The following is a 44,246-nucleotide window of genomic DNA, read 5'->3' on the forward strand; positions in this document are numbered from 1 at the left end:
AAATTATTAAAGTTTAATTCACGAAGTCGATCTTCAATGATGCCTTTATCACAATTCCACAAAGCATCCTCTAATGAGCAGCTAATTGGTACGTCACATTTGATCTCGGCCAACTCTCTTGATAATTTTAGCATGTTCAAATTGTTTTTAATTTTGGTTTGCACACCTTTTGGTAATTGATCGATATTTTCCAAGAGATTGTCAATCGTTTCATATTCTTGAACAAGTTTTAATGCTGTTTTCTCCCCAATTCCTTTTACACCAGGATAATTGTCGGCAGTATCACCCATTAACGCTTTAATATCGATTACTTGTTTAGGTACTATCCCTTTTTTCTCAAGAAAATTATCCGTAGTGTAAATGTCATAATTTCCTTGTCCTTTTTTCATAATTGCTACTTGTATCCCACTATCAACAAGTTGTAGCATGTCATGATCACCAGTCAAAATTAAAACTTCATTATCTGTAGCGTATTCTCTTGCTAAAGTACCGATGCAATCATCAGCTTCAAAGTTTTTTAATCCAACATTTGGAATAGTAAAAATGTCCATAATTTCTTTTATACGGTCAAATTGAGGGATTAATTCTTCAGGTGGTTCTGAGCGATTTGCTTTATAGTCGGGAAGCATTTCCGTACGAAACGTTTTACTACCCATATCCCAACAGCATACAACATGCGTCGGGCTGAACGTATCGACAGCATCTAGCATATAACGTAAAAATTGATACATGCCGTTTGTTGGAATTCCTTCACTATTCCGCATAAAATTACCCCTAAATGATGTTGCGAAAAATCCGCGGAATAATAATGCCATCCCATCAACTAATAACACGGTTGGTTTATCCATGCTAATCCTCCCTATTTAATTATTTCATAGTTATTTATGATTGTTTTCAGTGTATTTTGTCTCGAAAGTAATGCTGTTTTATCTTCTGATTGGGTAAGAATTTTTACTAGACCTTCGACATAGGTGTCAATGCTCGTAACATAGGAATCTTTAGCGATTTTCATCGTTCGGTCCAATTGTACACTATACTCATCCGTAATTACTTGTTTGTTGATTTCGATATATGATTCTGCATATGGTTTGAGTATCGCATAAATTGCTTCTTTCATCTGCTCTTTTTCGTTTTTCTCAAAAAAGGACTTTGGATTTTTAAAGAGTGATAACGCTTTTGCAAAAGCTTCTGTTGTTAAATGAGTAAATGCTTTCTCAAGGTTTGGCGACAGTAGTTCAAAGTCAATATCATTTGGTAAGCTGAAGTTAGTATCAATATTATTTACTTTTTCTTCGAGTACGTTTTCCATTTCTTTTACTTGGCTACGAATTAAAGATTCAATTCGTAATGAAACCGCACGTAACTCTTGTAGAAGTTCATAGCCAACATAATCTAATAGTTCCTGCATGCATTCATTGATTTGTATTCTTCCAGCCTTTCCTGATTCTTGAATTGTTGCTGGATTAAACATCTCCTTAAACATATCATGAAAACGAATAGAAAGTCGGTCTAAGACATAATAAAGCTGTTTATCAATCTTCTGGTTTATACCCTGTTTATATGAATTTTCGTCTAATCCCTGTATTTCCTGTATTGCGGTTTCTTTATTAGCTTGTAATTTTTGTTTTCGTTTTTGTTTTTCATCTACTGACATACTGACAGATTCCACATATGCAGAAATAGAGTTGTATGCCCGTCTTATATCCCAAAGTGCAGATTCGATACTAAGCTTCAGCAAATCGTGGTGAATAAATTGGAAAAATTGTTCCTCAAAATCGACCATCTTATTATTTAAAGGCTCTTTTGCTTCTTTATTTGCGATCGTTTCCCTACTTGAAATAGGAAAAAGCTTTGGAAAACGTATCCCTAATTGCAATAGTTGTTCATTTACATAATTTTCCACCAATAACAATTCGTCCGCATCTTTAGCAAGATCAGCAGCATTGATGATAAAAAACATTTTGTCTAATTCAAATGATTCCTTTACCCGTCCTAACTGCATTAAAAAGTCTTTATCAGCACGTGACAAAGCATGATTATAGTACGTTACATAAAGAATTGCATCGGCATGCTTAATATATTCAAATGCTACATTGGTATGTCTTGCATTTACTGAATCGGCCCCTGGAGTATCTACTAACGTAATTCCTTGCTTAGTTAATGAACAATCATAGTACAAATCAATTGATTCTACAAAACAGGCTTTTGTTTCGTCAGTGACATAAGACGTAAATGTGTCAATATTTGTATCGACCATCCCACCAATAATGTCTTTCATTGTTTCATAACCTTCCATAAATGCTTGCAAGTAATTAAAATGCATTTTAGACATGGAAGAAATGTCTGTGTTACTTAACCAGTTAAATAACCCTTCAATACTTTCGCTGCTAGTTGTAAAACCTTTAAGCAATGTTAAGATATCTTGTATAAGCGTTTCTTCTTTCTTCATCGTAACAATTACTGAACCGTGTGGGTGATCTTCAGAAACTGGTACAATTCGATTAATGGTAGCAGTAGTTGGATTGGGTGAAACAGGTAACACAGATTCGCCTAATAAAGCATTAGCAAATGATGATTTACCAGCGCTAAAAGCACCAAAAAGTGTTATCGTAAACGATCGATTATCTAATTTTTTTTGCTTATTTGTAAGATCACGTAAAATTTGTTCAAAACCTGGTATTGATTCAATCGTGTCAATGGTTTCCTTGATGTCCAGTGACACATTATCCACCTGATAATTTTTTTGGTTTTCACGCATTGAATCGTTTTTATTAACCTTCTCATTTTTTTCTTTTTCCTTAGTGAATAGCGGAGCTTGTTGTTGCGTTATAGCATTTCGTTGATTTAGCTCACGTTTAAATACATTCCACTCTTCATTTGTAGCAATTGGATGTTCAACTATATAATCAATCTTAGCTAATGTTTCGTTTCTTTCATTTTCTAAGGTAATAATTTGGTTCGTAACTTCTTCTGCTTCTTGTAATTTATTTCGTTCAACCTCAAGTAACTTCATTCGTTCCTTAATTTTTTTATTAATGTTCAATAATACTACTTCTTTTAAACTTATCGCTTCTCGCTTAAATTTATTTTTAATATCATTTTTTACATCATTCGTGTAATTTAATACGGATTCTCCGTTAACCTTCGCACCAGGGTTAATCAAACTTTCTAAATTTTCACTAGTATAATTAACAAAAATACTCTGTGCTTTTTGAGTTAATTCAGAATCGGAGATCTCGTAGCTTTTCATTAACTCAATGAGCTTATCCCTAAGCTTCCATTGGATAGATTTTTCAAGATTCTCTTGTAAAGGTTCTAGAAATAAATGCAAACGATTCTTTTTTTCTTGTTCTGTTTTTTTCTTTGATCCTAGCAACCCTACTTTAAAATCAGGTTGTTCTGATTCCAAGTATGACTTAGCTTTGTCTCGTAGTGTTGCTGGCATAATATATGCATTGTCTAATGTGCTATTAATTGTTTGGATAAAGTCTTTGTCAATTTTCTCAGGTAATACTTCCAGTTCATTTAATTGCTCATCCAGTTTTACTAAGTGTTCTGTTTCTGAATTAGGAACGTCCAAATCGGTTTTTATTAAATCAATTTCTTCCGTGTATTGATCACTTACATAATGCTTGTGGTCTGCCGATATTTGCGCGATTGATCGTTCAATGGAGTAATAGCTCTCTTTTTTATCCGTTACTAGATTAGAAAGAAAAGATTTTAATTCGCTTAACTGATTATGCGGCACGTTCGGATCAAGTAGAGAGGTATAGAAGATTTGATCTGCCATAATTCCCCATTGATTAAACGTTTGTTTAATTTTGTTCGTAAATGTCGAAAAAGGTAATTCATCTTCGTTATGCTTGTCGATTTGATTTACAATGAGAAAGAATGGAATATTCTTTTCTTGAATTGCACGTAGAAATTCTAAGTTCACTTCTGATTGCACGTGATTATAATCCATCACATAAAACATCACATCAACTAGATGTAAGGAACCTTCTGTCATTAATCGATCTGCATCGTCTGCTGCATCAATACCAGGTGTATCCATAACTGCAGTACTTCGTGGCAAAATGGAATCAGAGGCGTTTATTTCTATTTTTTTAATTGCATCCTTATCCTTGCAATAATCTTTTATTAAATCAATATCATATGGCTCAGCGTACTCGACTGGTTTTTCGTGATGAAAATACACCCTGGCATACCCGTCATCACCTGAAGTAATTTTTACTAAATTAGCACTTGTAGGAATCGGGCTTTGTGGCAATAAGGACTTACCTAAAAGCTCATTAATAATGGATGATTTACCAGCAGAAAAATGCCCTGCGAAACTAATGACTAATTCTTGCTTCTGAAATTTTTCATAGAGATCAATTATATTTTGTGCTTGTTTGTCATTTCCTTGCTTGCTAATCATCGTGTAAAGTGCAACAAGATGATCTTTCGTAATTAAATTGCTTTGTTCTTCTATTAATTCCAACGTCTTACAAATCCCTTCTAGATGAACAGTTCATATACTCTTATTATACGGATAATACTTTCTTTTTTCCATAAGGGAATACACGAACTTTTTGAACGACATTTTTTACACAAAATACATCATTTGTTTTATGCTGCTTCAAAAGCATGATAATCATTTATTTTTAGAAGGTTTTGAGCTTTTGTGCGATCTTCTTCTTTTTGGAAGCTAATCCTCAAAACGCCTAATAATCCTTCTCGTGACTCGATTATATGGAGGTTGGTGATACTTATTTCTTGTTCAGCTAAAATGGTTGTAATGTTGGCAATTGCACCTGGCGTATCCACGACATCCACATATAAATCATAGTATGATGGAATTGCACCTTTGGAACGAACAGGAAGTGCGTCTCGGAAAGTTTTTGCTTCCTGAAAGAATCCCGTTATTGCTTGCTCCTCATTTTGATGCAAGATTGTTCGTATGTTATTCATTTCTGCCATCCAATTATCCAATAAATCAAGTAGATTGTCGCGGTTTTGTTTGACGATATCTTTCCACATGCTTGGGCTACTCGATGCAATTCTTGTTATATCTCTAAACCCGCCTGCAGCTAACAGACTAACAAGTGGATTTTTAATTGATTCCTTTTTAGCTAGCTTAACTAAACCAGCTGCTATAAGGTGTGGAAAATGACTAATAACGCCTGTTATAGCATCATGTTCTTCTACATCAAGTACTAGAAAGTGAGCACTAGTACCTCCTAACCATTGTTGTAATTCATTTATCTTTTCTTCAGAAATATTGGATTGAGGAGTCAGTATATAATATGCATTTTCAAAAAGGTGAGCTTTTGCACTTTCTACACCTGATTTATGGGAACCTGCCATCGGGTGTCCACCAACAAAAGAATGTTCTTCATTCCATAAATGATTTGCAAGTTTCATAATACTAGTTTTTGTACTCCCTGTGTCCGTGATTATTACGTCTTTTTTAAGTGTCAGTATGGATAGTTGTTTCATTATTTTTGTCATCTCTACTACGGGTGTAGACAAGATGATTAAATCTGCTGACTCAGCAGCTTCACTAATAGAAATTACTTTTTTATCAATTATCGAAAGTGATTTGGCCGTATCTACTGCATTTTGTCTCACGTCGTATCCATAGATTGTAGCCTCTGGATGTTGCTTTTTAATACCAAGTGCTATCGATCCACCTATCAAACCAAGTCCGACAATGAATACATTTCCATGCATCGTAATTCCTCCTGTTAATTTAAAATAAATTCTTTTAGGGCATTTCTAACTTGATCATTTTGCTCTGCTAATCCTATCGTAATGCGGATGGATGTTGGAAATCCCAGTGATTTACCGGAACGAACAATTAACCCTTTTGTTAACAAAAATTGTGCCACTTCATCAGCATCACGACCTAAATCTACTAATATAAAATTCCCTTCTGATGGGAAAAAATCGATATTATGTTGCATACAAAATGTATAATACTTTTCTCTTTCTTCTATATTCTTTAGTCGGCACATCTTGACAAATGACTGATCAGTAAGCGCAACAGATGCTGCGAGTTGTCCTAATACGTTGGTATTAAACGGGAGTCGAACTGGTTCAATTGCTTGAATGATTTCGACAGACGAAATACCATAACCTACACGAAAACTTGCTAGACCATATATTTTTGAAAAGGTTCGTAAAATAATTAGATTAGGAAAATCATTTAGGAAACTAATTGAATTATATGCGTCATCTACATACTCGTAATAAGCCTCATCAAGGACCACTAATACATCCGATGGTACTTCTTCTAAAAAATTTTTCAGTTTCTTTTCTGGAATATACGATCCAGTGGGATTGTTTGGACTACATAACCATACAATTCCAGTGTTTTCATCAATTATTGAAAGCATATTCCTTAAGTCATGATGACCGTTTACTAGTTCTACTTCTCGTACTTCAGCACCTTCAATGGCAGCAATATGTTTATATTGCGGAAACGTAGGAGTTGCCATTACAGTGTTCTTCCCTTGATCAAGGATTGCCCGAGCGATCGTTTGCATAAGTTCATCGGTGCCATTTGAAAATATTAGCTGTTCTTTGTCTACATCTAGAATAGTTGCAGTTTTTTCTCGTAATTTCGTTGCATTTCCATCTGGGTAAAACAGAAAAGAAGATTGAAACGATTTTAATGCAGTATCAATTCTTGATGAATAACCGTATGGATTTTCATTCGAGGCTAATTTAATAATCGAATCTAGATTAAATTGCTTTTTTACTTCTTCAATGGACTTTCCAGGCTGATAGGCATGAAGTTGATCAATTTGCTGTTTCCATTTCATGTTCAGACCTCCTTTTATATATGATCTTATTTTTAGCTTTGAGATACTGGTGGAAAAAGCTTGCTTTTAAACGTATTTAATTCTTCCATAAAACGATTGAACTCCGAAATATCCATTTGCTGAGCAGAATCAGAGAGAGCAACAGCAGGATCTGGATGTACTTCTGCCATAATAGCATCGGCACCTATTGCTAATGCAGCTTTTGCGGTTGGAAGAAGCAAGTCTTTTCTTCCGGTCGAGTGAGTTACATCGACAATTACTGGTAAATGTGTTTCATTTTTCAAGATTGGAACAGCTGAAATATCTAGCGTGTTTCTTGTTGCTTTCTCATATGTGCGAATTCCACGCTCGCATAAAATAATCTGATCATTTCCTTGTGAAATAATGTACTCAGCTGCATTCATAAATTCCTCAATCGTAGCGGCTAGACCGCGTTTTAAAAGGACAGGTTTATTAACTTTTCCAACTGTTTTAAGTAACTCGAAGTTCTGCATGTTTCTAGCACCTATTTGAATGACATCCACATAATTTAATGCTTTTTCAACGTCATGTGGTGTAAGAATTTCACTAATTACAGACATTCCTACTTCATCTGCAACATTTCGTAGAATTTTTAATCCTTCTATACCTAATCCCTGAAAATCGTATGGTGAAGTTCGTGGCTTAAAAGCGCCACCGCGCATTAATGTTAGACCCTGTTTTTTCATAGCTAATGCAACTTTTTTAACTTGATCAAAGCTTTCCACTGCACATGGACCCATAATAAATCGTTGCCCACCATCACCAAATTTTGCACCATTTACATTAACTATTGTGTTTTCGGGACGAACTTTGCGTGAAACTAATAATGCATTGCGGTTATTATCTTCTTGAAGTTCTAAGCTAGCTTTAAATATTTCCTTAAAAATAAATTGGATTGTTGATGCTTCAAATGGTCCGGCGTGATTTTTCATAATTAAATCGAGCGACTCTCGTTCGCGTACTGGATCAAATCGGGTAATACCTTGTTGTATTTTTTCCTCCCCAATTTCTTGGACAATTGTTGCTCGTTCGTTCAATAAAGCCAAAATTTGTAAGTTAACCTCGTCTATTTGATCACGTAAAAGTGATAATTTATTTATTGTCATCATTTCTCCTCCTAGTAAATTTTGTAGTAACGATAAAACTACTGAATCAACTTTCACCTCCTAAAAAAATCGTCCCTGTCGTTTCATTCGAAACAACAGGGACGATAGTATCGCGGTACCACCCTACTTGTGAAAAATATTTTCACCACTTTGTTTTGTTAACGATCATTCGACCGTCTTTTCCTTCATAAAGAATATGCTTTACTACGAAAAAGAAGCTCCAGGACTGTAATTCATGCTTACCTTTGACTGATTTTCACCACCATCAGCTCTCTGTTACAGGGAGGTAAGTCACTACTCGGTTCCCTTCGTTGCATGTACTATTTAGTTTTTTATAACGTTAGAAAGTATTAATTATGGAAGACCTTATAAGAAAAACTTCGGTATTCGTTATTAATGACAAGTCGAATGCCGAGTCTTTCTAAAGAGCAAAGAAAGTATAAACGAAAAGCTGTCTAGCTCCAGCGTCCAGCAACTAGCAAAGGTTTTGGTGGGACGAGCATTTAGCGCAGTCCCAAACTTCACACACGTTGCGTGGGCGCAGTTTGTACGTTGCTAAACGGGCGCTTGCGCTTTTCTTATAAAATAAAAAACCCTACTGGTATACTAACCAGTAGGGACGATGATAATCGCGGTACCACCCTAGTTGTGAAGATCTACTTCACCACTTTGTTTTGTTAACGATCAAGTGACCGTCTTTTCCTTCACGAAGAATACTCTTCACTACGAAAAAGAAGCTCCGGGACTGTAATTCATGCTTACCTTTGACTGATTTTCACCACCATCAGCTCTCTGTTACAGGGAGGTAAGACACTACTCGGTTCCCTTCGTTGCCGAAATATAAAATATATTTATTGTTTAAGGTTATAGTTTCACATTATATGCTTTTACTTAATTAATTGTCAATAACTTTTTTGAAAAATAAGAAAAACTATTTGCGATTACTGCAAATAGTCTCAGAAATAATTAGTTTTCTGCTTTCGAAATTAAAGTAGTTGAAATGTAGCGAATTACATCTCCTCTACTTACAACCCCAACTACTTTATTATCGTGATCAACGACTGGAATTTTTTTAAATCGATGCTTTGAAAATATAGAGAGGGCTTTTTCTAGTTTGTCTTCAGGGTGTACAGTGTATATTTCTTTATCAGGCATAACTTTTTCTACTTTATGATTAATTGCATAGCCAAGTTTATGCATTAAATCCTCTTTTTCACTTACAAGTACTAATGCAAATGTATCATAAACAGTTCTTCCCTTTGGTTGTAGATAGCGAATAACATCACCATCACTGACCAGACCAAGCAAATTATTGTTTATATCAACTACCGGAACACCACCAATGCGATGTTTGACAAGTAGTTCCAATAATTCTTTGATTGCCATATCTTTATCTGCTGTAATTACATTAGATATCATAAAATCCTTGATTTTCATTTTCTATACACCCCTATTTTTAACTAAATCATTGTATTATTCCGATTCCAATGTTCTGTACTTTCCACCATAGTATAAAATAGGTTCCCCTTCTCCCATTTTGATATCAATCACTTCTGCAATAAAAATTAAATGATCACCTGCTTTAGCGGTGTCCATTACTTTACATGATAATGTAGCAATAGCGCCATCTATAACGGGTACTCCTTTACGAGTTATAAATGGAATTTCGCGCTTTTTTTCCATTTGTTTTGCAAAAATCATGGAAAGATCTTTTTGCTCTTCACGCAAAATACTTATGCCAAACTGTTTTGTTTCCTGCAATTTAGTATACATTCTAGCATTCTCGTCAATTGAGATAGCTATTAATTTCGGTTCTAGGGAAACGGACATGAATGCGTTAACAGTCATTCCCATTATTTCACCTTTATAATCAGTGCTTACGACTGTTATGCCAGTAGCAAATTTACCCATCGTATCACGAAACAAGCGGTTATCCATTATGTACAACACTTCCTTTCTCGTAAACTTTATTCAGAATATCATTAAAGTAGAAATAGTTGAAATAAGTTGTTCGCATTATTTGGTTTACATAATAATATTACAATAAATTAATGAAAATTAAAAACCTTGATAACATTTTATGCTATCAAGGTTTTTATGTTCATTTTATACTGGATATACGCCATGTTTTCTTTCCGTAAACGTTACATTTTTTGATTCATACATTTCGAATCGTGTAACTAGCTCATTCCTTAGTTTATCAGGATCAATAATCGCATCGACAACTAATTCTGAAGCTAATCGATAAATATCGATATTATCTTTATACTCATCCTGTTTCTGTTTGATAAAAGCAGGTCTTTCTCCTTCTGGTAATTCAGCTATTTTATTAGCATAAACAGCATTTACAGCAGCTTCAGGACCCATTACAGCAATTTGGGCTGATGGTAATGCAAGACAGCAATCAGGCTCAAATGCTGGGCCAGCCATTGCATAAAGACCTGCTCCATAAGCTTTTCGAACGACAACAGAAATTTTTGGAACAGTCGCCTCGCTCATCGATGCCAGCATTTTTGCACCATGACGGATGATACCAGCACGTTCCACTTTTGTTCCAATCATGAAACCAGGTATATCCATTAGGAATAATAAAGGAATATTAAATGCATCACATAATTGAATGAATTTCGCTGCTTTATCTGCAGAATCAGGGAATAACACGCCACCTTTCATTCGTGGTTGGTTAGCAATGATTCCAACTGACTTACCATTAATGCGCGCAAGTCCAGTAATTAGTTCAGGTGCGAAACGTTTTTTCACTTCACAAAAACTTTCATCGTCAATTAGTCGATCAATTAAATCGTACATATTAAAAGGAGCATTTTGGTTTTCAGGAATTAATTCCGAGATTGATTTCTCAAATTCTTTAACGTCCTTTTTATCCATCACGTTTGGTTTGCTTCTAAAACTAGCTGGAAAATAACTAATATAGTTTCTAGCGTATGCAATAGCATCCTCTTCCGTTTTAGCTAATACATCACCACAACCTGAAACAGATGTATGCATTTTAGCTCCACCCATCTCTTCTAACGTGACTTTTTCACCAATAACCTTTTCTGCCATACGCGGAGAGCCTAAATACATGGACGCATTTCCATCTACCATAACTACGATATCACAGAATGCTGGTATGTATGCTCCTCCGGCAGCTGATGGACCAAATAATAAACAAACCTGTGGTACTCGTCCTGAAAGCTTGATTTGATTATGGAATATTTTTCCTGCACCTCTACGCCCAGGAAACATTTCAATTTGATCTGTAATTCGTGCACCAGCAGAATCTACTAAGTAAAACATTGGAATTTCTAATTTCAGTGCACTTTCTTGAATCCGGATAATTTTTTCTACCGTTCTTTTCCCCCATGAACCGGCTTTTACAGTTGAATCATTTGCCATTACACAGACGGATTGACCATTGATACGACCGATTCCTGTAACAACCCCGTCAGATGGTAAAGAGTCATCCATGCAATTTGCAAAGAATGCATCTTCAATATCCATATCCTCATCAAATAAAAGCTCTAAACGTTTACGAACAAATAATTTGCCCTTTTCTTCATTTTTTTGGTGATATTTTTCTAGTCCGCCTTTTTCAATTTTTTCCATCCGTTTCTGTAATTCTTCTACGTACGACATGTGTAACCTCCTACAACTAGTATTATTTCCCTTTGTATTCTGGTTTTCTTTTTTCTTTAAATGCGTTCAATCCTTCGATACGGTCTTCTGTTGGTATTGTTTCTTTATAGCATAAATGTTCAATTGCTAAACCAGTATCTATATCAGATTGGATACCTTTATCGATTGCTGTTTTTGCTTGCTTAAGTGCAATTGGGCCATTCTTTGCTATTTGTTTAGCAATAACAATTGCTTCTTCGACTAAATATCCATGTTCAAAGAGTTGTTCCACGAGGCCGATTTGGAGCGCTTCAGTCGTTGAAACTGGTTTTCCAGTAAAAATTAATCGTTTTGCTTGACCAAGTCCTATTAATCGCGTTAAACGTTGTGTACCACCAGCACCAGGTATAATAGCTAGTGACGTCTCCGTTAAGCCTATTTTAGTGTCATTAACTGCAATTCGAAAATCACATGCTAGTGCTAATTCTAAACCACCGCCAAACGCAACTCCATTTAACGCAGCAATTACAGGCATCTTCATTTTAGCAACATGTGATACAGTATCGCCAATATAGCGAACTGCTTGAACTACCTGCTCTTCAGACATACCTTTACGTTCTTTTAGGTCTGCTCCCGCGCAAAAAGCTTTACTTCCCGCCCCTGTGATGACGGTGCACCTGATGGAAGAATCTTGTTCGATTTCATCAATTTTGTTATTTAATTCGTCTAATAATGCTTTTGACATTGCATTTGCAGCATCAGGGCGATTAAGTGTTAGGAGAGCAATATGATCTTCAATTTTTTCAAAAAGTATAAGTTCAGACACTTGTATTCTCCTTTCCTATCGCTCGCTTTTAATGATTTTCATTTGATTGCTTGATAGATTTTTTACATATTTTTCAATAAACAAGGCTGCTTCTATTATTCTATCTTGGTTAATTCCCGTTTCGACGCCCATTCGATGTAACATATATAATAAATCATCCGTTGCCAAATTTCCGGAAGCCCCTTTTGCATAAGGACATCCCCCTAATCCTCCAACAGCACTATCAAATTTAGTAATACCATAATCCATTGCAACTAGAACATTTGCTAAAGCGGTTCCTCGAGTATTATGAAAATGCATCGCTAATTTTTCAGCCGGAAAATAATGTAACAATTGATCTAACACTCTAGCTACTTGTGCTGGATCAGCAACCCCGATCGTATCTCCAATGGAAATTTCATCTACACCCATACTAAATAGTTTATCGCATACTTGAACTACTTTATTTGTGTCGATGTTTCCTTCATATGGACATCCAAACACAGTAGAAACATAACCTCTTATCGATTTATTTGCTTCTTTTGATTCTCTGGAAACGCTTTCTAAAATTGGGTAAGTTTCTTCAATCGTTTTATTTATATTCTTTTTGTTATGTGTTTGACTTGCCGAAAGAAATAGACAAACCTCATCGATATCTACTTCTAATGCGCGCTCCAATCCCGTTTTATTCGGGACTAGAGCTGCATAGGTTACTTCCGAATTGCGCTTAATTTTTTTTGCTACCTCTGTTGCATCCTTTAACTGAGGGATCCAGTCTGGATGAACAAAAGAAGAAATTTCAATATATGACGTACCTGAGTTTGATAACATGTTAATCCATTCAATTTTAGCTTCTGTTGGTACCATTTCCGACTCGTTTTGCAGACCGTCTCTTGGGCCAACTTCTTTTATGGAAATGTTTTTTGGAAAGTTCAATCGCAACCCTCCTACCTATTCATTTATTTTTTAAGTGATATTTATTCGATTACTGCAATCGTATCTCCTTCATTAACGAAATCGCCTTCTGCTACTTTTAGTTCTTTCACAGTTCCATCGCTTTCACTTGCAATTGGAATCTCCATCTTCATTGACTCTAAGATTACTACGTCCTGCCCTTCCGTTACTTTGTCACCTTCTGCTACAGTAATTTTCCATACACTTCCTGCCATTGTCGCTTTTACTTCTTCCATGATAATTCCTCCTAGTTTGTTTTTGCTTTCATCATTGGTAGATAATGCTCGTTTACAAATGCTGTTGTAGCATTTCCTTCAGTAAATGCTTCCATATTCATAACTTCTTTTAACATAGGGATATTCGTTTTAATCCCTTCAACTTTATAATTCATTAATGCTTGCTTCATTCTTTCAATTGCTTCATCTCGACTACTTGCTTTAACAATTAGTTTACCAATCATCGGATCATAAAATGGTGTTACATCATAGTCACTAGTAACTGCTAATTCATTTCGCACATTCTCACCCTCTGGGGCTTGAAATGTTGTAATATGTCCTGGAGATGGGAAAAATGTTATTGGGTCTTCTGCATAAATTCTCACTTCAATAGCATGCCCATCGATTGATAATTCATCTTGCTTCACGGATAATTCTTTTCCGTTTGCAATATTAATTTGTTCGCTTACAATATCAATGCCAGTTATTTCCTCTGTAATTGGATGTTCCACTTGAATACGTGTATTCATTTCAAGGAAGTAGAAATTTTCTTCTAAATCTACTAAAAACTCAATTGTTCCTGCATTGTAATACCCAAGAGCTTTTGCCGCATCAACTGCTGCATTACCCATTTTTGTTCGTGTAGCTTCTGAAATAAACGGAGATGGCGCTTCTTCGACTACTTTTTGATTTCTACGTTGAATGGAGCAATCACGCTCAAATAGATGAACAGCGTTGCCATGTTGATCAGCTAGTAGTTGAATTTCAATATGTCTCGCATTTTCCAATTTCTTTTCCATAAACATTGCACCATCACCAAAAAATGTTTGTGCACGCTTAGAATTACTTTCAAATGCTTTTGCTAACTCATCGTCTGACTGAACGACCTGCATACCAATTCCACCGCCACCGGCAGAAGCTTTTAACATAATCGGATAACCAATTTCTTTAGCAATCTCGATTGCTTCTTCAGCAGATGCAACTGCATCATCTGTTCCTGGAACTACTGGGACTCCAGCTGCTTGCATCGCCTTTCTGGCAGCAATTTTACTACCCATTTTTTCCATAACATCACGTTTTGGTCCGATAAAAATAATACCAGCATCATCACACTTTTCAACAAATTGGCCACTTTCACTTAGAAAGCCATAACCTGGATGAATTGCATCAACATTTGCTTTCTTCGCGATACTAATTATCTTGTCAACATTTAAGTAACTTTCATTTACTCGTGGAGGTCCAATCAAATAGCTTTCATCCGCCATACCTACAAACGGTGACTTTTGATCAGCTTCTGAATATACTGCAACAGTTTGAATACCCAACTTCTTGCATGAACGGATAACACGTGCAGCTATTTCTCCACGATTCGCTATTAGAATCTTTTTAATCATAGTCTCTCCCCTTACTAGTTAACTTTTTTATTCAAGATGTTGAATCGCAAGTTCTTTTAGTTTATATTTTTGGATTTTTCCGCTTGCAGTCATTGGATATTCACTTACGAATTCAATGTATTTTGGTATTTTATGATACGAAATATTTCCTTCACAAAAAGATCGAATATCCTCAACGGTTGTGGTGACATTGTCCTTCAATATAATCCATGCCATTACTTCTTCTCCGTATTTCTTATCTGGAAGACCAATAACTTGCACATCTAACACATCTGGGTGTTGATACAGGAATTCTTCAATTTCGCGTGGATAAATGTTTTCTCCACCACGAATAATCATATCTTTCATTCTTCCAGTTATTTCATAGTAACCATTTTCATGTAAAATAGCTAAATCCCCAGTATGTAACCATCCATCTGGATCTATAGCAGCCTTGGTTGCTTCTTCATTGTTATAATACCCTTTCATAACATGATATCCACGTGTGCAAAGCTCTCCTGGTATACCAACTTGTTGTTCGTCATCTGTACCAGGGACAACCACTTTCACTTCTACATTTGGGTGTGGCTTTCCAACTGTACTAACCTTTAGTTCGATTGGGTCATCTGTTTTTGTTTGGATGAAAACTGGTGAAGACTCTGTTTGTCCGTAAGCAATTGTAATTTCCTTTGCACCCATTTTTTCCATAACATTTGTCATAACTTCCATTGGACAAGTTGATCCAGCCATAATCCCGGTACGTAAATGGGTAAAATTATACTGATCAAATTTCGGATGATTCAACTCTGCAATAAACATTGTTGGTACCCCATGTAGAGCAGTACACTTTTCATCCGAAACAGCTTTCATAACTCGTTCTGCCTCAAATTGTTCCACGATCACCATTGTCGCCCCTTTTGATACAGCAGCTAAAATACCTAAAACACAGCCGAAACAATGGAAAAACGGTACAGGAATACAAAGACGATCTTCATTTGTTAGTTTCATACAGTCAGCAATTTGATTACCGTTATTAACGATATTATAATGTGTCAGCATTACACCTTTTGGAAAACCTGTAGTACCAGAGGTGTACTGCATATTAATCGTATCATGGCAATCTAATGATTCTTTACGTTCCACTAATTCAGCATTTGTTACCTGATTACCCATTTGAATTATTTCATTCCAGTTGTAACCAAAATTGAATGTTTCATCATTTAAAACGATGACATTTTTCAAATGTGGTAATTCAGGTGACTTAATTTTACCTTTTTCATAGCTATCAAGATTAGGACAAACTTGTCGTAATACATCTAAATAGTTAGTACCCTTATAGGATTCTGCCATAATGAGAGTAGTAGATTCTGATTGTTTTAATAAATACTCTAATTCCTTTGCCTGATAACTTGTATTGACTGTTACGAGAACAGCACCCATTTTACCAGTTGCAAATTGTGAGGTAATCCACTCAGGTTTATTATCAGCCCAAATTGCAACATTTTCTCCCTTTTGAACGCCGAGTGACATGAAGCCTTTTGCAGCTTGGTTTACCATCTCATCAAATTCTTGATATGTTTTACGCATGTTTAATTCTGGATAAACAACAGCTTCTTGATGTGGATACAAATTCACTTGTTTTTCTAATAATTCTCCTACAGTAAGATCTAGTAAAGACATGAATTTACCCCTTTCAACTGTTTATTAGAGTCCTAATTGACGTGCGATAACTAAACGTTGAACTTCTGAAGTACCCTCACCAATTTCCATTAGCTTTGCGTCACGTAGATAGCGTTCTACTTCATATTCACGCATATAGCCATATCCACCGTGTATTTGAATTGCGTGGTTAGCAACTCTTGTAGCAGCTTCACTAGCATACAATTTTGCATAAGCAGATTCTTTTGTAAATGATTTTCCTTGATCTTTTAACCACGCAGTCTTGTGAACCATATTTCGCGCTAATTCGATTTCCATTGCCATATCTGCAAGCTTAAATTGAATAGCTTGGAAGTTAGATATTGATTTACCAAATTGCTTACGCTCTTTCGCATAAGTTAGTGATTTATCAAGAGCTCCTTGCGCAATACCAAGTGCTAGAGCAGCAATTGAAATACGTCCACCATCAAGTGTATATAAAAATTGCTTGAATCCTTTGTTTGGGTCACCTAACAGGTTTTCTTTTGGAACTCGAACATTATCTAATACGATTTCAGCTGTGTTTGAACCACGCACACCCATTTTGTCGTAATTGTCCGTAATCGTAATTCCATCGACATCGGTTGGAACAATAATAGCACTAATGATATTTTTTCCTCGTTGATCTTTGCCAGTAACAGCGGTAACAATAATAGTAGATGCATAGCTTGCATTCGTAATAAAGCATTTTTCTCCATTTATTACGTATTCGTCACCTTCTAGTACTGCAGTAGTTTTTGTACCACCTGCGTCAGAGCCAGCATTGGGTTCAGTTAAACCAAACGAACCTAAGTTTTTGCCTTCAGCTAAAGGTGTTAAATATTTTTTCTTTTGTTCTTCTGTTCCGAAGTAATAAATTGGACTAGCCCCTAATGAAACAGCAGCAGCATAGCTTAATCCGGTACTTCCACAAACACGACCGATTTCTTCTACCGCTATAGCGTATGAAACCGTATCTCCTCCAGATCCACCATACTCTTCTGGAAATGGAATTCCTAATAAGCCTAATTCTCCAATTTGCTTAAAAATATCTTCTGGAAATTCAGCCTTTACGTCGATGTCAATCGCTCTAGGACGGATTACGTCTTCTGCGAAATCACGTACCATTTTCTTGATCATCAATTGTTCTTTGGTTAATTCAAAGTTCATTTGTTTTCCTCCTAGTAATCTATCACAAGACCGACTGGTTGGTCTGTGTACGTAATTAAAAAATGAAAGCGATTACTTTCATGTGGTAAAAAAAGATTTTTCTATCAGTACATTTTTATAGGATGTACTATATAATGTTTCAACCTGTAAAACAGAATGCAAGATAAGGTCAACATATATATCACCGATCTCCTCTATTGTTTTGGATCCATCCTGTTTATACCATTTATATGTCCAGTTAACCATACCGAGGATAGCCATTGTCGTTATTTCAACTGGAAGGTCACTTCGAAACTCTTTTTCGGCCTTTCCTTCGCGGATTGCCTCGATGATAATTTGTTTAAATTGATCTCGTTTTTTCTTAATTAATATCTCGTACTCTGGTTTTAAGTATATCGTTTCTTGGTAAAAAACGGAAATATGAGGCTTATAAAGGTCAAATACTTTAACAAAATCTTTGATAATTGCCTGTAATTTTTTTGTTGGTGAATCGTAAATTTTTTTGGCCGTAATTGCTTTTTCCAACACGTATGTAATAAATGTGTCATGAATGACAAATAGCAATTCATCTTTTGATGTAAAGTGATGATAGAAACCACCTTTAGATGTCCCAACGACTTCAACGATTTGGTTAACTGTTACTCCATGAAAGCCTTGTTTTTCGAATAAAAGTAACGACGATTGAATAATTCTTTGACGTAAATCCGTTATAAACCCTCCTTCCATTATTTCCATATTAACCTTATCATATTTTTCAGAATTTAGAAAGTAAAATAAAAGGTTATAGCTGTTAATACTAAATTTTGTAATGAACAGTATAAGTTAAGTGAGAGGTGGTGGCTGGTGGCCAACCAATACTCAGTATCGGACACTGAAGCCCTTATTTTTACTTTTTGAACATGTTTTATGGGTTGATCGGACTCAGGATGCTTTATTTAGGTAAAATTAAGTTGAATTCATGCTTTTTTTACTAAATAAGGTATCCTGAGTCCGATAACAAGCACATTCACCCTAAATTTGTGCAAATAAGGGATCTGGTGTCCGCTAATTTTAATTTCGCAGTAGTACCCAGTATCCGTAACGTGTGAAATAGTGAAAATTCAAGCAGCATCGACCGCTACGGAAAAACACTGCGCTTTCCGTGGGTAGCTGATGAGCCTCCACGAGCTTACGTTCTGCGGGGTCTCATCTAGGCTTATGCTCCCACAGGACAAAGGAAAACTGCCCCGAATAGGCATCGCACGAAGAAAAAATGCTTTTCTTTTTCGAGGAGTCTCCGTGTTTTTCCTCCGCTAGATTTGTGCTGCATAACATATACTTGATGAAAAATAATTATCTTCTATTTCGGCAGTTGATTGGAGCTGCGGACAGTCGACTCCTTGAAAAAGAAGGTCACTTTTTCTGCGTGCGATGTTGTTTCAGGGAAGCATTCCTTGTCCTGCGGGACTAATAGGCATAGGTGAGACCCCGCAGGACGGCTAGTAAGGATGGCCGACTAAAACCTTCCTTTGCGGACAACGTCGGCATACCCCTTGCCGGGTCAAGGAGGCTCACCAGTCGCCCTAAGGTGCGCGACTGTCCGCAGCGGAAATCAACGTTGCACTCACCAAAAGGCAAAACGTAAATTCTCACTAATTCACATATTCCTTTAACTACGTGTTTAAATCCAATAATAGTTAATGATGAAAAAAGGACAGTTCACTTATGGAACTGTCCGCACAATCTATACTCTTACGATTCAAATGGTTTTTGATAATTTGCTTCTTTCCATACTTCTATTACTTCGCCTTCATTATCCGTATCAATTACAAATGAACCGTTGCTCGAACGGTCACTTAATGTTAAATCTAGCGGGAAAATGGTATGGGTATTTCCTTTATCTGTTTTAAAAGTCAGTGAATCTTGCTCATTGATAATAAAAAATCCTCGAATTCGATGTGGTTTCTTTTTCAATTCTCGAAGCATCGTAAGTCCTCGTTTAGCTCTGGTTGTTTTTGTAAAGTCACTTAGCTTCATTCGTTTACATGCCCCCCGTTGCGTAACGATTACTAACGATGGTTCACTTAGATCATCAAACGCTTGGCCGTTTACGACATATTCACCCGTTTTTAATTGAATTGCTTTTACTCCAGCTGCTCGTTGACCAACTGGGGTAATTTCGGATTCATGATACCAAAGACCGTAACCAGTATTTGATGCAACAAACACATCAGAATGACCATTTGTTAATTGAACATCAACTACTTCATCATCTTTTTTAAGATTTAATGCTACTAATGCTTTTGAATGCCGTTGAGCATCATAATGATTCCATTCACTGCGTTTTACCATACCGTTTTTTGTAAAGAAAATAATAAATTGATCTTTCTTAAAATCACGTACAGGTATACAATTGACAATCGTTTCATCTTTTTCGAGGGTAGCTATATTGGAAACATGCTGCCCTAAATCTTTCCAACGAATATCTGGTAATTGGTGGATTGGTAAATAGAAATATTTTCCTTTATTTGTAAAAAGTAGTATTTTATCTGTTGTATTCAATTCGTGTAACCCGATTAGATGGTCTTCCTCTTTTATTGCTAAATCTTCACCATTTGACGCAGCATAAGATCGAAGACTAGTCCGTTTAATGTACCCATCTCTAGTTGAGGAAACTAGTACATCTTCACTAGCGACCATAACTTCAATATCAATCTTTAATTCTTCAATTGTGTCTTCAATTTTTGTTCTTCTTTTTTCAGCATACGTTTTTTTAAGTTTTATTAGGTCATTTTTAATGGTTTGAAACAACTTCGTTTCGCTTGCTAGAATTGATTCTAATTCGGCAATCTTTTTACGAAGCTCGTCCGCTTCTTTTTCTAAAGATGTAATATCTGTATTTGTTAATCGATAGAGTTGTAACATTACAATTGCTTCTGCTTGCGGTTCAGAGAAATCATATGCCTCAATAATTCTTTTCTTAGCGTCTGCTTTGTTTTTCGAAGCTCTGATTGTGGCGATTAACTCGTCTAAAATAGAAATCGCTTTGATAAGTCCCTCGACAATATGAGATCGTTCATTTGCTTTTTTTAACTCGTAGGTTGTTTGCCTAGTAACAACATTTTTTTGATGAATTATATATGCATCAAGTAGTTCTGGTAGTGATAATTGCTTTGGTGTTTTATCTTTAATTGCAACCATGTTAAAGTGATAGGTTATTTGTAAATCAGTATTTTTATATAAATAATGAAGTACACCTTCACTATTTGCATCTTTCTTCAACTCAATTACAATTCGAAGTCCTGTTCGGTCTGTTTCATCACGAACTTCTGAAATTCCTTCTACTTTACGATCAAGTCGTAACTCATCAATCTTCTTGACCATGTTTGCCTTATTTACCTCGTAGGGAATTTCGTCTATAACAATTTGTTCCCTATTACCTCTGATTTCTTCAACAGCTGCTTTTCCTCGTATAATAACTTTCCCTTTACCAGTTTCATAAGCTTTAACGATTCCATCTATACCTTGAATGATTCCGCCAGTTGGAAAGTCAGGTCCCTTCATCACTTTCATCAGTTCTTGAACGGTTACTGTTGGGTTGTCAATTTTCATCACAACTGCATCAATAACTTCTGCCAAATTATGTGGTGGAATATCAGTCGCATATCCAGATGAAATACCAGTTGATCCATTTACCAATAAGTTTGGAAACTTTGCAGGAAGTACTACTGGCTCATTATTTGTGTCATCGAAGTTTGGAATGAAATCCACTGTGTGTTTCTCAATATCGCGAAGTAATTCGGATGAAATACTCGATAATCTAGCTTCTGTATAACGCATTGCAGCAGGTGGATCCCCGTCTATACTACCGTTATTACCATGCATTTCAATTAACACATTTCGAACTTTCCAATCTTGACTTAATCGAACCATTGCTTCATAAACAGATGAATCACCATGTGGATGGTAATTACCAATAACTGTTCCTACCGTTTTGGCTGATTTTCTAAAGTTGTTATCATGGGTATTTTTATCTTCGTGCATCGCATATAAAATACGACGTTGTACTGGTTTAAGTCCATCACGTGCATCAGGCAGTGCTCTTTCCTGAATGATATATTTACTGTATCTCCCAAATCGGTCACCGATAACTTCTTCGAGTGGAAGGTCTAAATATTTTTCTGGTTGTGACAAACCAATCCCCCCTTATTACGTATGAATTTTATCATTTTCTAGTATGTTTGCGTCATCATCCATGCTAAATTCAACATGTCCTTCAATCCATTTTCTACGCGGTTCAACTTTATCTCCCATTAATGTGGTGACGCGTCTTTCCGCAATGGCAAGATCCTCTAATGTAACACGAATTAACGTTCGGGTCTCTGGATCCATCGTAGTCTCCCACAATTGATCAGCATTCATCTCACCTAAACCTTTATAGCGTTGAATTGTATAGCCGTTTTTAAATTGTTTTAGAATATCTTTTAATTCGTGATCTTCCCATGCGTATACAATTTTTTCATTTTTACCTTTTCCTTTAGAGACTTTATATAACGGTGGTAAAGCGATATATATTTTTCCAGCCTCAACTAAGGAACGCATATATCGATAGAAAAATGTCAGTAACAGAACCTGAATATGTGCTCCGTCCGTATCTGCATCCGTCATAATAATTATTTTATCGTATTGAACGTCTGCCAAGTCAAAATCCCCACCAACACCTGCACCAATTGTATGGATGATTGTTGAGATTTCTTCATTTTTAAATACTTCTTCGAGCTTGGCTTTCTCCGTGTTAATTACTTTTCCACGAAGAGGTAACACAGCTTGGAATTTTCGGTCTCGACCTTGTTTAGCTGATCCACCTGCAGAATCTCCCTCGACTAAGTATAGTTCATTCTTTTTCGGATTTCTTGATTGGGCAGGGGTTAATTTTCCGCTAAGAATGGAGTCTTTGCGCCGTTTTTTCTTACCTGTACGCGCATCTTCTCGTGCTTTTCTAGCTGCTTCTCTAGCTTCTTTTGCTTTGACTGCTTTTCTAATAAGCTGGCCAGCACTATCTGGATTTTCTTCAAGAAAATACGATAATTTTTCTGAAACAACAGCATCAACTGCAGATCTCGCTTCTGAAGTACCCAATTTCCCTTTTGTTTGACCTTCAAATTGAAGAAGTTCTTCTGGGATTCTGACTGACACAATTGCAGTAAAACCTTCCCGTATATCCGTACCTTCGAGGTTTTTATCCTTTTCTTTCAACAATCCAGACTTTCTCGCATAATCATTAAACGTTCTTGTGATGGCTGTTCTAGCACCTGATTCATGTGTCCCGCCATCTTTGGTCCGAACGTGGTTAACAAATGAGAGCATACTTTCTGAGAAGCCATCGTTGAACTGGAATGCAAAATCAACTTCAATCTCTTGTTGTTCACCCTCAAACGAAACAACAGGGTGTAATGTATCTTTTTCTTCATTCAAGTATGCAACAAAAGATTCTAATCCATCTGGATACTCGTATACTTCGCTAGTTACGTTACGCTTGTCTTCTAATTCAATACGTAATCCCTTTAACAAAAATGCAGCTTCTCGTAGTCGTTCTGATAGCGTTTCAAAGTTATAAACAATTGTAGAAAAAATTGTTGGATCCGGTTTAAAATGTATAATAGATCCTTTTTTTCTAGTTGTCCCTTTGTTTACCATCCCACCAACAGGTTTACCACCATTCTCGAATCGTTGAAAATAGATATTACCATCACGATAGCTTGTAACTTCTAACCACTCGGACAATGCATTCACAACCGACGCACCTACTCCATGAAGTCCGCCACTTGTTTTGTATCCTCCTTGTCCAAATTTCCCCCCTGCATGCAGCACAGTAAAAATCACTTCAATTGTTGGTTTTCCGGAGCTGTGCATACCAGCTGGAATTCCTCTACCACTATCCTCAACAGATATACTATTATCATTATGTATAATAACTTTTATGGTATCTCCATACCCTGCTAGCGCTTCGTCTACTGCATTATCGACAATTTCATGTACTAAATGATGTAAGCCACGTGTATCTGTGCTTCCTATGTACATACCTGGTCTCTTTCTAACTGCCTCTAGTCCTTCAAGTACTTGAATAGAGTCATCGGTATAGTTTAACGGTTGTTTAACCACTTACCATCTACTCCTTTCTACCTACGTTTCATGTCTATTTTTATATTAGAACAGATGTTTGTATTTGTAAATGTATTCAATAGTTGCGCTAAATCTGTTTATTAGTATACTACAATTATTTTCCCCTTGTATAGACTGACAATATAAGCATAATAGATAAAGAATTTATTTTTTCAATAATAACGAAGGTGAAAACACCAGTTTAGCGACGTGCGAAATGTACTTGTGTTACACAAATCGTACAACGTTGTTATATTATGCACTATAGAATCCTAAACAATAAAAAAGCCTTATCCCTGAGGCTTAATCAAGGATAAAGCTATCATTTTATTTTATCAACATAGCATGAGCTACTTTGATACAGGTGTCCATAATAACTGTAAAATCATGTTTTTTCAAATGTTCATATGCTTCTTCGTTTGCAATTCCGAGTTGCGCCCAAAATATTTTGGCATTTGTTTCAGTTGCTTGCTTTGCAATATCTGGTAAATATTCCGGTCGTCTAAACACATTGATAATATCAATTGGTTCTTTTACATCTAATAACGATGGATAAGCCTTTTCACCAAGTACCTCATCAACTGTCGGGTTTACTGGGATAATCGTATATCCCTTTTCCTGCATAATCTTTGATATTTGATAAGATGTTCTTGCCGAGTTGTCAGACAGCCCCACAACAGCTATCGTTTTTGATTCCTCTAATACTTTCTTGATAACTTCATCTGATGGATTTTGGATTCCCATAGTAACGCATTCCTCCCGATTAATTATTAAGCAAGCCTTGTTCAGTCAAATAGTTTCTTGCTACTGATTCTGGTGATTTACCTTCATAGTCCACCTGATAATTCATTTGACGCATCTGATCATCCGTTATTTTGCCCCCAAGTTGATTTAATATTTCTTCTAATTCAGGATATTTCATCAGCGTTTCTTCTCTCATTAATGGCGCTCCTTGATACGGAGGGAATAAATTTTTCGGATCATCTAACGTTACTAAATTTAACTTAATCATATAACTGTCGGTAGCATAGGCATCAATTACATCCACTTCACCATTGGAAAGTGCCTCCTGACGAATTCCTGGTTCCATTGTTACAACGTTTGCGAAGTTTACGTTATATACCTCCTGCATTCCTACATACCCATCATAACGGTCTTTAAATTCTAAGGTAAAACCTGCTGTGAATTGGTCCTCCACCTTTTGTAAGTCTCCAATTGTTTTTAAATCATATTTTTCTGCTAGCTCTTGGGTTGTTGTTACTGCATACGTATTGTTAAATTTCATCGGTTCTAAAAATGCCATGTCATATTCTTCTTTCATGCCTTCTTTTGCTTGTTGATAGACCTCTTGTGGATCATTGCTTTTTGCCTTTTCTCCTAAGTGTGTGACGATTGCTGTACCTGTAAATTCAGGATAAATATCAATACTACCTTCTTGAAGCGCAGAAAACACAAATGCAGTTTTTCCTAATCCTGCCTTTAATTCAACATCTAAATCTGTTTCTTCCTCAATTAATAATTTATACATATTAATTAAGATTGCGGGCTCAGAGCCAAGCTTGGCACCAATAACTAAATCCGCTTTTTTACCTCCGTTAAACATGAACGGTGTTGCTACAACCAAAATAGCGATAATTAACATTGCAACAAAAGATTTGAAACCAGCCTTTTTTGAAATATATTCAAAACCTCTTAAAATTACATCTAGAAAAATAGCTAATAAAGCTGCTGGTATTGCTCCAAGTAAAATAAGATTTAAATCTGCCCCGCGATCAATTCCTAGTAGAATTAATTCACCGAGACCACCAGCACCAATTAATGCAGCAATCGTAGTGGTTCCGACTATTAAAACCATAGACGTTCGGATACCAGCCATGATGACCGGCATTGCAATTGGTAATTCCACTTTTGTAAGTCGTTTAAAGGAGTTCATCCCCATGCCAGTAGCTGCCTCTTTTAAGGAAGAATTCACTTCATTAATACCGGTATACGTATTTCGCAAAATTGGGAGTAATCCATATGCTGTCAAAGCAATAATTGCAGGAGTTGTTCCAATTCCGAAAAAAGGAATTAAGAACGCTAGCACCGCTAGACTTGGTATTGTTTGAAGTACGGCCGTTGCACCAATGATTGGCTCAGCGATTTTAGTGTATCTAGTCAATATTAATCCTAGTGGTACTGAAATTATTATCGCAATGATTAATGCAATTAACGAGATTTGCAAATGCTCCCAGATTGTTTCAAGTAATACATCTTGTCTATTTTGGAAAACATCGATGAATTCATTCATTACTGAACCACCCCGTTTTCCACTTTTGTTTTACTTCTTAAAAAGGTTATTATATCTTTATTTGTCAAAATACCTACTAGTTTTTGTTCTTTCAGTACAGGTAATATCATGTTATCCTTTCCCTCAATTTTTTCCGTCGCTTGGAATAAAGCAACATCGTTATTGATGGTTGGAATTTCAGCCTTATTACCGTCAATTATCGCTCCTGCGTATTGACGATCAGCATCCATTATTGCAAAATTACCCAATTTCGGAAATGTTCCTTGGTTGTAATCCTGTAAGGAAATTATATGTTTATCTGTTTGATCAGCTATCACATCAACAGCAGTTTGCCATGGTGATTTTCTTTCTCCTATAAAATCACGAACAAATTGCGTTTCGGGATTTAATATTAACTGCTGTGGTGTATCAACCTGAACTACCTGTCCATTCCTCATTAAACAAACTTTATCGCCAATTGCCATCGCTTCGTCCATATCATGTGTAACAAAAACAATCGTTTTTTTAATTTCTTTTTGTAATACACGGATATCCTTTTGTAGTTGCTCACGACTAATTGGATCTAATGCACTAAATGGCTCGTCCATTAAAATGATATCAGGATCAGCAGCGAGTGCCCGTATTACGCCTACTCGTTGCTGTTGACCGCCAGATAGTTCATTTGGCATCCGTTTCTGGTAAGTAGAAGGATCAAGTCCGACCATCTCTAATAGTTCTAGTCCTCTGTCTCGAATTTTTTTCTTTTTCCATTTTTTCATTTCGGGTACAACAGCAATGTTTTCAGCAATCGTCATATGAGGAAAGAGTGCAATATCCTGTAACACATATCCGATATTCCATCGTAACTCATGAATATTGTATTCGTTCACATCTTTTCCATCTATGTAAATCGTTCCATTCGTTGGCTCTATTAAACGATTGATCATTTTCATCGTTGTTGTTTTACCGCAACCACTTGGTCCAATCAATGTCATAAGTTCTCCGTTTTCTACGTTTAATGAAAAGTTCGATAATGCCTCTGTCCCATCAGGATATACTTTCCCAACTTGTTTGAATTCTATCATTTATCTCGTCCTTTTTATTAGATTCACACTAGTATGTGTAGTTAGTATGTCTATTTTTTTGTAAGATACCACAATCGTCTTGGTCATATTTACCCTATATGTAAAATTTAGAAACATCTTAAAGAGGATACATCTTGAATTTTTAGTTCTTTCCCCTCGAACTTCATGATAAACTAGTAATAAGTGATTACAAGTTTATTTATGAAAGAAGGAAGCGTACATGGAATATGTTATTTTTGCAATCATCGCCTATATTTTAGGGTCCATCCCATCTGCGTTAATTGTTGGGAAACTTGGTTATAAAATAGATATACGAGAACATGGAAGTGGTAATCTTGGTGCTACAAATACGTTCCGTGTACTAGGGATAAAAGCTGGAATAATAGTAACATTGGCAGATATCTTAAAAGGAACTTTGGCGACTCTGATCCCCCTGTTATTTGATGCTGATGTTTATCGGTTAGCAATAGGATTATTTGCAGTTATTGGTCATACATACCCACTGTTCGCAAAATTTAAAGGTGGTAAGGCAGTAGCGACTTCTGGCGGAATTATATTAGGTGTAAGTCCCATATTGTTCGTAAGTATACTTTTAGCATTCATTCTTACATTGTATTTATCAAAATACGTATCTTTATCATCCATCATTACAGGCGTTGTCTCTGTGATCGTTGCAGTACTGCTAAATGAAGATTCGGGATTAATCATCGTTTGCTGCGCACTAGCAATTTTCGTATCTTACCGTCATAAAGATAATATTATACGGATTCGTAATGGTACAGAACCTAAGATTACTTGGATGTAAAGTAACCGAAAATGACTACAATATCAAGTCATTATCACGATTCTAAATCAATTTGATTCAATCCAAAAAATTGAATATAACGCCATACTTGTTTATAATTTATATTATTCCTAGCAAGAAAGGGGAAACTGTCATGAGCGATTCACAAGCATCCCTTACCGTAAACTTACCAAATAAAAACGAACGCCATCAACTATTTGGTTCTGTTGGACCAGGTCCAAGAACTAAACCTGTTGAAAAAGAAAAAATGGCGGATTTACAAAATACAAAGAAAGATTTTTTATTTGATTTAGACCAAGTAGGTATTACAAATGTGAAGCACCCTATAAAAGTTGAAAGCCATATAGCACCAAAATCTCAATCTACAATCGGTACATTTGCCTTTTCATCATCCATAAAGAAGTCGAGTAAAGGTACGAATATGAGCCGTTTTATGGAACAACTAACCAATTACTATCAAAACGGATTTGTAGCAGACCTTGTTACGCTTAAAACATTTACAAGAGAACTAGCTGAAAGACTCGGTCAGAAGGACGCAAAAGTTGAGCTTGCATTTCCTTGGTTTTATGAACGTACTGGTCCTCAATCTGATATTCCTGGTATGAATCATGCAGATGTGCGTATTATTGTTGAATATGATGAAGTAAAAGGATATAACATAAGAGCTTCATTATCTGCCTTAATCACAACTTTGTGCCCTTGTTCCAAAGAAATAAGTGAATATAGCGCACACAATCAAAGAGGTTCTGTATTAATGGAAGTTTCTTTATCAGAGGACTTCGATGATAAAAAAACAGACTGGAAATCAATGTTGCTTGAAGCGGCAGAAAGTAACGCAAGCGCGCGTCTACATCCTGTTTTAAAACGGACGGATGAAAAAATTGTTACAGAGCATGCATATGAGAACCCTAGATTTGTCGAAGATATGGTAAGACTGGTTGCAGCTGATTTATATGAAATGCCATATGTTAAAAAGTTCCATGTTGCTTGCCGTAATGAAGAATCAATTCACATGCATGATGCTATTGCATCCGTAACAATTGATAAGGTGGATTACATTTAAAAGCAAAGGATTAGATTGTATGAAGGTAGTCTTTATCGCGATCATAAAATTTTATCGTAAAGCAATTAGTCCTTTAAAACCACCAACATGTCGTTTTTATCCAACCTGTTCAGAGTATGGCTTAGTAGCGGTCAAACGCTTTGGTGCCATTAAGGGTGGTTATTTAACTCTAAAAAGGATACTGAAATGCCATCCATTCCATAGTGGTGGTGTCGATCTAGTTCCTGAAAAAAAGGCTAATAATTAAAGGCTGCTGGGTATATCAGCAGCTTTTTTAAAGGTTAAATCGCTCTATTTGTTCTATTTGCTGTTCTTTTAATAAAATTTCTTTTTGTTTTTCTCCGAATAAATCAAAATGCGGAAAAATTTTATCTAAATGAATCCAATTTGATTGTAATTGATACCTTTCTCCCCATTTTATTAGGCGATCTAAATTACTACAGCCAACTTTTGTGACCGTCGTACAACCCGGAAATCGATTATCTTGCCAGTAGTGTGTTAGAAATGAAATTTCCCCTCGTTTTACATTTCGTTTCCATTTCTGTAATTCCTCGCGTTTTAATCCAAAAGCCATGCCTATTCTCCTTCAATTTCCTGCTTATATGCCTGATGCCAATCTGGAAAAGCTCGTTTTAATGAAAGTGGTCTGAAATTATCTTTTCGAACGATAACATGTTTTGTTGAACCGGTAATTGCTTCCTCTTCTTGGGCGTTTCTAATTCGATAACCATATTCTGATCGAATTCCATCGTAATGTTTTAACCACGTTTCAACAATCGCTTTTTCTCCATACCGAATAGGTTTCTTAAATGATAACTGTGCATCAATTACAGGTGAAACGATATTATTCTTTTCCATGTCAGCATAATTAAAACCAAGGCTTTCTATGAATTTCGTACGACCAATTTCAAACCATACCAAATAATTGGCATGATATACAACTCCCATCTGATCTGTTTCCTGATACCGTACATCAATATCTGTTTTAACTAATGTCACAACTACTCCTCCTACTACAATGAATACCTTTTAATTTTAGCATAATGTTACATAAATCCTAAAATAAGTAGATTGAAAAAAGCATCCCCACTTTAGATGGAAATGCTTTTCGTTTACGCTTCTTTATTTTCTTTTAGTTTCTGGTACTTCAGTTCAAATCTAGATTCTATTTTCTCTAGAACTGTTTGATCTTGCATAATTTCTTTTCGATTTTGGTTTACTAATTCATTAAAGGAAAGCCTTCTTTTTAAAGAAATAGAGATCCACTCCTTTTTTAAAGAAGTATTCCCAAATGATAGAAAATTTATAATCCTAATCTAATTTATTTAACATTTCTTCCATAAATTCATAAGACATTGGCCCGGCTTTTCTTTCAGCCTGAATGGTACCGTCAGTACCAATAAAATAGGTAGTTGGAATAATGTTTACCTCCAAATATTTACTAGCAACAGTACCTTTTTTATCTAGTAAAATTGGATACGTATAGTCATAATTACGAATAAAATCTCTAACCACTTTTGTACCTGTTTCTTGATTTGTTACATTTACAGCCAAAATTTCAACTTTGTCAGAGTGTTTTTCATAAAATTTTTGCATATCTGGCATCTCTTTTTTACAAGGTGGGCACCAAGTAGCCCAAAAATTTATAAATACTTTTTTACCACGTAAATCAGATAACTGAATCATTTCTCCAGATAAAGTTTCAAGTTTAAAGTTTGGTGCTTGTTGGCCAACCTCTAATCCGGAATTACTAGGTGATTGAATAGCCACGCCTTCTACACCCGTATTACCGGAAACATCGACAACATTTGGTCCTTCGCTATCATTAGATTTGTTTGTAATAGTAACAACTACAATACTTATCATTACTGCTAACAATGTCCCTGCTGCTATCTTTTTAATCATGCCAGCGCTCCCTCTATCCTTTGAAAAGTCTTCTTAATATAATATAGTGATAAAAAACATAAATGTAAATGGATTATATTAATGTTCATGTAAATGTAAAAAACTTCTACACTATTATAGTATAGTGTAGAAGTTTTATCATTTATACCTTACGCTTCCATTTTATTGCGAAGAACCATTTGTAAAATTCCACCATGACGGTAATAGTCGATTTCAACATCGCTATCAAAACGAGCCACTACCTCAAATTCGGTAGTTTTTCCTTCGTTGTCAACTGCGGTAACTTTAACTAGATCATGTGGTTTAACAGATTCGTCAATTTCAACATTAAACATTTCTCTACCAGTGAGACCTAACTTATCTGCACTATCACCTTTTTGGAATTGCAGTGGTAACACACCCATCATAACAAGGTTAGAACGGTGAATACGCTCAAAACTTTCAGCAATTACAGTTTTAATTCCAAGAAGGTTAGTACCTTTTGCTGCCCAGTCACGGGAGCTTCCCATACCATAGTCTTTACCACCGATTACAAGTAAACCAGTACCCGCTTCTTGATATTTCATAGAAGCATCATAAATCGGCATTACTTCTTCAGTTGGCCAATAAGTTGTATATCCACCTTCTGTACCTGGTGCTAGCAAGTTGCGAATTCGAATATTCGCGAAGGTTCCGCGCATCATTACTTCATGGTTACCACGACGTGAGCCATAAGAGTTGAAGTTACGTGGAGAAACGCCTTTATCCTGTAAATATTTACCTGCTGGCATATCTTTAGCGATTGCCCCTGCCGGTGAAATATGATCCGTTGTTACGGAATCTCCAAATAATCCAATTGCACGTAGCTTGTTCAAAGGTGTAACTGATCCAGCCTCTTTTGATAGTCCTTCAAAGAATGGAGGATTTTGAATATACGTTGATTCATCGTCCCACTTATAAAGTGGCTCGTCAGTTGTATCGATTTCGTTCCATTTTTCGTTCGAATCAAAAACATTTTCATATTCTTTACGGAAAATTTCAGGTTTTACTGTATTTTCTACTTGCTCTTTTATTTCATCCATTGTTGGCCAGATGTCATTCATGTAGATGTCGTTTCCTTCACTATCTTTTCCTAGTGGTTCGGTAGCTAAATCAACATCAACTGTACCTGCTAATGCGTATGCAACAACAAGTGGTGGAGATGCAAGATAGTTAGCTTTTACTAGTGGATGAATACGACCCTCAAAGTTACGGTTACCTGATAGTACAGATGAAACTGTCAAATCATTATCAGCAATCGCTTTTTCAATTTCTTCTTTCAAAGGTCCAGAGTTTCCGATACATGTTGTACAACCATAACCGACTAAATTAAATCCTAATTTATCTAAATATGGCATCAATCCTGAATCTTCTAGGTAACGGGTAACTACTTTTGATCCAGGTGCTAAAGATGTTTTCACATATGCAGGAACGGTTAACCCTTTTTCAACAGCTTTTTTAGCAATTAATCCAGCACCTAACATTACATATGGGTTAGATGTATTCGTACAAGATGTAATAGCTGCGATAGCTAGTGCACCAGTTTTCATTACGGAAGTAGTTCCGTCTGGGTGGTTTACAGTAGCTTCTTTATCAAACTCAGATTTATCTAAACCAAAGCCTTGGTTTCCAGCTGGAGCTGTAACAGCTTTGTTGAATTCTTTTTTCATGTTAGATAGAGCAATTAAATCTTGTGGGCGCTTTGGACCAGACAAGTTTGGCTCAAGCTCTGATAAGTTGATTTCAACAAGCTCAGTGTATTCAGGATCAGCTTGATCAGAAGAATACCAAAGGTTATTTTCTTTACAATATTTTTCAACTAATTGAATGTGCTCTTCTTTACGACCAGTAAGACGTAAATAGTTCAATGATTCTTCATCAACTGGGAAGAAACCACATGTTGCACCATATTCAGGCGCCATGTTAGAAATGGTAGCACGGTCAGCAAGTGGCATATCTTTCAAGCCAGGACCAAAATACTCTACAAATTTTCCAACTACATTTTTTTCGCGTAATACTTGTGTAACTTTTAGCGCTAAGTCAGTTGCAGTAGTTCCGTTCGGGAAGCTACCAGTAAACTTAACACCAATTACATCAGGCTGTGGTAAATATGAAGCTTGACCAAGCATTCCAGCTTCTGCTTCAATCCCACCTACACCCCAACCAAGTACACCAAGACCATTGATCATAGTAGTATGTGAATCAGTACCGAATAATGTATCCGGAAATGCGTCATAGCTGCCATCTTCTTGTTCTAGTTCGTGAACAACATTCGCAATGTACTCCAAGTTTACCTGGTGAACAATTCCGGTTGCAGGTGGAACCGCACGATAATTGTCAAATGCTTTTTGAGCCCAATGTAGAAACTCATAGCGCTCACCATTACGTTCAAATTCTAATTCCATGTTTGCTTGTAATGCATTCGGTGTACCGTATTGATCTACTTGTACAGAATGGTCAATAACAAGGTCTACAGGAACTTCTGGATTGATTTTGTCAGGTGCGCCACCCATATCAACCATTGCTTTACGTAATGAAGCAAGGTCAACAACCGCAGGTACCCCGGTGAAATCTTGTAAAATTACACGAGAAGGTTTAAATGGTACATCTACACCTGTACCTTCTTTTGTTCCCCATTTTGTAAGTCCATTTACGTGTTCGTCTTTAATTACATGACCATCATGTTGGCGAACAATTGACTCTAATAATACGCGGATGGAAAATGGTAGTCTTTTAATGTTACCAATACCAGCCTCTTCTAGAGCTTGTAGCTGATAATAGTTGTAAGTTTTTCCATTTAACTCAAATTGCTTTTTCGCTTTTAATGCGTCGTTTTGTGTCATTTTGTGGTACTCCTCTCACTCTACTTTTGCCTAATAGAGATAATTTTTGGCAAATAATCCTAGGCAAAACTAATATTCTACCTTATTATTCTAAATGAAAAAGGCATATAAAACAAATGTTATATGCCTTTTAGCGTATAGTAAAATATTATGTAAAGTGATAAGTAAAAGTTATACGTTGAATTGGATAAATAATATGTAAATTATACCCAACGAGTGTTTAACTCTCGCTAGGTACCGGGAGGATGATTTTAAATGTGCTACCCTTTGTAGCATTTTGTTCAATCTTTAACTTCCCGTCATGTTTTTCAAGTATTTGATTTGTAATCATAAGTCCTAAACCTGTGCCTGTTTTTTTTGTTGTGAAAAATGGCTCCCCTAATTTATGAATGATTTCTTCAGGAATACCTGGCCCATTATCTACAATTGCAATTTCAATATTGTTATCAGTTACAGAAACATTAATCTCGATAACCCCTTTTGAATCCATTGCCTCAATAGCGTTTTTAACTATATTGATCAGTACTTGTTTTATCTGTGATCTATCGCAGAATACGCGATGTTGTTCTGAGTTTTCCCATTTAATGTCTACATTTTTTAATCGTGCCTGTGGTAATAACAATGCTACGATCTCATGTATCATTACTTCGACAACTTCTTCTTTTTTGTTATTGGTCAATGGTTTTGAAATAAAAAGCAATTCAGACGTGATTGTTTCCATTTTCTCAATTTCATCAATCATTATTTTATAATATTCTTCTTTTCGATTTACCCCAGCTTGTAGTAACTGCATAAATCCTTTTAAAGAAGTTAGCGGGTTTCTAATTTCGTGCGCAATTCCAGCCGCTAACTGTCCAGCAACAGACATTTTTTCGGATCGAATCATCATTTCTTCGGCTTCTTTTTTATCAGAAATATCTTTGATAAGTGCTATATAATAATATGATTCATTTTCTTGATCAATTAGTTTTGAAACAGCGCACTCTGACCAAATATATTTTCCTTGTTTATTTCTAAGGTTAATATTAAATAAATGGCTCTCAAAATTACCTTTATGCTCAGAGAAATATTTTCTAATGTACGATTCATCTTCTGGGGAGATCAATTCGTACCAATTAATTTTATCTATATCACTGATAGAATAATCTAAGATTCGTTTAACAGATTTAGAAATATATTTTATATTCCCTTTTCTATCCCATATTGTAAAAAATTCATTGCTATTATTTTCAATCCATTCAATTACATATGGTGGAAGATCATTCATATCTGAATAGATTCCTTGACTGACTTCTAAGTTATTATGATTTCTATCATTCTCAGCAGTGTTCTCCATATAAAAATTAGATTTCATCGATACACCCCTTTACAGATTACAACATAAATATTGTATATAACCACTTATATGACGTTATTGTTTGAAATATGTCACTTGTAAGTTTCGGGTTATACTTTTATAATAAAACTATCGAATAAAATAAAAATATGTACAATTAATGAAAAAAAATTAGTAATTATTAGTAATCTTACTATACTTAACGTAAAAAATAAATCTTTTGTATGATTTACATTGTGAAAAATTAGAAATAGGTGATTTCATGTCGGTACTTCTCGATTATCTGATAATATTTTGGGGGTTTTTATTAATCGGTTTGATGGGTATTGGTGGCTTTTTCATGTTTCGAAAATTTTTAAAGCGATTACCTAAAGAAGACGGAAAATCCAATATGGACTGGGAAGAATACTACATGGAAAAAACCCGTCATATGTGGGGGAAAAGTGAAAAAGCACTGCTAGAAGAGCTCGTATCTCCTGTTCCTGAATTATTCCGTGATATCGCTAGACATAAAATTGCAAGTAAGATTGGTGAAGTTGCTCTTCAAAAAAAACGTAAGAAAATAACAGAAGATATTTTGATTGAAGGCTACATTGTAGCCACCCCAAAACGTGACCATAAATTTCTCAGAAAAAAGCTAGCAGAAAAAGAGATTGACGTCACCCCATATGAAACATTTTTTGAATAGATTAACATAGAACGAAGACGTAAACCTCAGATTATTGACGTTTTCTATACTACAATAAAACGAGCAAACTTTTTACGAGTTTGCTCGTTTTATCGTACTTCATTTAATTGTTTCTCTAACTTTCTGTATTTAATTAACATTGCTATTCTCCACGAAATAATCATTCCGAAAGCCAATAAGAAAAACATTCCACTTGTTTCATACAAAGATATTGAACCACTAAAGGCTAATTTTAGGACTATTCGTAAAAGTAATAAACCGAATAAAATAAACACAAAAGATTTTGATGGAATCAAATATATATCGTTTTGTTTTACTTCAAATTTAGAACTAATGATCAGTAATATCGAAAATATTATTCCTACAGATAATGCCTCAAATACTTGGCTCCATTCAACTCGAAACCTCGGAAAAATAAACATAAGTGCACCAGTACTCATAAATAATGGAGGTAAAATAATTTTTTTTACAGAAGCTGGTTTTTTGGCGGATTTAAGTCGTAGAAAAATCATTAAAACTGCCATGCATCCAGCTCCGACCGTACTAATTATTATCCAGAACATACTTCATCAACTCTTTCACGATCTTCAGCGGTTTATGTTAGTTGTTGGTTCATCTTTATGTAGAACACGAGCCAATGTATCTGAAACACGATTTTCATCAAATGGCTTTATAATGAAATCACTCGCACCGATTTCAATAGCTTCGACAACGACTTTTTGTTGTCCCATTGCAGAACAGACAACAATTTTGGCGTTTGGATCATATTCTTTAATGGCCTTAATTGCATCAATTCCATTCATAATGGGCATCGTAATGTCCATTGTGACAATATCTGGGTTCAATTCTTTGTATAAGTCTATTGCCTCTTTTCCATTTTCAGCTTCACCAATGACCTCGTAATTTTCATTTTTTAACATTGTAGAAAGCGTTACCCGCATAAATTTAGCATCATCCACAATAAGAACTTTTGACATTCTATTATTCCCCCAATAATAGTTATTGATCATTCGCTATAGATAAAATAATCGTAATAGTAACACCTAATACAGTTACAAAGACACCTAAATCAAATATCATCGCGGTTGCTAATTCTATTTCTCCAAATATAGGTACATGAAAATAACCGTATGTATGCGATAGAAATGGAACTCCAAAAACAAAAGACCCCAACCCTGTAGACAACGCGATAATTAAGCCTATAGGTATTAATGTTCGGAAATTAATGGGTAATACTTTTTCAACAGCCTCTATACCATATGCCATGTACATAAGTAATATTGCGCCAGAGGTGACTAATCCTCCAACAAACCCTCCACCGGGGGCATTATGACCTGCTAATAATAAATAAACTGCAAATCCTAGCAGAATAAAGGCTATAAGTGATGTGGTGGTTCGAAGTATAAGATCATTTGGTTTAAACATTATCAAAGCCCCTTTAACTAATATACTAATACAAACGTTCTAAAAAATCTATCAAAATCCAGAAAATCCAAATACACCAGCTAAGTATGATGTCAATTTCGTCATCCAATCAAAAAATAAGGCAATCCCCATTAAAATCATGATATAGCCTCCGATTTTTACCATCTTAATACTATTTCGTTTAATCCAAGATAATTTCCCTATAAAGAAAGACAAAATTATAAAGGGCAGCGAAAAACCAAGTATGTAGCTTATCATCATTATCATGCCTAAATCTGGATTAGTAGCTGCTAACGAAATAACAATTGCTAAAATTGGTCCCATACATGGTGTCCAGCCGAGGGAAAAGGCAGTACCGATTATAAAAGAACCTGCATATCCTGTAGGACGGTTTTTGAACGTAATTTTCCGATCCTTCATTAAGAATTCAAAATTTAAGACTCCAACTATTACGAGGCCGAAAAATACAATCAATATTGCTCCAACTTGTCGAATTATATCTTGGTATGTAACCAAAAATTCCGATACGAACGTACTAGAAAATCCAATTACCATAAATATACTTGAAAACCCTAATAAGAAGAAAATTGTATGCAACAGGCTTTTACGCTTCAACATGATATTATCTTCTTTCATTTCACTAACACTCATTCCAGTTATGTACGATAAAAATGCTGGATACAGTGGCAATACGCATGGTGATATAAAAGACAAAAATCCAGCACCAAACGCAATAAATATATTGATCTCTGACATAGTAACCCTCCTAAAACCATTCACTATTCTATATTGTATCAGAATGTGAGGAGATTTTATGATGCGGAGTTTGACAATAATGCAACTATTATAAAATACCCCTTAATACGGTTATGTATTAAGGGGTAGATGCAAAGTCATGCATTTATGTTTAATTACTTACCTTGTTGATTGTTCATTGCACGCATCATTTGATTAATTTTCTTTTGTGATGGTTTTTGACCCATTTGCATCAAAACCTTGATGTATCAGGGTTTCAGTCCACTTTTACGACCACTTTTTCTGATAAGAAAAATATACCACAGTAGAATGATTTTGTCTAATATTATATGTAGATTGATTAATTTTTCTTCCTTATTATATAGAAGGTTTTTAAATGCTTAATACTGTCCAAGAAAAACTTAACCAATTATGTAGTAGTCCACTCCATGATTAATATACGTAAACCTGATTGAAATAAATTAATATCCGTCACACTATAATTATGATTTAATACTGTGTGTGTACTACCTTGTGTAATTTGTTGTGTCGTATGGTTATCAGGCAATATAACACGTATCCTGCTATCTAGAGTGGTGATATATCCTTGATCAAGTGAAACTGAATCCTGATACGCTACACAAGGCAAATCTTCTGTAACTTCCTTTGGTTCTTTTCCTTCAACATAAATAGGATTACCAAGACGATCATATTCTTTGATTACACCTTCAGTCATATAAGTAAATGAAAATGCTACTGTCATAGGTCGCATAGTTGCCTTGTACTCAAAAGACCGCTTACTTTGAACATCAGAAATGATTAAGTATTCCACATCATCATATTTAATTACCATTCCACGCTCTAGTTTCCAATTTGTATGGATTGTTTTATCATCAAAGTTTGGCAATGTATCTGAAACAGTTTGAGAAGATAATATTGCTTTACGTGAATTTGCTTCATTATTCAGATATACGTCTGAGCCAAATTGATTGATTAATTGTGTGAATGATTTCTCTAACATATAATCACCTTCCTTTATTGATCAAATAACATGAAGAAACTTGTTTCATTTGCAACTTGTTCATCAGTTTTTAACTTCCTGATTTTTCGTTCTAAGTGTTCTATTCTTGATTGTAAATTTTCATGGAACTGTGAAATACTCATATCCTCATGTGATACATTTTTCATTTGTTCAGGATTGTTTGCAATGGATTCCAGTATAGATAATGCAGATTGATAAATTAATTTCTTTGACGTTGCAGATTCAGGATTATATTCAGTGAATGGCTGCAAGTTATTTTCTTGTAAGTAGATGATTAATTCATCTTGTTCTAGTTTGATACCTTTCGTTTCCATTTGTAATCTTTGTAAATTATTCAAGTGATCACTCCTTTATATTTTGGCAATAAAAAAAAGACACTCCTAATTGGAATGTCAAAGTATATTTTCATTTACTTACTAAACTGTTCTATAAGCATTTTAGAGTTATCCAAAAGTCCATTAAGCATTTTTTCTTCATCAACATCAACACTTATAACATCAAAAGAACCATCTTTTGTTACTTTGTTATTTTTTACGTCACAAGTTATCCTACAAAAGATTTTGCCCTCTTTACTAATTGTTGCTTCGACTATTTGATTTTCGGTATCTATTACAGGATATTCTAGTTTAATTATATTCATCGTTTCACCTCAATTATATCAGTATCTAGGATTATTTCTTTTCTGTTATCCGTGTCTGTTCTCATTGATAAAATAGGAGAAACAATCTTCTCATTTTGCCCGTTCAAATGTACTTGAATTAAAACATCATCATCTTTATTTGGATGAGAATCTAAATACCTTAATAATTCTTTTACTTTCATTATTACCATCCCCTTTGCCTACTAAATTCGACATGGAGGACTATTTTCCTGCTAAAGATTAAGGTTTAATTAGTTACTACAAGTCGTTTTCGCTATTATCACCTTTATTATTTGTTTTCATATATTCTTCTAATGCACCATAAGTAGCAATGTAGTTTATACTACTTCCTGAAAATGATATAAGTGATCTATCAGTAAACCACATATACATTTCCTCTTTATTATATGGTGTTTCTCCATAAACAGGTTCACCATACTTGGATTCAAGCGAATTATATAAATCTTCTTGTTCTTCTTTACTTATATCCTTAAACCAGTAATCGCCTTCAACAAGAACAAAGTCATTTAATTTTAATATTTCAGGAATGCTTTCATATTCTTTATACAATTCTTTATTCTCTTCTTCAAATTCTTGATTAATTTTTACTCTTTCTTCATCAGTTAAAGAATCATCTTTTAGTTTTTTAAAGAGTTCGTTAAATTTATCATCAAATTGTCGATATGTTAAAACTCTTATTTTTTCTACCTCATTATTGAAAACATATTCAACATCTGCTTTAAGACCATTGATTACTAAATCTTCATATTCAACCACTGGTCTATCATCATAATCTAAATCCTCAGTATATAATTCATTACCGTTTTCCTTTTCTAATTTAATAACATTTTTCTTAGTCATTCCCCATGAAGAATCTTTAAAATCTTCATCATCACCACTACAACCAACTAAGACAATGGAAAGTATAATTAAAACGTATAATATTTTCTTCATTTACCATATTCCCCCTTTTTATATACAATACGACAAATAGGGTAATAATCCTGCTTATATACAATACGACAAATAGGGTAATAATCCTGCTTCAATTTTACCATATACCTAATATTTTTTGGGGTGTGTAAATCGGTATGCTAGGCAACTCAATATTGACAATTGGGGTATCCATGCTTATAATAGGTCATGTAAGCCACATATAGCCACGTTACAACCTCTTATATACATTTACCATTCAGTTACCTCAAACTGTCTACATTGACCTTTCACTAATCCGTACAATTCCCATCAATAATAAGTAGAATAAGAGATAATTTACTTCCAATAACGTATGTTATGTATACTAACTAAAAGTAACCATGTATTTTCTCCTAAAATATGGTAAAAATTAGTGTGACGTAATATTTCATTATGTCCTATAATAACCATTATGTGACATTAGGATATACTTCCATAACAGCCGAGCCAAAACATCGCTGGCTCTATAACAGCCGAGCCATGAGATCACTGGAAATTGTGTGGATTTTTGTACTATACTTTAGTGCACTAAAGCGTTATAAGTAACAGGGCGTGAACACTGATATATATTATCCACCAACAATCCACGCCATTACTACATTCTGCCTAACTATGCACCAACTTTATCCTTCTCATTACCACCTGTATTAGTTTCATCATCATCATCTGTATTAACTGTATCATTATTACCTTCAGCAAATATCTTTTCCAATTCCATCTGAACATCATTTGTGAATGGCGAATTACTCAATATACTTTCTAAACTAATCGCACCCATATCACGTAACTCTTTCAACATTTCAATGATTTCTTTGTCATTAGAAGGTGTAGCATATGTAAATACCATGTCTAATGATTCATAATTATCATCACTAAACTTAGTACCTTGTAACGCTAACAATGAACGTACCTTATCAAATCGTTCTTCAATACCATCACGCATATATTGTTCGTTCATACCTGCCTTAATGTTTGCCAACTGGAATAACAGTTTGATACTTACCTCACTAAGATTAGATATATCTGTCTTATTCATACTTACAGCAGGTGTTTGAGATATATCTAATAAAGATTGCAACAGTGTCTTGAATAATGTTTCAAATGACTTACTATCTAATTTGGCTTGTAGATAGAACGCATTACCACCATCTTCAATATTAATACCCTTACCAACAATATCAGCAGGTAATCCACTACCTTTCAATTCCTGACCGACATTTATAAATATTGGATCAAGGAATTTCTCTACACCATCAGAATACTTAGATATAATACTCTCAAGGTTATCAAGTATACTAATCCAATCATCTAATTCACTCTTACCTTCAACATCTGATAATTCATTGTCATTATGATATATAATAGGTAATCCACTTAGATTGTTGTACCTTCCAATTAACCGTAAATCTCCACCATTATTATCATATTCACTAACAACATCAGTTTCATAAACGGTATAATATTCAATCCCATCATTCATAAACGCCTGTATATATGCAATCAACTCATTATCCTTATCATAAACTGGATAACCTTCACTCGGATCAATCAATTTTGACTTAATAACACCCTTATCCATATAAACATATTCTGCAACCTGACCATATTTCAAAACTTTATCTAATATCTTCAGATTGATACGGTTATATTTACCTTTACGATTAACTTTTTGATATTTCTTTACAACATTTTCATTACCAGTCAATGTGATCGGATTTTGTAATAGATATGCCTTCTGAAAGTTTAACAATGTCTTAGCATAATTTAATACAATCTTTCTCGGCTCAAAATCCTTTCCATTATATTTGTATGATTGTTTACGCAATATCTTATGATCACCGTTTAGATATTCTTTTTTATCCATAATATCTTGAACTCTTGCCTGATTATGATGTTCTTGGACAAATTCAACAAACCATTCACTGGAACTTTCATATTTATCTTTTATGTATTGATCTAATTTTGCCATTTTCTCATTCCTTTCTTAAATATCAACGTAATACTTGCCTTGTTTCATTGCCTGACACGCCATAGCAACGGAAATGACATTATCATCATGTAGTCCATTTCCACGCTTATTTCCCATTTTTCCATTGTCATCTATGTATATCTTCATTTCTTCCAACGTCTGAACACATTCAATATTGATAAATCCTAACTCAAAATTTTCCTTCATATCACTAATAAGGATTGATTTTGTAACATTTGTAGTTTGGAATCCTAATTGGAAACGTTTCTTGCCACGTTCATTGAATATCTTACTTTTTAACAAGTTTAAATAGCCATGTTCTTTCCTTAAACGTTCCAATAAAGGTGTACCAAAGGAATTTCGTTCCACACAAAGAAACGCATAATTAAAAAACCTGCCTAGAGCATTTATAACTTTTGCATACTCATAAACAGGTACATCATTTGCATAGAATGAAGCCATTTGCTGACCATCTGCATTAAAAATGGAACATGTGGAATTATCCGTATTACCACCGTTACCACTGGCAACGTCTACACCGCCATACATTCGTACACTTGATTTAGGTAGATGATAGATATACAAACTCTTATTAATGTAAGGTTTCAATACTTCAGGTAACTCATCATAAACTTCATTAGTTGGAAGTGGATCAAGAACATTCGCCAAACGTTCATTTATCTTATTTGTATCAAATACGGATACATTACTTGTTTGAAATGCTTCATCAGGTGTAGTGGGAAATTCCCTCATAAACTTATCTTCACTATTTGATTCTATGTAATATCGCCTGAACATCAATTGTCTAAAGGTTGCTTTATACTTATCTCGTAATACTATTTCATCATGTTCAAGGTGTTTCTTTGACATTCTCTCGCCTTTATTATGTAATTTAAACCATTCTTCTGCTTCATCAAAACTATGCTTAAATTGGCTAGAATACGCTTTAGCCAACCATGAATAAAAGTGTGCTTTCCATACTGTTTCTTTACCTCTCCATGCACGTTGAAACATTTCTTGATATGTGTTGTAGCCCATTGCTGTTGACTCAATGATAATCTTACTGTTCGGATTCTTTGCCAATGCAGGAATGGAAGTAGCAATAATTTCTTCTTGTTGCTCAATATTGTATTTAGCCATCTCACTAAGATGAATAAGTTGGAATGTGTTTCCTGAAATTGAATCTTCACCACCAGCAGTTGCCACTTGGATACGTGATCCATTTTCAAAATAAATCTCATCTCGATTGGATATAACCTTTTTCGGAAACAGTTTTTGCTTTTCATACTTTTCATGTGGTAGATTCTGATACATTTTATTTATTCGCCTTAACAATGATTGAGTTACTTTATTGTGGTGTGTCATCATCAAATAAGACGTATCAGGTTTAGTTATTGCTGAATACAACATATATGCCAATGACCAAGTGGTAAAACCTATTTGACGACCCTTTAATATGATATTATACTTAACCATTTCTTGTGTGAATTGTTCTTGTTCAGGATTTTGTGACTGCTAAACTAAATGAGACAGTTATTGCTAGATAAGATAGAACACTTTAC

At 35.1% G+C, this 44,246-nt stretch carries 41 protein-coding genes, 1 pseudogene and 2 other annotated features (1 of these 44 cut by a window edge); of the genes and pseudogenes, 4 read left to right on the forward strand and 38 right to left on the reverse strand.

Features of this window, described 5'->3' with window-relative positions; translation table 11 throughout:
- From ACY9Z2_RS08570 to ACY9Z2_RS08665, 20 genes are all read right to left on the reverse strand, one after another.
- On the reverse strand, nt 1-848 hold the 5' portion of the coding sequence (locus ACY9Z2_RS08570) for a 5'-3' exonuclease (protein ID WP_463609209.1). 22 nt of this gene lie to the left of the window's left edge; only the first 848 of its 870 coding nucleotides appear in the window; its start codon is at nt 846-848; its stop codon lies beyond the left edge, outside the window.
- Nucleotides 849-859: 11 nt separating this feature from the next.
- Nucleotides 860-4,483 (reverse strand): dynamin family protein, encoded by a 3,624-nt coding sequence (locus ACY9Z2_RS08575; RefSeq protein WP_463609210.1) that lies wholly within the window; start codon nt 4,481-4,483, stop codon nt 860-862.
- A 128-nt stretch (nt 4,484-4,611) separates the two neighbouring features.
- Nucleotides 4,612-5,715 carry a prephenate dehydrogenase gene (locus ACY9Z2_RS08580; RefSeq protein ID WP_463609211.1) on the reverse strand — a complete coding sequence of 368 codons (1,104 nt, stop codon included), beginning with the start codon at nt 5,713-5,715 and terminating at the stop codon, nt 4,612-4,614.
- A gap of 14 nt (nt 5,716-5,729) precedes the next feature.
- Nucleotides 5,730-6,809, reverse strand: coding sequence for a histidinol-phosphate transaminase (hisC, locus tag ACY9Z2_RS08585; protein ID WP_463609212.1), 1,080 nt, complete (start codon nt 6,807-6,809; stop codon nt 5,730-5,732).
- Between the two features lie 32 nt (nt 6,810-6,841).
- Entirely contained in the window at nt 6,842-7,936 is a 1,095-nt protein-coding gene (locus ACY9Z2_RS08590; protein ID WP_463609213.1) for a bifunctional 3-deoxy-7-phosphoheptulonate synthase/chorismate mutase, read from the reverse strand.
- Between the two features lie 94 nt (nt 7,937-8,030).
- Nucleotides 8,031-8,257 (reverse strand) — a binding site (T-box leader).
- A gap of 291 nt (nt 8,258-8,548) precedes the next feature.
- Nucleotides 8,549-8,776, reverse strand: a binding site (T-box leader).
- Between the two features lie 126 nt (nt 8,777-8,902).
- The gene (locus ACY9Z2_RS08595; protein ID WP_463609214.1) at nt 8,903-9,355 is read right to left on the reverse strand and encodes a CBS domain-containing protein; all 453 of its coding nucleotides are present in this window, start codon (nt 9,353-9,355) and stop codon (nt 8,903-8,905) included.
- 54 nt (nt 9,356-9,409) lie between these two features.
- The gene (locus ACY9Z2_RS08600) at nt 9,410-9,874 is read right to left on the reverse strand and encodes a flavin reductase family protein (RefSeq protein ID WP_463609215.1); all 465 of its coding nucleotides are present in this window, start codon (nt 9,872-9,874) and stop codon (nt 9,410-9,412) included.
- 168 nt (nt 9,875-10,042) lie between these two features.
- Entirely contained in the window at nt 10,043-11,572 is a 1,530-nt protein-coding gene (locus ACY9Z2_RS08605) for an acyl-CoA carboxylase subunit beta (protein WP_463609216.1), read from the reverse strand.
- 22 nt (nt 11,573-11,594) lie between these two features.
- Nucleotides 11,595-12,377, reverse strand: a complete 783-nt coding sequence (locus tag ACY9Z2_RS08610; protein ID WP_463609217.1) for an enoyl-CoA hydratase — start codon at nt 12,375-12,377, stop codon at nt 11,595-11,597.
- Nucleotides 12,378-12,392: 15 nt separating this feature from the next.
- The gene (locus tag ACY9Z2_RS08615) at nt 12,393-13,292 is read right to left on the reverse strand and encodes a hydroxymethylglutaryl-CoA lyase (protein WP_463609218.1); all 900 of its coding nucleotides are present in this window, start codon (nt 13,290-13,292) and stop codon (nt 12,393-12,395) included.
- A 41-nt stretch (nt 13,293-13,333) separates the two neighbouring features.
- On the reverse strand, nt 13,334-13,546 hold the full coding sequence (locus ACY9Z2_RS08620; RefSeq protein ID WP_463609219.1) for an acetyl-CoA carboxylase biotin carboxyl carrier protein subunit: 213 nt from the start codon (nt 13,544-13,546) through the stop codon (nt 13,334-13,336).
- Between the two features lie 11 nt (nt 13,547-13,557).
- Complete coding sequence (accC, locus tag ACY9Z2_RS08625) at nt 13,558-14,919, reverse strand: acetyl-CoA carboxylase biotin carboxylase subunit (protein ID WP_463609220.1); 1,362 nt, start codon at nt 14,917-14,919, stop codon at nt 13,558-13,560.
- Nucleotides 14,920-14,946: 27 nt separating this feature from the next.
- Nucleotides 14,947-16,578 (reverse strand): AMP-binding protein, encoded by a 1,632-nt coding sequence (locus ACY9Z2_RS08630; protein WP_463609221.1) that lies wholly within the window; start codon nt 16,576-16,578, stop codon nt 14,947-14,949.
- A 24-nt stretch (nt 16,579-16,602) separates the two neighbouring features.
- A complete protein-coding gene (locus ACY9Z2_RS08635; protein ID WP_463609222.1) occupies nt 16,603-17,745 on the reverse strand; it encodes an acyl-CoA dehydrogenase in 1,143 nt (380 codons plus the stop codon).
- A gap of 78 nt (nt 17,746-17,823) precedes the next feature.
- Complete coding sequence (locus tag ACY9Z2_RS08640; protein WP_463609223.1) at nt 17,824-18,480, reverse strand: TetR/AcrR family transcriptional regulator; 657 nt, start codon at nt 18,478-18,480, stop codon at nt 17,824-17,826.
- Nucleotides 18,481-19,476: 996 nt separating this feature from the next.
- Entirely contained in the window at nt 19,477-21,918 is a 2,442-nt protein-coding gene (parC, locus tag ACY9Z2_RS08645; RefSeq protein WP_463609224.1) for a DNA topoisomerase IV subunit A, read from the reverse strand.
- A gap of 15 nt (nt 21,919-21,933) precedes the next feature.
- Entirely contained in the window at nt 21,934-23,886 is a 1,953-nt protein-coding gene (gene parE, locus ACY9Z2_RS08650; protein WP_463609225.1) for a DNA topoisomerase IV subunit B, read from the reverse strand.
- Between the two features lie 327 nt (nt 23,887-24,213).
- Nucleotides 24,214-24,630, reverse strand: coding sequence for a CoA-binding protein (locus ACY9Z2_RS08655; protein WP_463609226.1), 417 nt, complete (start codon nt 24,628-24,630; stop codon nt 24,214-24,216).
- Nucleotides 24,631-24,649: 19 nt separating this feature from the next.
- Entirely contained in the window at nt 24,650-26,176 is a 1,527-nt protein-coding gene (locus ACY9Z2_RS08660; RefSeq protein ID WP_463609227.1) for an ABC transporter permease/substrate-binding protein, read from the reverse strand.
- Nucleotides 26,176-27,240, reverse strand: a complete 1,065-nt coding sequence (locus ACY9Z2_RS08665) for an ABC transporter ATP-binding protein (RefSeq protein WP_463609228.1) — start codon at nt 27,238-27,240, stop codon at nt 26,176-26,178. Before ACY9Z2_RS08665 ends, ACY9Z2_RS08660 begins: the two co-directional genes overlap by 1 nt.
- 220 nt (nt 27,241-27,460) lie before the next feature.
- Here ACY9Z2_RS08665 and plsY point away from each other — a divergent pair, with 220 nt between their 5' ends.
- The 3 genes from plsY (at nt 27,461) to yidD (ending at nt 29,355) form a co-directional block, all read left to right on the forward strand.
- Nucleotides 27,461-28,045: a glycerol-3-phosphate 1-O-acyltransferase PlsY gene (gene plsY, locus ACY9Z2_RS08670; protein WP_463609229.1), complete on the forward strand. Its 585-nt coding sequence runs from the start codon at nt 27,461-27,463 to the stop codon at nt 28,043-28,045.
- Between the two features lie 133 nt (nt 28,046-28,178).
- A complete protein-coding gene (gene folE2, locus ACY9Z2_RS08675) occupies nt 28,179-29,108 on the forward strand; it encodes a GTP cyclohydrolase FolE2 (RefSeq protein WP_463609230.1) in 930 nt (309 codons plus the stop codon).
- A 19-nt stretch (nt 29,109-29,127) separates the two neighbouring features.
- A complete protein-coding gene (gene yidD / locus ACY9Z2_RS08680; protein WP_463609231.1) occupies nt 29,128-29,355 on the forward strand; it encodes a membrane protein insertion efficiency factor YidD in 228 nt (75 codons plus the stop codon).
- 27 nt (nt 29,356-29,382) lie between these two features.
- On the opposite strand, the gene ACY9Z2_RS08685 is transcribed toward yidD, so the two are convergent.
- From ACY9Z2_RS08685 to ACY9Z2_RS08710, 6 genes are all read right to left on the reverse strand, one after another.
- Nucleotides 29,383-29,682, reverse strand: coding sequence for a hypothetical protein (locus ACY9Z2_RS08685; RefSeq protein ID WP_463609232.1), 300 nt, complete (start codon nt 29,680-29,682; stop codon nt 29,383-29,385).
- 2 nt (nt 29,683-29,684) lie between these two features.
- Nucleotides 29,685-30,107 (reverse strand): acyl-CoA thioesterase, encoded by a 423-nt coding sequence (locus tag ACY9Z2_RS08690; protein WP_463609233.1) that lies wholly within the window; start codon nt 30,105-30,107, stop codon nt 29,685-29,687.
- Nucleotides 30,108-30,220: 113 nt separating this feature from the next.
- Nucleotides 30,221-30,424 carry an FbpB family small basic protein gene (locus tag ACY9Z2_RS08695; protein ID WP_463609256.1) on the reverse strand — a complete coding sequence of 68 codons (204 nt, stop codon included), beginning with the start codon at nt 30,422-30,424 and terminating at the stop codon, nt 30,221-30,223.
- Nucleotides 30,420-31,013, reverse strand: coding sequence for a TlpA family protein disulfide reductase (locus ACY9Z2_RS08700; protein WP_463609234.1), 594 nt, complete (start codon nt 31,011-31,013; stop codon nt 30,420-30,422). The genes ACY9Z2_RS08695 and ACY9Z2_RS08700 overlap by 5 nt, the downstream gene beginning before the upstream one ends.
- 149 nt (nt 31,014-31,162) lie before the next feature.
- On the reverse strand, nt 31,163-33,874 hold the full coding sequence (acnA, locus tag ACY9Z2_RS08705; protein WP_463609235.1) for an aconitate hydratase AcnA: 2,712 nt from the start codon (nt 33,872-33,874) through the stop codon (nt 31,163-31,165).
- A 220-nt stretch (nt 33,875-34,094) separates the two neighbouring features.
- A complete protein-coding gene (locus ACY9Z2_RS08710) occupies nt 34,095-35,228 on the reverse strand; it encodes an ATP-binding protein (protein WP_463609236.1) in 1,134 nt (377 codons plus the stop codon).
- Between the two features lie 244 nt (nt 35,229-35,472).
- On the opposite strand from ACY9Z2_RS08710, the gene ACY9Z2_RS08715 reads away from it, so the two are divergent.
- On the forward strand, nt 35,473-35,898 hold the full coding sequence (locus ACY9Z2_RS08715) for a DUF2621 family protein (RefSeq protein WP_463609237.1): 426 nt from the start codon (nt 35,473-35,475) through the stop codon (nt 35,896-35,898).
- 89 nt (nt 35,899-35,987) lie between these two features.
- On the opposite strand, the gene ACY9Z2_RS08720 is transcribed toward ACY9Z2_RS08715, so the two are convergent.
- The 12 genes and pseudogenes from ACY9Z2_RS08720 to ACY9Z2_RS08775 form a co-directional block, all read right to left on the reverse strand.
- Nucleotides 35,988-36,461, reverse strand: a complete 474-nt coding sequence (locus ACY9Z2_RS08720; protein ID WP_463609238.1) for a CcdC family protein — start codon at nt 36,459-36,461, stop codon at nt 35,988-35,990.
- 24 nt (nt 36,462-36,485) lie between these two features.
- Nucleotides 36,486-36,875 carry a response regulator gene (locus ACY9Z2_RS08725; RefSeq protein WP_463609239.1) on the reverse strand — a complete coding sequence of 130 codons (390 nt, stop codon included), beginning with the start codon at nt 36,873-36,875 and terminating at the stop codon, nt 36,486-36,488.
- Between the two features lie 22 nt (nt 36,876-36,897).
- Complete coding sequence (locus ACY9Z2_RS08730) at nt 36,898-37,323, reverse strand: Na(+)/H(+) antiporter subunit B (RefSeq protein ID WP_463609240.1); 426 nt, start codon at nt 37,321-37,323, stop codon at nt 36,898-36,900.
- 51 nt (nt 37,324-37,374) lie between these two features.
- The gene (locus ACY9Z2_RS08735; RefSeq protein ID WP_463609241.1) at nt 37,375-38,079 is read right to left on the reverse strand and encodes a cytochrome c biogenesis CcdA family protein; all 705 of its coding nucleotides are present in this window, start codon (nt 38,077-38,079) and stop codon (nt 37,375-37,377) included.
- A 155-nt stretch (nt 38,080-38,234) separates the two neighbouring features.
- Nucleotides 38,235-38,318, reverse strand: a pseudogene (locus ACY9Z2_RS08740) (YneF family protein); the annotation flags it as partial.
- A 170-nt stretch (nt 38,319-38,488) separates the two neighbouring features.
- On the reverse strand, nt 38,489-39,079 hold the full coding sequence (locus tag ACY9Z2_RS08745) for a hypothetical protein (RefSeq protein WP_463609242.1): 591 nt from the start codon (nt 39,077-39,079) through the stop codon (nt 38,489-38,491).
- A 14-nt stretch (nt 39,080-39,093) separates the two neighbouring features.
- On the reverse strand, nt 39,094-39,438 hold the full coding sequence (locus ACY9Z2_RS08750) for a DUF6706 family protein (RefSeq protein WP_463609243.1): 345 nt from the start codon (nt 39,436-39,438) through the stop codon (nt 39,094-39,096).
- A 71-nt stretch (nt 39,439-39,509) separates the two neighbouring features.
- On the reverse strand, nt 39,510-39,740 hold the full coding sequence (locus tag ACY9Z2_RS08755) for a hypothetical protein (protein WP_463609244.1): 231 nt from the start codon (nt 39,738-39,740) through the stop codon (nt 39,510-39,512).
- Entirely contained in the window at nt 39,737-39,922 is a 186-nt protein-coding gene (locus ACY9Z2_RS08760) for a hypothetical protein (RefSeq protein WP_463609245.1), read from the reverse strand. Before ACY9Z2_RS08760 ends, ACY9Z2_RS08755 begins: the two co-directional genes overlap by 4 nt.
- A 76-nt stretch (nt 39,923-39,998) precedes the next feature.
- Nucleotides 39,999-40,694, reverse strand: coding sequence for a hypothetical protein (locus tag ACY9Z2_RS08765; protein WP_463609246.1), 696 nt, complete (start codon nt 40,692-40,694; stop codon nt 39,999-40,001).
- Nucleotides 40,695-41,325: 631 nt separating this feature from the next.
- On the reverse strand, nt 41,326-42,684 hold the full coding sequence (locus ACY9Z2_RS08770; RefSeq protein ID WP_463609247.1) for a phage portal protein: 1,359 nt from the start codon (nt 42,682-42,684) through the stop codon (nt 41,326-41,328).
- A gap of 15 nt (nt 42,685-42,699) precedes the next feature.
- Nucleotides 42,700-44,160, reverse strand: a complete 1,461-nt coding sequence (locus ACY9Z2_RS08775; RefSeq protein ID WP_463609248.1) for a terminase large subunit — start codon at nt 44,158-44,160, stop codon at nt 42,700-42,702.
- Between the last annotated feature and the right edge of the window lie 86 nt (nt 44,161-44,246).

The organism is Virgibacillus sp. GM2-2 (genome assembly GCF_055329585.1).

Coding starts and splice junctions, on each gene's coding strand:
- ACY9Z2_RS08580 (WP_463609211.1), bottom strand. CDS start 5,715: ATGCATGGAAATGTATTCATTGTCGGACTTGGTTTGATAGGTGGATCG.
- hisC (WP_463609212.1), bottom strand. CDS start 6,809: ATGAAATGGAAACAGCAAATTGATCAACTTCATGCCTATCAGCCTGGA.
- ACY9Z2_RS08590 (WP_463609213.1), bottom strand. CDS start 7,936: ATGACAATAAATAAATTATCACTTTTACGTGATCAAATAGACGAGGTT.
- ACY9Z2_RS08595 (WP_463609214.1), bottom strand. CDS start 9,355: ATGATATCTAATGTAATTACAGCAGATAAAGATATGGCAATCAAAGAA.
- ACY9Z2_RS08600 (WP_463609215.1), bottom strand. CDS start 9,874: ATGGATAACCGCTTGTTTCGTGATACGATGGGTAAATTTGCTACTGGC.
- ACY9Z2_RS08605 (WP_463609216.1), bottom strand. CDS start 11,572: ATGTCGTACGTAGAAGAATTACAGAAACGGATGGAAAAAATTGAAAAA.
- ACY9Z2_RS08620 (WP_463609219.1), bottom strand. CDS start 13,546: ATGGAAGAAGTAAAAGCGACAATGGCAGGAAGTGTATGGAAAATTACT.
- accC (WP_463609220.1), bottom strand. CDS start 14,919: ATGATTAAAAAGATTCTAATAGCGAATCGTGGAGAAATAGCTGCACGT.
- ACY9Z2_RS08630 (WP_463609221.1), bottom strand. CDS start 16,578: ATGTCTTTACTAGATCTTACTGTAGGAGAATTATTAGAAAAACAAGTG.
- ACY9Z2_RS08635 (WP_463609222.1), bottom strand. CDS start 17,745: ATGAACTTTGAATTAACCAAAGAACAATTGATGATCAAGAAAATGGTA.
- ACY9Z2_RS08640 (WP_463609223.1), bottom strand. CDS start 18,480: ATGGAAATAATGGAAGGAGGGTTTATAACGGATTTACGTCAAAGAATT.
- ACY9Z2_RS08655 (WP_463609226.1), bottom strand. CDS start 24,630: ATGGGAATCCAAAATCCATCAGATGAAGTTATCAAGAAAGTATTAGAG.
- ACY9Z2_RS08660 (WP_463609227.1), bottom strand. CDS start 26,176: ATGAATGAATTCATCGATGTTTTCCAAAATAGACAAGATGTATTACTT.
- ACY9Z2_RS08665 (WP_463609228.1), bottom strand. CDS start 27,240: ATGATAGAATTCAAACAAGTTGGGAAAGTATATCCTGATGGGACAGAG.
- plsY (WP_463609229.1), top strand. CDS start 27,461: ATGGAATATGTTATTTTTGCAATCATCGCCTATATTTTAGGGTCCATC.
- folE2 (WP_463609230.1), top strand. CDS start 28,179: ATGAGCGATTCACAAGCATCCCTTACCGTAAACTTACCAAATAAAAAC.
- yidD (WP_463609231.1), top strand. CDS start 29,128: ATGAAGGTAGTCTTTATCGCGATCATAAAATTTTATCGTAAAGCAATT.
- ACY9Z2_RS08685 (WP_463609232.1), bottom strand. CDS start 29,682: ATGGCTTTTGGATTAAAACGCGAGGAATTACAGAAATGGAAACGAAAT.
- ACY9Z2_RS08700 (WP_463609234.1), bottom strand. CDS start 31,013: ATGATTAAAAAGATAGCAGCAGGGACATTGTTAGCAGTAATGATAAGT.
- acnA (WP_463609235.1), bottom strand. CDS start 33,874: ATGACACAAAACGACGCATTAAAAGCGAAAAAGCAATTTGAGTTAAAT.
- ACY9Z2_RS08710 (WP_463609236.1), bottom strand. CDS start 35,228: ATGAAATCTAATTTTTATATGGAGAACACTGCTGAGAATGATAGAAAT.
- ACY9Z2_RS08715 (WP_463609237.1), top strand. CDS start 35,473: ATGTCGGTACTTCTCGATTATCTGATAATATTTTGGGGGTTTTTATTA.
- ACY9Z2_RS08720 (WP_463609238.1), bottom strand. CDS start 36,461: ATGTTCTGGATAATAATTAGTACGGTCGGAGCTGGATGCATGGCAGTT.
- ACY9Z2_RS08725 (WP_463609239.1), bottom strand. CDS start 36,875: ATGTCAAAAGTTCTTATTGTGGATGATGCTAAATTTATGCGGGTAACG.
- ACY9Z2_RS08730 (WP_463609240.1), bottom strand. CDS start 37,323: ATGTTTAAACCAAATGATCTTATACTTCGAACCACCACATCACTTATA.
- ACY9Z2_RS08735 (WP_463609241.1), bottom strand. CDS start 38,079: ATGTCAGAGATCAATATATTTATTGCGTTTGGTGCTGGATTTTTGTCT.
- ACY9Z2_RS08745 (WP_463609242.1), bottom strand. CDS start 39,079: ATGTTAGAGAAATCATTCACACAATTAATCAATCAATTTGGCTCAGAC.
- ACY9Z2_RS08755 (WP_463609244.1), bottom strand. CDS start 39,740: ATGAATATAATTAAACTAGAATATCCTGTAATAGATACCGAAAATCAA.
- ACY9Z2_RS08760 (WP_463609245.1), bottom strand. CDS start 39,922: ATGAAAGTAAAAGAATTATTAAGGTATTTAGATTCTCATCCAAATAAA.
- ACY9Z2_RS08765 (WP_463609246.1), bottom strand. CDS start 40,694: ATGAAGAAAATATTATACGTTTTAATTATACTTTCCATTGTCTTAGTT.
- ACY9Z2_RS08770 (WP_463609247.1), bottom strand. CDS start 42,684: ATGGCAAAATTAGATCAATACATAAAAGATAAATATGAAAGTTCCAGT.
- ACY9Z2_RS08775 (WP_463609248.1), bottom strand. CDS start 44,160: ATGGTTAAGTATAATATCATATTAAAGGGTCGTCAAATAGGTTTTACC.